Origin of the sequence: Nonomuraea sp. MG754425 (assembly GCF_021699195.1) — a bacterium.
Lineage (GTDB): Bacteria > Actinomycetota > Actinomycetes > Streptosporangiales > Streptosporangiaceae > Nonomuraea.
Window position 1 is genome coordinate 1 of sequence record NZ_SSXE01000045.1, and the last position, 54,250, is coordinate 54,250.

The following is a 54,250-nucleotide window of genomic DNA, read 5'->3' on the forward strand; positions in this document are numbered from 1 at the left end:
CCCCCGAACCACAACTGCGGCCCGATCGGCTCGCCGGCCTCGACCTTCCCCGGCTCCGCGAGCCGCACCCCGTCGTGGGCCGACAACACGAGGTACCCCTCCTTGGTCACCCTCCCCCTGAGGTTCTCGGCGAGCGTCTTCCGCTGCTCGAACGTCAGCCCCCGGCCCCCGTCGTACATCGCCAGCCGCCACCGCCCGAACGCGAACAGCAGCACCTGCCCGTAGAAGCCGCTACCGGCCTGACGTGGCCAGAGGGTCACGTTGGGGGCGTAGTTCCTGATCGGCTGCCCGCCACGGGTGATCTCGATCTCGCCGCCGTAGGGGGCGACGAACTGCCGTAACGCCGACCCGACCCGCCCCGCCCAGTACGGCCGCAGCCCCATCCCGGCGAGCCCGAGTTCGGCCGGATAGCGCACCTCCGCCCGCGCCCCGTGCGGGAACACCACCGAAATGACCTCGTCGTCACCCTTGCGCGTGGCCGGCGCCTTGAGCATGTTGGGCGCGCTGTCGAGCCTGGTCAGCGACCCGAGAGGGGCAGGCGCCGGAGCGGGGGTCTCAGGACTCGGGGACCGGCTGGCGAGCAGGCCGACAACCGGGATCAGCAGCAGCGCCAGAACCACCGCCACGCCGACCCACCGGTGACGGCCGCGCTCGCCCACCTCGATCACGTCGAACCGGTCAGCCACGACGTTCCTAGCCGAGTAGTGCCGGCTTGCAGCCCTTACGTTTCAGTTCAATTGAGTGGGGACCGCCAGCGCAAGCCCTCGAACCTGGCGAAATCCTTGTCGCAGGTCACAAATTCACAACCGTGCTCGATGGCGAGTGCGGCGAGATAGGCGTCGGGGATGAGCTTGCCCGTCGCGCCCGCCGTTCGGCTGAGCCGGGCGAAGATTTCCCAGTGCCGGCCCTCCGCCGCGACCACCGCCGCGTGCGGCTGGTTGCGATAGGTCTCGGCGAAGGTCAGCGCCCGATCGAGCGAGTCAGGGTTCCGGTAGATACGCCGGTTGGTCACCAGCCGGACGAAACCGTTCACGACGAAATCGCTCACGGCGTAGCTGGAGTCACCGTTGACCATGTCATCTATCACGGCATGGCAGTGCTTGTGATCAGCCGACTCCTTCCTGAAGGCGTTGACGAGAATGTTGATGTCAGCGAGCAACACCACGAGCCTCCTGTTCTCCGGCAGCGCGGATCTGCTGCTCGTCGTCGAGGTCGTAGAGGATGTGCTCCAGCTTCTCGCCCGCGTCGAGGCGTTCTTGGGCCCAGGACTGGAACCCGGGCACGGCTGTCGAGGTGACAAGCTCCACGCGGGGCCGCTCGGCCACCTCGGTGGAGCGGTTGATGAGTTGCCGCAAGGCGTCCTCCATCACTGAGTTGAGACTGCGTCCGTTTCTGGCCGCGTACGCCTTCGCCTCGTTGAGGAGCGTCTCGTCGATGCGCACAGTAGTCCTCCGCATGACTCCAGCGTCCGGCCCTGACATAAAAATGTCAACACCAGATAGTAGTCACGCGATCACAGAATTTGCCCTCACTTTACGTCACCAGGAGGCCACATTGAGCTTCCCATCACTGGACAACGCCACCTCCACCCCCACCAGCTCCCGCTCCTCGGCCTCCGTCAGCAGCCCGGCGTCCGTCACCACCGCGTAGGCCCGCCCTCCGGGCACGTCCACGACGAGAAAGCCCTTCTCGGCCGACCCCTCCCGCCCGTGCGCCACCGTGTACCCGGCCACCGTCCCGGCACCTTCGCAGGCCGCCACGATCGGCACCTCCTGGGCCACGTGCACCGGGGCCGCGTCCCCGAGCCATCCGCCCGGCTCGCTCGACCACACCGCGTAGGTGTGCTTGGTCAGGTGCATGCCGACCCCGGTCACCAGACCGTGCCCCGACTGCGCCCGCAGCAGCCCGGCCATCGTCGCGGTCGAGTGCAGCACGTAGTCGCTGGCCGGCCCGCCCGCGTACGGCAGCCCGCCGGTGACGGTCAGCCCGCGCGGGTCGAGCGGGTCGAGCCCGATCGCGTCGCACGCCTGCCGGAGCGCGATCGCGAAGCAACTGTAGAGGTCCAGGGCGTTCATGTCGGCGAGGGTCAGCCCGGCCCGGCCGAAGGCGGCCTTCGCGGCGGCGGCGACGGCGGGCGAGGAGCCGAGCGCGGGCCGGGCCGCGACCTCCCAGGTGTCCTCCGCGTACGCCCATCCGCGCAGGTAGATCCGCTGGTCCCGAGGCACCCCCAGCCGATCGGCCAGCCCTGATGAGGCCAGGACGACGGCCGCCGCCTGGTCCACCTCCAGCACCGCCACCGTGTCCCTGGTGTACGGCCAGCCGACGAAGCGGTCGCCGAGCTCGTCGGGTGCGCGGACGGTGCGGCGCCAGGCGTACGGGTTCGCGGCGGCCACCTCGGTCATCGGCGCCATGATCCGGGCCCGCTCGCGCATCTCCTCCTCGATCGTGAGCCCGGCCGCCGCCCGCCGCGCGGTCTCCATGATCGGATAGGTGTGCACCGGCAGGAACAGCCCGTGCGCGAGCGCGGCCGGGTGCGGGGGCCGCTCCCATCCGTACGGGGGCTTGGGGTCGGCGGCGTGACTCCACGGGACGTGCTCGCCCGCCTTCCGGTACGCCCGGCGCGTGGCCAGCGCCTCGGCGCCCGTGACGAGGGCGGAGTCGATCTCACCTGCCGCGATCGCTCCCGCCGCGGCCCCGATGAGCTGCTGCGGGACCGTACCGCCGACCTTGGAGTAGGCCCGGTGCCGCGGCGTCGCGCCGAGGCGTTCGGCGAGGCGGCCGACCGGCGAGTCGTACTGCCAGGAGTCGGTCCAGACGATCTGGACGGAGTCGAGCCGCTCCACGGGCAGCCGCGCGTCGGCGGCGGCCTCGCGCGCCACCGACTCCCACAGATCGAGCGGTTCGGGACCGGGCTGCGCACGAATGGTGCGCTGCGCGATGCCGATGAGGCAGGGGGTGCGAGGGTCCATGCGCCAAGTCAACCAGAACATCGCTCGGTTGATAAGGAGTGGCGTCTGATAATTGACGTTACCGCTGTGGCCAGAGAAATTAAATCACGGCCTCCACCTGCGGAGATGCCAATTTCGAATACATGCGGTTTTGCTCTCTCTATAACGGAACGGAACCGGCTCATGCTTTTTCTGGTCGATTCCTGGCCGCCGGATCGAACCCTTCATTAACGTTCCGAGCGTTTTCCTGGCCCACCGGGGCGCAGTCCCCCGCTCTGGGCCGCCGAAAGCCGAGAGGAGCTCCATGAATTCCCGAGCAAGGCGCATCGCGATCCCCCTCGCCGGCCTCCTGGCCATCGGGCTGGCGGCGGGAACGGTCAGCGTCGCCACGGCCGACGCCAAGGTCACGCCGGCCGCGACCGCACCCTCAGACGTCTTCTCCAAGGACTCGGCGACCCCCGCCGAGCAGGCGATCCAGTTCTGGACGCCCGACCGCGTCAAGCTGGCCACCGACTACGACGACGGCCTCGACCTGTCCACCAAGGGCGTCAAGAGCTCGAAGGGCGGCAACGACGCCCCCGACGGGCCCGCCGGGTCCGTCCCGCCGATCGGCGCGGAGAAGAAGTCGTCCAAGAAGAGCAAGCAGGTCAACCTGCCGAACACGGTCGGCCGTGTCTTCTTCACGCTGCCGAAGGCCGACCCGCGTGACCCGAGGAACTGGCGCTACTGCTCGGCCAGTTCCGTGCAGGGCAAGTACCGCAACCTCGTGGCGACCTCCGCCCACTGCGTCTACGACACGAAGAAGAACACCTTCTACGACAACTGGATCTTCATCCCGTCGTACTGGGACGGTGACAGGGTCTGGAACGGCAAGGCCCCGTACGGCATCTACGCGGCCAAGACGTTCAACGCCCACGACGACTTCGTGGTGAAGGAGGACTACGACTTCGACTACGCGTTCGTCAACGTCTTCAACGGCATCAAGGTCAACTGGGAGAAGGTCAACGGCCGCTGGCAGCAGACGGTGAAGAACGTCGGCCGGCTCGGCGACAACGTCGGCGGCCAGGGCTTCGCCTGGAACCGGAGCACGAAGCTGAACGTGTTCTCGTTCGGTTACCCCGCCGGTGAGCACCCCGACGGCGACAAGCCGTTCACCGGCCGCACGATGAAGTACTGCTACGGCAAGACCAAGGCGATGCCCGAGGCCAGGAAGTACAACCTCCAGGAGCACGTCGGCTTCACGTGCTCCTTCACCGCCGGCGCGAGCGGCGGCCCGTTCCTCTACAACTACAAGAGCGCGTCGCGCACCGGCTACCTGGTCGGCGTCAACAGCGTCGCGTGGGACACCGACGGCAACGACCGCTACGACCACATCTCGTCGCCGTACTTCAACACCGACACCTACAACGTCTACAAGGCCGCCGCCAACCGCTGGACCGGCAACTGGCGGTGATCATCAGGCACCCGGGCCCCGGTTCCCCAGGGAGCCGGGGCCATCCCCTGAGCGGAATGCGCGCCGCCGCCCTGGGTGGCGTGCGCCACTGCTCCCGCGTCGAATACGACCGCGAATGGGCGTGAATTCGGTACGCGCCGATGCTCCGAGAACCAGCCCCTGACCTGCGGCGACAACGCGAACTAATGATCATTTACCGGTATCGGGAGCGTTCCGCTGACGGCATCCTTATAGTTCACGATGCACGCTTGATCAGGTAACGAATCTCTATCCAAGCTGCAATACCGTCTGTACATCTGGAAAAATCCACCCTTACGACCCCAAAGAAAGGCATTTCATGATCCCCCGCGTCAGGCGCGTCGCCGCCGCTGCCCTCGGCAGCGCGCTGCTGATGCTGCCTGCCCTCACGGGGATCGCCGAAGCGACATCGGCCGCCGCGCCGCCCAGCAAGGTGTACGCCGTCCCGCTGGCCAGGACCCTCACGGACGTCAAGCGCGTCGCCGACTACTGGAAGCCCGACCGCCTGCAGAAGACCGACCTGTCCACCCCCGCCACGCCCGGCACCGGCTCCGGCTCCTCGACGAGCTCGTCAGGCGCCGCCGCGGGCCCCGCCGCACCCGTGGCCGCGATCAAGAAGGCGACCGCCGCGGCGAGCGTCGAGCCCGCGCTGCCGCACAAGGGCACCGCCGCCAAGACGATGGGCAAGGTCTTCTTCCGGTTCGGGGACAAGGAGTACTGGTGCTCCGCCAGCGCGATCGCGGCCAGGAACCGCAGCGTGGTGGCCACGGCCGGGCACTGCGCGTTCGACTCGCGCACGGCCAAGCCCGCCGACTACTGGATCTTCGTCCCCAACCCCGTCCCCAACGGCGGCGCGCCCGACGGCATCTACGTGGGCGCCTCGATCAGCCTGCACGAGGACTGGTCGGGCAAGGGTGACTACGACTTCGACTACGCGTTCGTCACCGTGCACCGCGGCTTCACCTGGGTCGCCAAGGACGGCGCGTACGTCATGCAGGACATCGGCCGGCTCCAGGACAACGTGGGCGGGCTCGGGCTCGAACTGAACAAGAAGCCCGGCACCTACGCCGTGACCGCGTTCGGCTACCCGGCGGGCCAGCAGCCCGACGGGTCGCACCCGTACGACGGCAAGAAGCTGTTCCAGTGCATCGCCGGCGCCACCCGCTACACCGTCGCCCCCGGCCGCGACCTGCAGAAGGGCGTGGAGCTGCAGCCGTGCGACTTCAGCCCGGGGGCCAGCGGCGGCCCGTGGGCGATCGGCTGGGACGACACCCGCAGGCTCGGCAGCCTGGCCGGGGTCAACAGCCTGACCTGGAACCGGGACGCCAAGGGCCGCTACGACTCGGTCTCGTCCCCGTACTTCGACACCGGTACCGGCGAGGTCTACCGGCGCGCCGCGTCGCTCAGCACGCTCTCAAATGTGACCTAAGTCATAGCAACCAAGCGATCACTTCAGGTGATCAGCGGCTTCTTCATCTCGGTAAGGTCACGACACGCCTCGAAACGGCGACAAGATCTACCAAGATTTAACACGATCAACGTATAAACCTGTAGGTTCCGGGCTGTCCGTTTGCTGAGTTCTGGGGGTGCATGAGGCGCCTCATGTCAGCGCAACCTGGAGTTACCTTGAAGCGAATCCTTCTTCCCGCCGGTACCGCCCTCCTGGCAACCGGCCTGCTCGCCGCCGGTCTGTCCGGGACGGCGCAGGCCGACGGCGACGTCGCCCACGACCCGATGGCCCGCAACACCTCCGCCGCCGCGTCCGTCGCCTCCTTCTGGCTGGCCTCGAACGGCGCCGCGCTCCGGTCCGCGACCCAGTACACGTGGGACTCGAAAGAAGTTCGGAAGGTCGTCTCCAAGGGCGGCTACAGCCCTGACGGCAGCCCCGGCACTACCGCGCCGACCGGTGCGTCGAAGCCCATCGGCAGCGCCCAGAACGTCAACCTCCCGAAGACCGTCGGCAAGGTGTTCTTCGTCGACGGCAGCGGCAAGTTCCGCTGGTGTTCGGGCACCTCCATCCAGTCGAACTACCGCAACCTGGTCTCCACCGCCGGCCACTGCGTGTACGACACCGACAGCAACTCGGCCACCCTGGACAAGTGGGTCTTCGTGCCCGGCTACTACCAGGGCCGCGCCCCCTGGGGCATCTACGTGGGCAAGCAGGCCTTCACCCACTACGACTTCGACGTCTACGAGGACTACGACCGCGACTACGCGTTCGTCACCGTCTACAACGGCATCCTGGCCAACGGCGTCAAGCAGGTGGACCGCAAGGACTTCGAGCGCTTCACCGGGCCGAAGCGCTCGTGGGGCGGTCGCTACTACATCCTGCTGTCCAAGGACGCCGGCCGCCTCGGCGACGTCGTCGGCGGCCAGGGCTTCGCCTGGAACCAGGCGTCCGGCAAGACCGTGCGCACCTTCGGTTACCCGGCGGCCGGGCACCCCGACGGCAACAAGCCGTACAGCGGCGTGACGCCGAAGCACTGCTACGGCAAGACCACGCCCAAGGCGGTCGGAGCCCCCTGGCTCAAGATCGAGGAGCACATCGGCCTCAAGTGCGCCGTGACCCCGGGCTACGACGGCGGCCCGTGGCTGCTGAACTACAACAACGGCAAGCGCCTCGGCTACGTGAACGGTGTCACCAGCACCTTCGCCGACCAGGACGCCAACGACCGGATCGACCACATCACCTCGCCGTACTTCGACGGTGAGACCGCCGCTGTGTACAACGCGGCCAAGAACGTGTGGTCCGGCAAGATCGTGGGCCCGAACGGCGAGCTGTACAAGTAACCCCCTGGCTCCATCAGGGGATTGGCGAGGGTCTCGGCACACGAGGCCCTCGCTTCGTCGTTTCCGGGGTCGCGAGCCCGTCATGGAGATCTTTCTTGGTTCAACTGACAGACAGTGTTGACCTTGTCACGATGGGCGCATGCGTCGTGATGATCTGACGGACGCCGAGTGGGAACGGGTGGCTTCCCTGCTCCCCCAGGACGGCGTCCACGCCGACCGGACGACAGACGACCGCACCGTGATCGACGGTCTGCTCCACCAGGCCCGCACCGGCGTCCGCTGGCGCCATCTCCCCGATCGATACGGCTGCTAGGTCACCCTCTACAAACGCCACCGCCGCTGGCTGGCGGACGGCACCTGGCACCGCCTCACCCTCGCCCTCCGCACCACCGACGACGACACCCGCGACGACACCGCCCGAGACGGCTCCGGCGACCGCCGCGCCGCCCCGGCTCCCCTCGACCTCATCCGCACCCACCACACCGGCTCGCCCGGCCTCCCACCGCCGCGCGCACCCGTCAAGGACTCAGCGGTGCTGGCCGGTCTCCAGGCCCTCCTGGGCGGCACCGCCCGGCCGAGAGGGCACTGAACGCCGATCCCCGCACCGCACCCCCGGCCCGCCGACCTCGTATCGGCGGGCCGTTCTCATGTCGCCGAAACCCCGCCGGGGACGGGTCTCCGGCCGCTCCCGACCCGAACCTGAAGATCACCTGTGAGAAACCGGCCAACTTAGACGGGGCAGGTTCCGATCTGGTTCCTGTGATCTGAGTCACGTTTTGCCGACTACCGTATGTGGCAAGGGTCTAACGGCACTTTCGTCCCAGCAGTAACAACCCCTCCATACCCTGCGAAAACGAGATGCGGCGATCACAGGGCGCGAAGATCTCTGACAGATAACGGAAAGGTCACGGCGGTTGGGGTTCCCGCCGGATCCGCCAAAGCGGGTTCCACCTGCGGAGATCACCACGCTATGTTCCTTGCTATCCCTTTACTGACGCATGGGACGCAGTTGCGACCCACGACAGAGCAAGGAGCAGTTCCCTTGAAGCGCATCCTCATCCCCGCCGGTGGCGCCATCCTGGCCACCGGCATGCTGGCCGCCGGTCTCGCCGGTACGGCTTCGGCCGACACCGACATCGCCAAGGACAACATGGCGACCAGCGCGGCCAACGCCAAGGCCATCGCTCAGTTCTGGGCGGAGAACAACGGTGCCGCCCTCAAGGCCGCTACCGAGTCGAACGTCTGGGACAAGGCTGACGTCGCCAAGCTGCAGAGCAAGGGCGGCTCGACCTCGGACACCAAGCCGGGTTCGACCGCTCCGATCGGCGAAGAGAAGAAGACGACCGCCAAGGTCCAGAACGTCAACATGCCGAAGACCATCGGCAAGGTCTTCTTCGTCAACGCCAAGGGCGAGAAGAAGTGGTGCTCCGGCACCTCCATCCAGTCGAAGTACCGCAACCTGGTCTCCACGGCCGGCCACTGCGTGTACGACACTGGCGCCAACGCGGACGTCATGTCCAAGTGGGTCTTCGTCCCCGGTTACTACCAGGGTCGTGCCCCCTGGGGCGTCTACGTGGGTAAGCAGGCCTTCACCCACTACGACTTCGACGTCTACGAGGACTACGACCGCGACTACGCGTTCGTGACCGTGTACAACGGCGTCAACGTTTCCGGCAAGACCGCCAAGGTCACGCCGAGCGAGTACAGGTCGCACATCGCCAAGGGCGGCCTGGGCTACGTCAAGGAAACGAAGATCACGAAGGACGAGTTCGACGCCGGCTTCGAGAAGTACGGCGAGTCGGGCCCCTTCAAGTCGGCGGCTGCTGACCCCACCGTCGAGTCCGTCGCCAAGCCGGCCGACGTGACCGGCTCCAACGTGGCCGACTACAAGCTGGGCAAGGGCCCCACCGCGGGTGTCCAGCTCACGCCGGTCGAGGTCACCGAGTCGGTCTTCAACGCCGCGGCTAAGACGGGCTACGAGAACGGCTCGCAGTACAAGAGCCTCTCCAAGGAGATCGCGATCTCCAAGGAGGAGTACGAGAAGCTCAAGGCGGACAAGGGCGACGGCAAGTTCCTGGGCAAGATCCGCGCCCAGCTCGACGCCAACAAGAACGAGATCGCTTGGTTCAAGCAGCAGTTCTTCGTCCAGAAGTGGATCAAGAGCACTGCCAACGTCAAGTACTGGGTCGAGGACTACTACGTCGTCGACATCGCCGCCAAGGACGCCGGTCGTCTCGGCGACAACGTCGGTGGCCAGGGCTTCGCGTGGAACCAGCCGACCGGCAAGGCCGTGCGCGTGTTCGGCTACCCGGCAGCTCCTCACCCCGACGGCAACAAGAACTTCACCGGCGTTACTCCGAAGTGGTGCTACGGCACGACCACGAAGAAGCTGGTGGGCTCGGCTGCCAAGAAGATCGAGGAGCACGTCGCCCTCAAGTGCGCCATGACCGAGGGTGCCGACGGTGGCCCGTGGCTGTACAAGTACAGCAACAGCAAGCGTCTCGGCTACGTGAACGGTGTCGTGAGCACCTTCAACGACCAGGACGGCAACGGCCGCGTGGACTACATCTCGTCGCCGTACTTCGACGGCGAGACCAACACCGTCTACAAGGCCGCCGCGGCTTCGTGGTCCGGCAAGATCGTCTAAGGTGACGGACAGCGACCGGTCCTAGACCGTTCGTGCTACCGCTACCAGCGAAGGGCCCGGCATCCTGCCGGGCCCTTCGGCATTCCACCGGAATGTGAAGGCGTTTGGACGCACGAGACGTCCGGACGGTGCCATCAACCCGATGTGATCTGCGTCACACAGCTCCATCGACCCGAACCAGGGGGGAGCCTCGGCCCCGCGAGCCACACTGACAACTTCCTTATGTTGATCAGGGCAAACGGTGAAGAGGCCCGCTTTCCTCGACTCCTGCGCATCAGCCGCCTAAACATCACAGAACGATCACGACCGGCTTGTCGCATCTTTTCCTCTCAAAGCGGCTACCCGACCCCAAGATCAACACTGTATGTTCCTGGCTATCCCTTTACTGACGCATGGGACGCAAGAAGCGTTCCACGACAGCGCAAGGAGTTACCTTGAAGCGCATCCTCCTCCCCGCCGGTGGCGCCATTCTGGCCACCGGTCTGCTGGCCGCTGGTCTGGCCAGCACCGCCAACGCCGACGACACGCTCGCCAAGGAAGACCTGGCCAAGACTTCGGCGCAGGCCGCCGAGGTCATCAACTTCTGGACCAAGTCTGACAACGCGGCGCTGAAGAAGGCCACGGCGTTCAACCCCGACGCCCTCGAGGTTCAGAAGATCTCCTCCGGTGGTGGCTACAGCGCGGACACCAAGCCGGGCTCCACCGCCCCCATCGGCGAGGAGAAGAAGACCACCGCCAAGGTTCAGAACGTGAACCTGCCGAAGACCATCGGCAAGGTTTTCTTCGAGTACCGTGACGGTTCGCTGTACTGGTGCTCGGGCACCTCGATCCAGTCGCAGTACCGCAACCTGGTCGCCACGGCCGGTCACTGCGTCTACGACATCGCCGCCAACGCCGAGGTCGTTTCGCGCTGGGTCTTCGTGCCGGGTTACTACCAGGGCCGCGCTCCTTGGGGCATCTACGTGGGTAAGCAGGCCTTCACCCACTACGACTTCGACGTCTACGAGGACTTCGACCGCGACTACGCGTTCGTGACCGTCTACGACGGCATCGGCGGCGTCGTGAACAAGTCCACGAAGGTCACCCCGAGCGAGTACAAGGCTCACGTTGCCAAGGGCGGCGACGGCTACGTCAAGCAGACCCCGATCACCGACAAGGAGTTCGCGGCCGGCTACGAGAAGTACGGCGAGTCCGGCCCTTACAAGTCGGCGTCCGCTGACCCCACCGTCGAGTCCGTCGCCAAGCCGAAGGACGTGACCGACGCCAACATCGCCGCCTACAAGCTGGGCAAGGGCCCCACCACGGGTGTCCAGCTCACGGCGGTCGAGGTCACCGAGTCGGTCTACGCCGCTGCGGCTAAGACGGGCTACGAGAACGGCTCGCAGTACAAGAGCCTCTCCGACGAGATCGCGATCTCCAAGGAGGAGTACGAGAAGCTCAAGGCGGACAAGGGCGACGGCAAGTTCCTCGGCAAGATCCGCGCCGAGGTCGCCAACGGTGCCGAGTCTGCTTGGTTCAAGCAGCAGTTCTACGTTCAGAAGTGGATCAGGACCACTGAGAACGTCAAGTACTGGGTCGAGGACTACTACGTCCTCGAGCACTCGGTCAAGAGCGTCGGTCGCCTTGGTGACAACGTCGGTGGTCAGGGCTTCGCCTGGAACCAGCCGACCGGCAAGTACGTCCGCACCTTCGGTTACCCCTTCGGCCCGCACCTGGACGGCAACAAGCCGTTCACCGGTGTGACGCCCAAGTGGTGCTACGGCAAGACGGCGAAGAACGTCCTGCGCATCCCGTCCAAGAAGGTCGAGGAGCAGGTCTCGCTGAAGTGCACCGTGACCGCCGGTTACGACGGTGCGCCGTTCCTGTACAAGTACAGCAACAGCAAGCGTCTCGGCTACGTCAACGGTGTCACCAGCCTCATCGCTGACACCGACAACAACAAGCGCTACGACACGATCACCTCGCCGTACTTCGACGGTGAGACCGCCGCGATCTACAAGGCCGCTTCGGCCTCGTGGTCCGGCAAGCTCATCCCGTAGTTCTTGCTGTTGGACCGAACGACGACTTGTCATCGTTCACCTGCTTCACCCGAAGGGCTCGGCTGCCAGCCGGGCCCTTCGGCCTTTCTACGAGAAATCTGAGCATTTCCCTTACAAGAGTGACTGACGGGTCGATAGGGTTTTTACACCCTTTTTGACAACTGTGGAGCCTTCCGTGAAGCGCCTGCTCATCCCCCTTGCCGCCGCCGGCCTGAGCGCCGCCGTACTCGCCGCGCCCGCCAATGCCGCCGCCCCGCACTGGGCATCCGAAGACCTGCTGCCCAAGCCCGCCGACGCGTACGGTGCCGCCGCCTTCTGGCTGGACTCCAACGGAGCCGCCCTCAGGAAGGCCACGCAGTACAACCTCGACGCCAAGGACGTGCCCAAGATCGTCAGCTCGGGCAGCAAGGGCGCCCCCGACGGCAAGCCCGGCATGACCGGCCCGACCACCAACCCCAAGCCCACCGCCAGCAAGAACGTGAACCTGCCGAAGACCATCGGCAAGGTCTTCTTCCTGGACAGGGCGGGCCACTACCGCTGGTGCTCGGCCACCTCCATCCAGTCCAGGAACCGCAACCTGGTCGCCACGGCCGGCCACTGCGTGTTCGAGAACGGCAAGGACGACGTCTACCGCAAGTGGATCTTCGTCCCCGGCTACCACCAGGGCCGGGCGCCCTGGGGCGTCTACGTGGGCGCCTACGCCTTCACCGCCTACGACCTCGACACCTATGACGACTACGACGGCGACTACGCCTTCGTCGCGGTCCACAACGGCTTCGCGCTGACGGGCTCGAAGGAGGTCGTCAAGAGCGAGTTCCACGCCTGGGGCGGGGACAAGTGGATCAAGCACGAGGAGATCAAGAAGGAGGAGTTCGACGCCGGCTTCGACAAGTACGGGCCCGCCGGGCCGTACTGGTCGAAGAACTTCGACGTCAACCCCGAGAAGGTCGCGCACAACTACCCCGGCCAGAAGATCCTCACCAAGGTCGAGGTCACCGAGGCCGACTACGCCAAGGCCCCGAAGGGCACGGCGAGCTCCGTCAACGGCGAGCAGTACGAGCAGGCCGGCCCCACGCCGATCAGCATGGAGGAGTACCGCAAGCTCGTCTCCGAGAAGGGCGACGGCAAGTACCTCGGCAAGCTCACCGCCACCAAGGACGCCAACGGCACCGAGACCGCGTGGTTCGAGACCCGCTACTACACCAAGCAGTGGGTGAAGGCCGGCACGACCGTCCGCTACTTCCGTGACCACTTCATCATCGGCCTGGCCAAGGACCTCGGCCGCCTCGGCGACGTCGTCGGCGGTCAGGGCTTCGCCTGGAACCAGCCGCTCGGCCAGCAGGTGACGGTCTTCGGCTACCCGAGCGCCCCGCACCCCGACGGCAACCGCCAGTTCACCGGCGTCACCGCCAAGTGGTGCGCCGGCAAGACCGGCACGAAGAGCGTGCAGGTCAACACCTTCAAGGTGGAGACCCACCAGATCCTCAAGTGCTCCATGACCGGCGGTTCCGACGGCGGCCCCTGGATCATGAAGTACGACAACAACAAGCGCACCGGCTACGTCAACGGCGTGACGAGCGTGTTCGCCGACAACGACGGCAACGGCCGGATCGACCACATCAGCTCGGCCATCTTCGACGGCGAGACCGCCGACGTCTACAACAAGGCGAACCTCGCCGAGACGAAGAAGATCGTCGGCCCCAACGGCGAACTGCTGAAGTGACCACGTCGGGCCCGGTCGACCCGGGCCCGACGCAGCGGATCAGACGGCGGTGAGCTCGCGCGTGCGCTCGCGCAGCGCGGCCACCGGCCGCTCATTCTTGAACGGCTCCAGCCGGCGACGCAGATCGGCCACGTACGACCGGGAGCGCACCGACTGGAGCTCGGCGGCCAGGTTCAGCGCGTCGGCCGCGGCCGAACACGCCTCCTCCAGTTCCCCGCACTGCAAGAGCCCGGCGGCCAGCAGTGACAGGTTGAACATGCGCCCCCGCACGTACCGCGAGTCCATGTCGAGCGAGCGGCGTGCCTGGCGCACGACCCGCTCCCCCTCCCCGAGATCGCGGAAGCAGTGGGCGAACTTTGCGGACAGGTAAGCCTCGTCGAAGTAGCTGAGCCACTTGGGCTCGTCGTCGGGCTTGCGGACATCGAAGGCACTCTCGGCCTCGTGCAGTGACTGGCCGCAGGACCGGGCGTCGCCCAGCCCCGCGTGCGCGTGGGCCTCCAGCACGTGCGCGGAGGCCAGCAGCGTCTTCACCTCCGCCTTGTGGGCCGCCATCTGGGACGCCCTGGCCAGGTCGAGGGCGTGGGCCGGCTGACCCATGTAGATGGCCTGGTGCGCCATGCCGGCGAGGATCTCGCCGCCCAGCGTCTGGTCGCCGGCGCCCCTGGCCAGGCGCAGGGCCTGGATCAGGTAACGCTGGGCGAGGCCGTGCTGCTCCATGTCGTAGGCCATCCAGCCGGCCAGCCGGGTCAGCTCGGCCGCCGCGGCAGCCAGTTGCCTGCCGGTGGACTCGCCGTACGAACCGTCCTTCAGCAGGGGGGAGACGGCGGTGTCGAGATACTTGACCACGGACGAGCGGACACGTCCGCTGCCGAACCGGTTGTCGAGCTCACCGAACGAGCGGGTGACCTCGTGGATGGCGGCGATGTCGGCGCGGCCCACACGCCGCGCCCCGCCGCCGTTCGTACGTCCCTCAGCGGGAGACGTCAGCCAGCGTACGGCTCCAACAGAACCTGCTCCTATCGCGAACGTCGAATCGATCAGGAACCTCCGTCGTTCTACGTCGGCCCGCCACAGCGCCGTCACAGTCGCGACCCCCTCCTGCCAGGTGTGCGTGAACTCCTGTCCGAGATCGAGGGGGGTGATGACGGCCGGCATGCCGAGGTCTTCCGACGAGACCGGCCTGCCTAGCCGTAGCGCGAAGATCTCCGTGAGCAGGCACGGCACCGGGTCGCGCGGCCGTTGACCTCCGATCCAGCGCAGGACGGAGCTGTGGTCGTACTTGAGTCCCGGTGTGCCACGTGCGGCTCCCAGATCGTTGAGGCGCCTGGCCAATCCCTTGTGGGAAAACCCCGCCTCGGCGATGAGCTGCTGTAGGAGTCGATTAGGCTCGCGTTCCATCGCTCTCCTCGTCACAGGAGTCGGCGCCCACATCATTACAGAGAGCTACAGTTATAGCACCTTGCGTAAAGGATTTATGGCAGTTCCCAAAGCTAACCTCAACTCCGTCCCAAGTCTCGGGCCGTTCCGCCCCGCTCGGCGACGACATCTCCCCGCAAAAGGCCCACGCGGCTCAGCTCGGCCGGCGGGCGGGTTCCAGGAGGGCGCTGATGGCGGCGGCGCCCGACTCGGCGAGCCAGTCGGCGAGAGTCCGCAGCCCGGGGTGGATGACGCGCAGCGCCTCGATGTCGGCGCGCCAGCGGTGACCGGCCTGCCAGCGCTTCCTGGTCTCGGCGATCTGCGGGCCGAGCCGGGCGGCCTCCTCGTCGGTGAACTGCTCGTACCGGATGGGGATGCCGGTGGCCTCGGTGATCGCGGCGGCGGCCGCGACCGGGGTCGGCTCGTCGCCGGCCAGGTCCAGGGTGCGTCCGGCGAACCGGGCGGGGTCGGCGAAGGCGAGCGCGGCGAACTCGGCGATGTCCTCCAGCGCGATGACCTGCATGGGTTCGTCCGGCGGGAAGAGGTGCCGGTGCACGCCGTTGGAGAGGCCGTCGATGCCGCGGCCGAGTCCGAGGCCGAGATAGTTCGTCATGAACCGGACCGGGCGCAGCACGGTGGGAAGCGCGACATGGTCGCGCAGGTACTCCTCGATCAGCGTCTTGCCCTCCGACCCTGACGACGCCGATCCCGACGACGTCGATGCGACGGTGCTGAACACGACCTGCTCGACCCCCGCCGCGGCCGCGGCGTCGATCAGCGCCCGGCCGCGGGCCGCCTCGAGATCCGCCCGCGGCCCGTCCGGGCCGAAGGTCACCGGCGGAACGCCGAACACGGCGGCGACGCCGTCGAGCGCGGGCGGCAGGCTCGCCGGATCGTCGAAGTCGCCGCGCACGAGCCGCGCGCCCGCGGCGGCCAGCTCGACGGCGGCCGGCGCGTTCAGGTCGCGCACCAGCGCTCTCACCTGCCGGCCGCCGGCGAGCAGCCGCCGCGCGGTGGCGCCGCCCTGCTTGCCGGTGGCGCCGGTGACGAGGATGGGAGCGCCGGTGTCCGTCGGCGGTGTGCTGGTCATGATGCCCTCCGGAGAGATGGGGGATACTGATGCGGTCCGGAATGCTCCACCCGCTTCACCCTCGCAGACAAGGCTTTCGTGACATGACAGCAGCTCCGGCCGAAGCGCCCGCCGGGCGCGCCGACGCCCGCCGCAACCGGGAACTCGTGCTGCGCACGGCCATGCGGGTGTTCGCCGAGGAAGGGCTGGAGGCGTCACTCGGCCGCATCGCCCAGCGCGCCGGGGTCGGCGCAGGAACCGTCTACCGGCACTTCCCGAGCAAGGACGTCCTGGTCGAGGCCGTACTCGCCGAGCAGCTCGAGGCTCTGGTGGGTGCCGCCGGCCGCTGGCGAGCCCGCGCCGCTCCCGGTGACGCGCTGTTCGGCTTCCTGCTCGAAGTGATCGAGAAGTCGGTGGACCGCCGGAACGTGTGCGACGCGCTCACCGCCGACCGGAGCTGGCCGCGTGCCGTGCTGTCCGCCGCGGCACAGCGCTTCCACGAGGCCATGGAGGGCCTGCTGCGCGACGCGAAACGGGCCGGCGCGATCCGCGCCGACGTCCGCGCGGACGATCTGTCGGCGCTCACCGTCGGCGGTGTCGCGCTGCGTTCGGCACACCGGGACCAGGCCCGGGGCGCCCAGTTGGTCCGGCTGCTGCTGGACGGGCTGCGCACCAGGACCGTCACGAAAGCCGGGCCGTTTCGTGACGTGTCTGCGCTGCCACGTCACGAAACCCCGGCTCAACGGCACTGCGGGGAGTGCGGCGCGACCCTGACGGTGCGGACCACCGGGCGACCGCCCCGCTACTGCAGTCCGACCTGCCGCCAGCGCGCCCACCGGCGCCGTCTCGCCGACTAGCGCCGCCGCGCACCGCCGGGCCCGCGCGCACGCGGACCCGGCACGAAGCTCCGAATCGGGCGGACCTCAGCGGCGCGCGACCCCGTCCTCGCGGGCCTGGGCCGCCACGGCGGCCGTCACGGCGGGCGCGACACGCTCGTCGAACGGGCTCGGGATGACGTACGTCGCCGAGAGATCGTCACCGACGACGCCCGCCAGCGCGTCGGCCGCGGCCACCTTCATGTTCTCGGTGATCGTGGTGGCCCGCACGTCGAGGGCGCCGCGGAAGACGCCGGGGAAGGCCAGCACGTTGTTGATCTGGTTGGGGAAGTCGGAGCGCCCGGTGGCCACGACCCGGACGTGCCGGCCCGCCACGTCGGGATGCACCTCGGGGGTCGGGTTGGACAGGGCGAACACGATGGCGTCGGGCGCCATGGAGGCGATCGCCGCCTCCGGCACCGTCGAGCCGGACAACCCCACGAACACGTCGGCGCCCTCCAGGGCCTCCTCCGTGGAGCCGGTGCGCCCCGCCCGGTTGGTGTCGCGGGCCAGCGCCTCCTTGACCGGGTTGAGGCCCTCGCGGCCCTCGTAGATCATGCCCTTGGAGTCGGAGACCGCGATGTCGCCGATGCCCGCCTCCAGCAGGATGCGCGTGACGGCGACGCCGGAGGCGCCCGCGCCGGCCACCACGGCCCGCAGGTCGCCCAGCGGCCGGCCGGTCAGCCGGGCGGCGTTGCGCAGGGCGGCCAGCACGACGATGGCGGTGCCGTGCTGGTCGTCGTGGAAGACGGGGATGTCGAGCAGGTCGCGCAGCCGGTCCTCGATCTCGAAGCAGCGCGGGGCGCTGATGTCCTCGAGGTTGATGCCGCCGAACGAGGGCGCGAGCCGGGCCACGGTCTCGACGAGCGCGTCGACGTCGGTGCAGTCGAGGCAGAGGGGCACGGCGTCGACCCCGGCGAACTCCTTGAACAGCAGCGCCTTGCCCTCCATGACGGGCATGGCGGCCGAGGGGCCGATGTCGCCGAGGCCCAGCACGGCGGTGCCGTCGGAGACGACGGCGACCACGTTGGAGACCCAGGTGTAGTCGTCGGCCAGCGCGGGCCGGTCGGCGATGGCGGTGCAGACCCGGGCGACGCCGGGCGTGTAGGCCAGGGCCAGGTCGTCCGCGTCGCGGACGGGCACGGTGGAGCGAATCTCGATCTTGCCTCCCCGGTGCAGGGCGAAGGCCGGATCGGCATCGAGGTTCTCGACGGAAGCAGAAGCGGGCGTGACAGCCACAGCGACCCCTGTAGTCATTGGAAGCGGAAGTAACCTTCGGCGGTACGAGCGCGAGCGGGCTGGCTTCGGTAGCTGCCAGGATCCCCTCGCCGGTCGTCTGGTGAGGGGGTTCGGGGGTCACCCGTCGCCCCATACTGCCACAGGGTGAGATGGTGTTCGGTGTCGCCGATGACGCCGTTCTGTTGACGCATCGTTAAACGGCGGATGACAACTCCCCACGAAACCCCATCTAAACTGCACCAAAACGCAAGTTTCATTGCTTTTCAACCGAGGAGGCCGTACATGGCCCTCAGACCACTGGGCCGCCGTGGCTACACCACCGGCGCGCTCGCCTTGGCCGCTGCCCTCGCGCTGACCGCGTGCGGCAGCGACACCGGCTCGGACACGGGCTCGACCACCGCCGCCGGAGCCTCCTCCGACGGCGGGGTCAAGGTGGTGCAGCCCGGCAAGCTCACGGTCTGCACGAACGTCCCGTACGAGCCGTTCCAGTTCAAGGACGCGAGCGGCAACGTCGTCGGGTTCGACGTGGACATCGTCGATCTCGCCGCGAAGAAGCTGGGCCTGACCCAGAACATCGTGGACATCGACTTCGCCGTGATCAAGAGTGGCGCCGCCATGGCCGCGGGCAAGTGCGACGTCGCCGCCGCGGGCATGACGATCACCGACGAGCGCAAGCAGAACATCGACTTCTCCGACCCCTACTTCGACGCCACGCAGGCCCTGCTGGCCAAGAAGGGCACCGGCGCCACCTCGCTCGAGGACGTCAAGGCCAAGGGGCTGAAGCTGGGCGCGCAGGCCAGCACCACCGGCCTCGACTACGTCAAGAAGAACGGCTTCAACCCGACGGAGTACGCCGACTCCCCCAAGGAACTGCTCGCGCTGCAGGCCGGCCAGGCCGACGTGATCGTCCAGGACCTGCCCGTCGTGCTCACCTGGCTGAAGAAGCCCGAGGTCGCCGAGAAGTTCGAGCTGGTCACCAGCCTCGACACCGGCGAGCAGTACGGCATCGGCCTCAAGAAGGGCGCCGACCCCACGTTGCTGAAGACGATCAACGAAGAGATCGCCAAGGCCAAGCAGGACGGCACCTACGAGAAGATCTACGTGAAGTGGTTCGGCAAGAAGCCCGGCGAGCTGGGCTGACCCATGGCCGACCAGCCGAAGACGGTTGAGCCTGGTCGCGTCAGGCTCAGCCCTCGGAAGAGACAGCGGATCAGCCGGACGGTTCAGTACGTCGTACTGGCCGCCGCGCTCGTCGCCGTCGTCCGGTACGCGGACTGGCAGAGCCTCGCCCAGAACTTCGCCAAGCTCGACGTGGCGGAGCAGGCGCTGCCCGACCTGTTCACCGTCGCGCTGCGCAACACGATCGTCTACACGGTCGGCGGGTTCATCCTGTCGTTCGTGTTCGGCCTGTTGCTGGCGCTGATGCGGCTCTCGCAGATCAAGCCGTACCGGTGGATCGCGATCATCTACATCGAGATCTTCCGCGGGTTGCCCGCACTGCTGATCTTCCTGATGATCACGTTCCTGCCGCTGGCGCTGCCGGGGTTCCAGGTGCCCGGCGGCACGTACGGGCAGGGCATCCTCGGGCTCGGCCTGGTCGGCGCGGCCTATCAGGCGGAGGTCTTCAGGGCGGGCCTGCAGGCCGTGCCCAGGGGGCAGACCGAGGCGGCCAGGTCGCTCGGCATGTCGGCCACCCGGGCCCAGATCACCGTGGTGATCCCGCAGGCCATCAGGATGGTCATCCCGCCGACCACGAACCAGTTCGTGGCCCTGCTGAAGGACTCGTCCCTGGTGCTGTTCCTCGGCGTGTCCAGCGAGTACGTCGAGCTGGCCAAGTTCGGCAACGACCTGGCCTCCCAGTACGCCAACGCCACGCCCATCATGGTCGCCGGGGTGACGTACCTGATCGTCACCATCCCGCTGGGGTACCTCGCGTCCCGGCTGGAGGGACGTAAGGGGGGTAAGCGATGACGGCCCACGCCATCGAACTGCGCGACCTGCACAAGTACTTCGGCGGGAACCAGGTGCTCAAGGGCATCGACATGACCGTCGAACCGGGCCAGGTGGTCTGCGTCATCGGCCCGTCGGGCTCGGGCAAGTCCACGCTGCTGCGCTGCGTGAACCTGCTGGAGACCCCGACGGTCGGCAAGGTGTTCGTGGAGGGTGTCGAGGTCACCGACCCCGACGTGGACATCGACGCCGTACGCCGCCGCATCGGCATGGTCTTCCAGCAGTTCAACCTGTTCCCCCACATGACCGCGCTGCAGAACGTCATGATCGCCCAGCAGCGGGTGCTGAAGCGGAGCAGGAAGGAGGCCGAGGTCGTCGCCAGGGACAACCTGGAGAAGGTCGGCGTCGGCGCCAAGTGCGATGCCCTGCCCGGCCAGCTCTCGGGCGGCCAGCAGCAGCGGGTCGCGATCGCCAGGGCCCTGGCGATGAGCCCCAGCCTGATGCTCTTCGACGAGCCCACCTCGGCCCTCGACCCCGAGCTGGTCGGCGACGTGCTCTCGGTCATGCGCAAGCTGGCCGAGGAGGGCATGACCATGCTCGTGGTCACCCACGAGATGGGCTTCGCCCGGGAGGTGGCCGACCGGGTGGTGTTCATGGACGGCGGCGTGGTCGTCGAGGACGGCGTCCCCGCGCAGGTCATCGGCGACCCGCAGCAGGAGCGCACCCGCACGTTCCTGCACCGCGTGCTGCACCCCGAGGGGTGACCCCGAAGCGGGGCGCGCCGGAGCTCGGCTCGACCCGGCCGCCCCGCCTTCTGCTGTAATGGACCGGGATGGACCTGACCTCTTACGCCGAGTGGGCGGTCCGGCTGGCCAACGATCCCGGCCCGCCGCCCGAGTTGCGGCGTCTGCGCGACGAGCTGGCCGCCGTGTTCGACGCGGCCGGCGACGAGCACGCCGTCGTCGCCCTGCTGAACGCCCTCCTGGTGCGCTATCCGGTACGCCCCCAGCTCTCCGACCACGAGGGCCGCCCCTGGCACCTCCACCTGGCCGAGGACCCCGCCGCGACCGCCGTCATGGGCCTGGCCGCGGTCGTCGCCGAACTGGGCGTGGACCGCCTCGGACGGTGCCAGGACCCGCGCTGCGCGCTGGCCTTCCTCGACACCTCCTCCAACCGCTCGCGCCGCTACTGCTCGGCCCGTTGCGCCAGCCGCGCCAACGTGGCCGCCTTCCGCGCCCGCCGGCGGAACGACTCCTGACCCGGGGGCGCGAGGTCAGCGGCCGGCCCGGCGCACGAGCGGCCAGTACCGCAGCACCACCCGCCCGACGATGTCCCGCACCGGCCCGAAGTCCCAGCTATCGCGCCGCCCGCTGGCCCGCTGGTTGTCGCTCTCCAGCCACCAGCCGTCGGCCCCGTGCCACTGCGCCCGCTTGACGATGAGCCGGTCGGGGTCGCCCGGCAGCCTGGCCACCACGAGGTCTCCCGGGTGCACGACGGCTCCGCGGCGGACGAGAAGCCAGTCTCCCGGCACCAGCGCCGGCCGCATCGAATCCCCTTCGACACGCACTCTCATCGTCGATGACCCCCTACTCCGCAGGCGTTGGGACCCGAGTAAGGTCGGTTGTGGACCAAGCTGATTCAGCATCCAGGAAGGATTTTCTGATGCTCGCACGACTCCTACGACCCAAGCATGTCGCTTCCGCACACTGCGACCTGCCCTGTGGCGTCTATGACCCCGCTCAGGCCCGCATCGAGGCCGAGTCGGTCAAGGCGATCATGGAGAAGTACGCGGCCAACGAGGACGCCGTCTTCCGCGCCCGCGCGATCAAGATCAAGGAGGAGCGGGCCGAGCTGGTCAAGCACCACCTCTGGGTGCTCTGGACCGACTACTTCAAGCCGCCGCACCTTGAGCAGTACCCTCAGCTCCACCAGCTTTTCTGGGACGCCACCAAGCTTGCGGGCGCCGCGGGCGCCAAGGGCACCGTGGATGTTGCCAAGGCTGAGGACCTGCTGGGCAAGATCGACGAAATCTCCAAGATCTTCTGGGAGACCAAGGCCGCCTAAAACGGCACATAAGGCTCTGTGCGGTCCCAGACCGCGCAGAGCCTTTTCCGTTGATGGCGAGTCTGAATCGTCCAAGCACCTCTCAGGGGCGGTAAGTTGCAGTCAGCGTCGGATTCGCGAGGAGGAACGTGACCGAGGAAACCGAGACGCGCGCGGACGGCGTGGCCGGCATCCGCGACGTGGTGAGCATCAGGCTCCCCGCCGCGAGCGCTTACCTGTCTGTGCTGCGTACGGCTACCGCCGGCCTGGCGGCCCGGCTTGACTTCACCCTGGACGAGATCGAAGATCTGCGGATCGCGGTCGACGAGGCGTGCGCCATGCTCCTGAGCGAGGCCGTGCCCGGCACCGACCTGACCGCGGAGTTCGAGCTCACCGGGCAGGAGATGCAGGTCAGGGTCGAGGTGGCGACCGTCGGAAGTTCGGCGCCCAAGCGCGACGACTTCGCCTGGATGGTGCTGACCGCCCTGGCCGACGACGTCGACGCGGTGACAGACTCCCGTGATCGCATGGCGATCGTCCTGCGTAAGCGCCGAGGCGCGGCGAGGCCGGCGTGACGGAAAGGACTGGAGCCATGGCCACCAGCGAACACGCCGTGCCCGACAGGGTGCGCGCCCGCATGCTCTTCGCCGAGCTGGCCGAGCTGGGCCCCGAGGAGCCGCGCCGCCAGCGCATCAGGGATGAGCTGGTCGAGCTTCACCTTCCTCTGGTCGAATATCTGGCTCGCCGCTTCCGCAACAGGGGCGAGTGGCTCGACGACCTCACCCAGGTAGCCACCATCGGTCTGATCAAGTCCATCGACCGGTTCGACCTCAACCGGGGCGTCGAGTTCTCCACCTATGCCACGCCCACCATCGTCGGCGAGATCAAGCGGCACTTCCGCGACAAGGGCTGGGCGGTCCGCGTCCCGCGCCGGTTGCAGGAGCTGAAGCTCTCGCTGACCAAGGCGATCAGCGACCTGTCCCAGCGTGAGGGCCGCGCGCCGACCGTGGCGGAGCTGGCCGCCTACCTCAAGATGACCGAGGAGGAGGTGCTCGAGGGGCTCGAGTCGGCCAACGCCTACTCCACCGTGTCGCTCGACGCGCCCGACTCCGGCGACGACGACGCCCCCGCGGTGTCCGACTCGCTCGGCATCGTCGACGAGTCGCTGGAGGGCGTCGAGTACCGCGAGTCGCTCAAACCGCTGCTCGAACGGCTGCCGCCGCGCGAGAAGCGCATCCTGCTGCTGCGTTTCTTCGGCAACATGACGCAGTCGCAGATCGCGACCGAGCTGGGGATCTCGCAGATGCACGTCTCGCGTCTGCTCGCCCGCACGCTGGCGCAGCTCCGCGAGGGCCTGACCGCGGACGACTGACGACGCCCCGTTCCGCGGTGGCCGGTTCGCGGCCACCCGGAGGACCGAGGCGTATCAGCCGTCGCCGTAGAGCGCCTGGGTGGTGGGGGGTGACAGCAGCGTGACCAGCCCCGCCAGGGCCACGGCGATCAGCGGGATGCCGAGCTGCGGCTGGCCGGACGTGACGAGCGTGCCGCCGACGGGCAGCATGAAGATCTGGGCCAGCACGGCGGGCGAGCGCCCCCACCGCTCCCTCATGTACAGCCCGCCCCACGCCACCCAGAGCAGGCCAGCCCCGATGAGCAGCCCGAACGCCGCCTCGGCGAGCGCGGCGGTGATGTCGGCCGGCGCCCCGATCAGGGTCTGCACGATGACGAAGACACCGAGCCCGAGCGCGATCAGCCCTTCGAGGGCGACGACCGCGGCAGCGGTGAGCAGGGTAAGCGGGCGACCGTTCACGATCCGTACCCTACCTCTCGGGCCGGACGGGGCGGGAAATAGGACGTTCGGCCGATAAGTCGGACAAGGCCACCGGCTACGCTGGCGATATGCGCGCAATGCTGCTGGTCAACCCCAAGGCAACGACCACGAACGCCCGTACGCGCGACGTCCTCATCCGCGCGCTGGGCGCGGCGGTCGACCTCGCCGTGGAGGAGACCCGCTACCGCGGGCACGCCGCGGCGCTGGCGGCCACCGCGCGGGCCAAGGGCTACGACGTCGTGGCGGTGCTGGGCGGCGACGGCACGATCAACGAGACCGTCAACGGCCTGCTGAACCCGGTCAACGGCGGCGAGGAACCGCTCGGCGACGACCCCAGCGCCGGACGCCCCGGGCTGATCGTCATCCCCGGCGGCAGCGCGAACGTCTTCGCCCGCGCGCTGGGCCTGCCCAACGACCCGGTCGAGTCCACGGGGCAGGTGCTGGAGGCGCTCAGGGAGAACCGGCGCAGGGTCGTCGGCCTGGGTGAGGCCCTTTGGGAGGGTCAGAGCCGCTATTTCACCTTCTGCTCGGGAATGGGATACGACGCAGAGGTTGTACGGGCCGTGGAGGGCCTCAGGGGCACCGGCCGTAAAGCTACCCCGACCAGGTATGTGAACACGGCCCTGAGGCACTATCTGGCCACGGACAAGCGGCATCCCGCGATGACCGTGACCGGCCCGGGGCTGCCGCCCGCCGAGGGGGTGTTCATGGCGATCGTCTCCAACACCTCACCGTGGACGTACGTGGGCAGCAAACCGGTCCGGCCGACCCCGTGGGCCAGTTTCGAGACCGGGCTCGACGTCCTGGGGATGGGCCGGATGGGGCCGATGACGCTCGCGCGGGTGATCAGGCACATTCTCACGGAGAGTGAGGCCCTTCCGTCCGGCCGGCACCTGGTCCAGTTGCATGACGAGGCCGAGGTCACGCTCACCGCGGCCCGGCCCGTGGCCTTTCAACTGGACGGCGACTACCTGGGCGAACGTGAAACCGTAACATTCCGGTCTACACCGAACGCGTTACAAGTTCTGGTCTAGCTGGTTACATTCGGTCATTGTGTGACGCATCCGACAGCCATTACCACCAAAACTTCCCACCAACCCCCTTGCGTGCACTCTCCGTGGCTGAAAGGCTCATGGATGTCCGAACGTAGGACCTTTGACAACCCCAGGGTCCACGTCCGGTCATCAGCGGGCACCCCGGCCCTCTACAGGGTCCGGGTAATTGTTCGCGTGAGTTAGTGAAACTCTTCACAAAGTAGCCGCACGGAGCCGACCAGAGGCTCCATCTACTAAGGAGTGGACGCATGGACTGGCGCCACCGAGCTGCCTGCCGTGACGTGGACCCCGAGCTGTTCTTCCCGATCGGCAACACCGGCCCCGCCCTCATGCAGATCGAGGAGGCCAAGCAGGTCTGTCGTTCCTGCTCGGCCGTCGAGTCCTGCCTGAAGTGGGCCCTGGAGTCCGGCCAGGACGCCGGCGTCTGGGGCGGCATGAGCGAGGACGAGCGCCGCGCGGTCAAGCGCCGCGCCGCCCGGACCCGCGCCCCCGCCACCGCCTGACCGGTCCGACCGGCACACCAACCGATTCAGCACGCCTGACCCGGCACGCCTGATCGGCGCGCCCGCACCCCAGCGCGCGATCGAGCGCCCCTGACCCCGGTCCGCGTGCCCAAGCACGCCTGACCACCTCCCCCGGACCCGGACCGGACGCCCGCGAGCCCGCCACCGCGGCGGCGCCGTCGTTCAGCCGGACGGGAGCGGGATCGACAGGACGACCTCCGTGCCGCCCTCCAGGCGCGGCTCAATGGTGAGCCGCCCGGACAGTTCCCCCTCGACCAGCGTCCGCACGATCTGCAGCCCCAGGCTGGTGGAGCTGTCGAGGTCGAAGCCGGCCGGCAGGCCCAGGCCGTCGTCCCAGACGGTGACGTTCAGCCGCTCCTGCACGGGCTCGACCACCACCTCCAGCCGCTTGGGCCGCCCGTGCTGCAACGCGTTCTGCAACAGCTCGGTCATCGCCATGGCCAGCGGTGTGGCGATGAGCGAGGGCAGCACCCCGAACTCCCCCACCCGCCGCGGCGTGACCGCCACCTCGGGTGAGGACACCTCGCCCGCCATCGCGATCACCCGGTCGGCGATCTCGTCGAAGTCCACGAACTCCTCTGGGGCGTGGGACAACGTCTCGTGGACGATCGCGATCGACCCCACCCGGCGCACGGCCTCCTCCAGCGCCTCCCGGCCCTCGGGCACCTGCAACCGCCTGGCCTGCAGCCGCAGCAGGGCCGCCACGGTCTGCAGGTTGTTCTTGACCCGGTGATGGATCTCGCGGATGGTGGCGTCCTTGGTCATCAGCTCGCGCTCGCGCCGTCGCAGCTCGGTGACGTCCCTGATGAGCACCAGCGCGCCGATGCGCCCGCCGCCGACGATCAGCGGGATGGCTCTGAGCTGCACGATCGTGCCGCCCGACTCGACCTCGGTCTCCTTGGCCGCGCGTCCGCTGGCCACGATCATGAGGTCTTCGTTGATCGGCTCGTCGGAGTAGCACAGGGTGGCGGTGACCCGGCCCAACTCGGCCCCGACGAGGTCGGCGTGCAGGCCGAGCCGGCGGTAGGCCGACAGCGCGTTCGGGGAGGCGTACGTGACGCGCCCGGCGCGATCGAGCCGGAGCAGGCCGTCGCCGACGCGCGGCGAGCGCACCAGGATCGGCTCCTCGCCGGAGAACGGGAAGCGCCCCTCCGCGACCATCTGCGCCAGGTCGGAGGCGCTCTGGAGGTAGGTCAGCTCCAGGCGGGACGGCGTACGGGCCGAGGAGAGGTTGGTGGAGCGCTGGATGACCCCAAGGAAGCGGCCCTCGCCGCCCTCGACCGCCCGGCGCACCGGGATCGTCTCCTCGCGCACGGGCACGCCGGTGGACCAGTCGGGGTCGCCTTCACGGCAGATGCGGCGCTCGTTCCAGGCCGTGTCGATGAGGCCGCGCTCGCCCTTGGCGGCCACGCTGCCGACGATGTCGTCGTGGTAGACGGTCGGGCCGGTGGTCGGGCGCATCTGGGCGATCGCGATCCAGCCGCTCTCCCCCAGCAGCGGCGCCCACAGGATGAGATCGGCGAAGGACAGGTCGGCCAGGAGCTGCCAGTCGGAGACCAGCGAGTGCAGCCAGTCGAGATCCGCCTCGTCGAGGGCTGTGTGACGGGCTACGAGGTCGCTGAGAGTCGGCACGAGTGCATCATGCGTGCTTTCCCCCGCAACAACCAAACCGACTCCCGGAGAGCGGGCAGGCTCGACCCGATACGGGACGCGCAGGCTGACTTCGCCCCCGCAGGGGCATAACACCATTCGGACCAAGGTCAATCTCATAATGTGAGAACCGTCACATTGCCGGAGCTGTCGCGTTCCAGGACGCGGCGCGACCGCGCGGGCCGGAGGTGATCCACACGGGCAGGTGGCCCTCCCGCGACACGGCGCGCGAACCGGCCTCGGTTGCGATCGCGCGCGCTGCTGTGGATATCCTTCACAATCAACCTGAGCTGCCCGGACCCGCGCGTACCCACACCCGTACGCGCCCGGTGCCGGCCGGCCGCCCTCGCCCGCGGTTGACCGCTCGGGCCGAAGTGAGTTCCGATGATCTCGCGGTGATCAGACACGCCCTCACCGCCGTGGCAGAAGTGAAGGTGAGAGCGTGACAGACGACAGCCCCCGGGTTCCGAAGTACTACGACGTGAAACGGGCCCTGCTCGAGCTCACCAAGACCCTGTCACCCGGAACCGCCCTGCCACCTGAACGCACGCTGGCCGTCCGGTACGAGACCTCGCGCACCACGGTCAGGCAGGCGCTGACCGAGCTCGTGGTCGAGGGGCGGCTGCTGCGCATCCAGGGCAAGGGCACGTTCGTGGCGCAGCCGAAGGTGGCGCAGGTGCTGCAGCTCACCTCGTACATCGGGGATCTGCGCACGGCCGGGCTGGAACCGGACACCAAGATACTGGAGATCGGCTACCTCACCGCCGACGAGGCGCTGGCGCGCCGGCTGGCCATCAACCCCGGCGGGCGCGTGCTGCGCATCCACCGGCTCAGGCTGGCCAACGGCGAGCCGGTCTCGATCGACACCACCCACCTGTCCGCGCGCCGGTTCCCGCGGCTGCGGCGCGAGCTGGAGGTGCACGCGTCCCTGTACGAGACGCTGCACAACGCCTACAACGTCCGGCTGACCGACGCCGAGGAGATCATCGAGACCGTCCTCGCCACCCCGTACGACGCCAAGGCCCTGGGGGTGGACGTCGGCCTGCCGATGTTGCTGCTCACCCGGCACGCCTTCGACGCCGACGGCAACCCCGTCGAGTGGGCCCAGTCGCTCTACCGCGGTGACCGCTACAAGTTCGTCACCCGCCTGCGCCGCCCATGAGCGTCCTCGTCGTCACGGGCACCGGCTCGGGGGTGGGCAAGACGGTCGTGACGGCGGCGCTGACCGCGCTCGCGCTGGGCCGCGGCGCCACCGCCGCGGTGGTCAAGCCCGCCCAGACCGGGCTGGCGGCCGGCGAGCCCGGCGACGTGGACGAGGTCATCCGGCTGTCCGGCGTCACCACCACGTTCGAGCTGGGCCGCTTCCCCTGCGCGCTGCCGCCCGCCGCCGCGGCCCGCGCCTCGGGGACGCCGCCCGTGTCGCTGTCCGGGGCCACCGAGCTGGTGCGGGAGCTGGCCGGGAGCAACCGGCTGGTGGTCGTGGAGGGGACCGGCGGGCTGCTCGACCGCTACGACGAGGACGGCGCCACCGTCGCCGACCTCGCCCACGCCCTGCGCGCGCAGGTCCTCGTCGTGGTGCGGGCCGGCGGCGACACCGTCAACCACACCGCGCTCACCCTGGAGTCGCTGGGTAACCATGGGCTCGACCTGGCCGGCGTCGTCATCGGGCGCTGGCCGGCCGCGCCGGGGCCGGCCGAGCGCGGCAGCGTGGCCGACCTGGAGATGCTCGCGGCCCGGCCGCTGGCGGGGGCGCTGCCCGAGGGGATGGGCGGCCTGCGCAGCCGGCCCGAGTTCGCCGCGGCGGCCCGCGAGGGGCTGGCCGCCGCGCTGGGCGGCTGCTTCGACCCCACCGCCTTCCGGCACCGGCACGACGTCTGAGTACTGGCCCCGGTCGGTCATGAAAGGTGGGGTTAGCCCCACCATCCACCGGCACACCAGGCCCATTTCGCGGCTCAGCCACCACTACATACCGTTGAGGGATGAAAGTCCCCCGTCCGTGGTCGGCGCGGGCGTGGCTCGACACGGCCCACGTGATGATCGGTCTTCCGGTCGCCGTGCTGCTCGGCGGGCTGACGCTGCTGCTCGCCGCGTGGCCGCCGCTGCTGCTGCGGGCCGTGCCGTGGTTCACCAGGGTGCAGCGCTCGCGGTTGCACGCCTTCCTCGGCGTCCGCATCCCGCCCGCGCCCGCCACGGGCGGCTGGCGTGACTCGCAGACCTGGCGGCCGATCGGCTACCACCTGCTGTCGCCGCTGGTGGGCCTGGCCGGGGCACTCCTGGTGGCCCTCGCGTGGGGCGGGGCGGTGGTGGGGCTGCTGGCGTTCCTGCCGCCGAAACTGCAGGAGCCGCCGCTCGAGTTCGCGTTCGACCTCAGGGACAACCGGATCCAGGTGCTCTTCATGCTGATCGGGCTGGCGCTGCTGCTGCTCGCGCCGCTCCTGGCCCGCGGCATGGCGGCGCTGGACCTGTCGGTCGCCCGTACGCTGCTCGGGCCCAGCCGTACGGAGCTGGGGCAGCGCATCGAGACGCTGACCGAGAGCCGCGCCGGCGTGATCGACGCCGCCGACGCCGAGCGCCGCCGGATCGAGCGCGACCTGCACGACGGGGCCCAGCAGCGGCTGGTCTCCCTGGCCATGAACCTGGGCCTGGCCAGGGCCACCCTGACCGACCTGCCCGCGCCCGCCCGCGAGGCCATCGAGCAGGCGCACGAGGAGGCCAAGCAGGCGCTCAAGGAACTGCGTGACTTCGTCCGCGGCCTGCATCCCGCCGTGCTCAACGACCAGGGGCTGGACGCGGCGCTGTCGGGTGTGACGGCCAGGGCCCCCTTCCCCGTGAAACTCCGCGTCGACATCGAGCGGCGTACCACTCCGACCATCGAGGCGGTGGCGTTCTTCATCGTGTCCGAAGCACTGACCAACATCGCCAAGCACGCGGCGGCCACCAAGGCCGAGGTGAGCGTGCGGCGCGAGCGCGACCGGCTGCACGTGCTCGTCCACGACGACGGGTGCGGCGGGGCCCGGCTGGACGGCGGGACCGGGCTGCGCGGCCTGGCCCAGCGGATCGACTCCGTGGACGGGCGGCTGCGGCTGTCCAGCCCGCTGGGCGGGCCCACGACGATCGAGGTGGAACTGCCGTGCGAGTAGTGCTCGCCGAGGATTCCGTACTGCTGCGGGAGGGTCTGATCAGGATCCTGGCCGCCGCGGGCATGCAGGTGGTGGCGGCCGTGGACGAGGCTGAGGGGCTGCTGCGGGCGGCCGAGAAGCACCGGCCCGAACTGGTCGTCACGGACGTCAGGATGCCGCCCACGCACACCGACGAGGGGCTGCGGGCCGCGCTCGTGCTGCGCCGCCAGCAGCCGGGCCTGGCCGTGCTGGTGCTCTCGCAGTACGTCGAGGAGCGCTACGCCGCCCAGCTCCTGGCCTCCGCCGCGGCCGGCGGCGTCGGCTACCTGCTCAAGGACCGGGTGGCGGACGTCACCGACTTCATCGACGCGCTGCGCCGGGTGGCCGCCGGCGGCACGGCGCTCGACCCGGAGGTCGTCGCCCAGCTCCTGCTGCGCGGCAACAGCGACCCGCTGGAACGGCTCACGCCCCGGGAGCACGAGGTGCTCAACCTGATGGCCGAGGGCCGCTCGAACGCCGGCATCGGGCAGGCCCTGGTGCTCAGCGAGGGCGCCGTGGGCAAGCACATCGGCAACATCTTCGCCAAGCTCGACCTGCCGCCCGCCGAGGGCGACCACCGGCGGGTGCTGGCCGTGCTGCAGTTCCTGAAGATCAGGAGCCTCCCGTGAGGGGCCTGTGGCTGCTGGCCGGGTCCGTGGTGACCGTCGTCGCGCTGACGCTGTCCACGCTGGGGCTGTGGCACAGCTTCGCCAGGGCCAGCACTCCGACGGAGCACACCATGCGGTCCATCCCGTTCGAGGGACAGAAGGTGCGGATCGCGGTGGGCCGGGGCCATGTGAGCCTGTGGATCGTGTCCGGGCCGGCGGGCAAGGTGCACGTCCAGAGGGTGCTGCGCTGGTCGCGCCACCGGCCCACGGTCACCGAGGACTGGGGCGCCGCCTCCGCCACGCTGCGTCTCGACGCGACGTGCCCGGGCTCCGACCAGCCGACCGGGCCGGTCTGCGAGGCCGACTACATCGTGGCCGTGCCGCCGGAGACCGCGGTGGAGGCCGGCACGTCCGGCGGCCCGCTCTTCGTGGAGGAGTTGTTCGGCGACCTGCGGCTGACCTCCGTGTCCGGCAACGTCCGCGTCCGGGCCGTCGCCGGCGACCTGTACGCCAGGATCGGCACCGGCAGCTTCGACGGCGACGACCTGGGCGGCGAGCGGGCCGACGTGGAGGTCGGTTCCGGGGACGTGCGGCTGACCTTCCACAAGAAGCCGTCCGACGTCAGGGCGGTGGTGCGGACGAAGGGCGACGTGATGGTGGCGGTGCCGCCGAGCCCGTACGACGTGACGGCCGAGGGCGCGAACACCAGCATCGACCTCAGGCAGAGCCCCGGCGCGTCAAGAAGGATCACCGCGAGCGCCCCCGACGGCATCGTGACCCTGTGCTGCCGATGAAGGTCTGTTTACGTGTGTGACTGGTTGGTAAGTTCCCGGCATGGAGTCTGCGAAGCACGCCGGTGACGCCGCCGTCGCCGTGTCCAAGGCCTATGGCGTCGAGACCATGTTCACCCTGTCGGGAGGGCACGTCTTCCCCCTCTACGACGGTGCGGTGCACGAGGGGATGCGCATCCTCGACGTCCGCCACGAGCAGAGCGCGGTCTTCGCCGCGGAGGCGACCGCCAGGTTGACCAGGAAACCGGGCCTGGCCGTGCTGACCGCCGGGCCCGGCATCACCAACGGCGTCAGCGGCGTCGCGACCGCCCACTTCAACGGCTCTCCCGTGGTCGTCCTGGGCGGGCGGGCGCCCCAGTCGCGCTGGGGCAGCGGCGCCCTGCAGGAGATGGACCACCCGCCGCTGCTCGAACCGATCACCAAACTGTCGTTCACCGCGAGCGGCGCCGACTCCGTCGGCCAGGACGTCGAGGCGGCCTTCCGCACCGCGGTCGCGCCCCACCGCGGCCCGGTCTTCCTCGACTTCTACATGGACCACCTGTTCTCCCCGTCGCCGACCCACGAGGTGCGCACGCAGTCGCCGTCGCCGCTGGAGCCCGACCCCGACGACCTGGCGGGCATCGCGCGGCTGCTGGCCGAGGCCGAGCGTCCCGTGCTGGTGTACGGCTCCGACGTGTGGATGGACCGCGCCGAGGAGGCCGCCCGCGACTTCGCCGAGATGTGGCGGCTGCCGGTCATCCCCAACGGCCAGGGCCGCGGCATCCTGCCCTCCGGGCACGAACTGCTCGTCACCCGGGCCCGCGGCCTCGCCTTCGGCCAGGCCGACCTGGTGATCGTGGTGGGCACGCCGCTCGACTTCCGGCTCGGCTACGGCTGGTTCGGCGGCAAGGACGGCGCGCCGCTGGCCAAGGTGGTGCACATCGGCGACGCGCCCTCGCAACTCGCCACCCACATGCAGCCGGCCGCCTCCGCCGCGGGCGACCTGTCGGTGGTGTTCTGGAGCCTCGGCACGGCGTGCGGCGAGGCGGGGGTCAAGCCGTCCGCGTACGCGCCGTGGGTCGCGAAGTTGGCCGAGGCGGCCGGCGCGGCCATCGCCGGCGACGCCGAACTGCTCTCCTCCGACTCCGACCCGATCCACCCGATGCGCGTCTACGGCGAGCTGAACAAGGTCCTCGACGACGACGCCGTGGTGATCGGCGACGGGGGCGACTTCGTCTCCTACGCGGGCAAGTACGTCGAGCCGAAGCAGCCGGGCAACTGGCTCGACCCCGGCCCGTACGGCTGCCTCGGCACCGGCCTGGGCTACTCCGCCGCCGCCCGCCTGGCCAGGCCGTCCTCGCAGGTGGTGCTGCTGCTCGGCGACGGCGCCGCCGGCTTCTCGCTGATGGACGTCGACACCCTCGTGCGGCACAACCTGCCCGTCGTGATGATCTGCGGCAACAACGGCATGTGGGGCCTGGAGAAGCACCCCATGCAGATGTTGTACGGCTACGACGTCGCCGCCGAGCTGCAGCCGCAGTGCCGCTACGACCAGGTCGTGACCGCGCTCGGCGGGGGCGGCGAGCTGGTCACCAAGCCGTCGGAGATCGGGCCCGCGCTGCGCAGGGCGTTCGAGTCCGGCGTGCCGTACATGGTGAACATCGCCACCGACCCGCAGATCGCCTACCCCCGCAACACGACGGGGGTCTGAGCGACGGCTACGGCTTCGGCGTGGGGGTGGGGGTCGGTGTGGGCGTCGGCGAGGCGTCCTCGGGGCAGACGCTGTCGATGACGACCAGCGTGACCGTGGTGCCCTTGTCGACCGCCTTGCCGGGCCCCGGGCTGGTCGCCTTGATCCGGCCGCAGCGCATGCCGTCGGTGGTGGTGGTCCGGTCGTCGGCGGTGGACAGCAGATCCGCGGCCTCGACCATCCCCACCGCCTCCAGGTAGCGCTTGCCGATCACGTCGGGCATCAGCACCTTGTTGCCCGACGGGGTCGGGCTGGGCGACTTCGACGGCGACGGGCTGGACGACGGCGTGCCGGACGGAGTCTTCGTCGGCTCCTTGGTCGCGTCGGGCGTCCTGATGACCCGCGGCGGGGTGGTGGCCGGCCTGCTGGCCTCGCGTGTCGCCGAGGGCTCGGGGTCGGGCTCCGGCTCCTGCGTGGCCGTGGTGGGCCTGGGCGGCTTGGTGGTCGTGGAGTTGTCGACGTTGGTCTGCGTGATCGTCGGCATGGGGTCGCCGGTGGTCATGCCCGTCAGCGCGACCGCGGTGGCGCCCGCGCCGAGCACGACCGCCGCGGCGATGCCCGCGATCAGCCCGGTCCTGCGCGGCGCCTTGGCCGCGCGCCGGCTCCCGCGGCGCTCGGACACCGTGGTGTCCTCGTGGGCCAGCCTGGCGCCCGTCTCGTACGGGTTGGCGGCGTGCTGGCCGGTCTGCCCCTGGTAGGGCTGCTGCGGGTACTGCTGGCCCGGCGGCGGGTACTGGCCGGTCGGCGGTTGCTGAGAGTACTGACCTGTCGGCGGCTGCTGCGGGTACTGCTGGCCCGCGGGCTGCTGCGGGGACTGCTGCATGGTGGCGCCGGTGGCCAGGTCGGGGACGGCCGGCGTCTGCCCGCTGGCGATCGCCTTGGCGGCCTCGCTCATCGCGCGGGCGCTCGGGTAGCGCCTGGCCGGGTCCTTCGACAGGGCGATCTCCACCAGCGTGCGCACCGGCGGCGGGATGTCCTGGGGCAGGGGCGGCGGAGCCTCGCGGATGTGCTTGAGCGCGATCGTGACCGCGCTCTCGCCGTCGAACGGCCGCTGGCCGACCAGGCACTCGTACGCGACCACGCCGAGCGCGTAGATGTCCACGGCGGGCGTCACGGGGGCGCCCTCGGCCTGCTCGGGGGCGCAGTAGGCGGCGGTGCCGAGCACCATGCCGGCGTCGGTGAGCCGGTTGGCGACGTCGGAACGGGCGATGCCGAAGTCGGTGAGCACGAGCGTGCCGTCGCGCTGCACGAGCAGGTTGCCCGGCTTGACGTCGCGGTGCACGATGCCCTGGTCGTGGACGGCCTGCAGCGCCGACGCGGCCTGCGCGATCAGCTCCATGGCCGCCTGCGGCGGGATCCGGCCCAGCCGGCCGAGCAGCCGGTCGAGCGGTTCGCCGTCGACGAACTTCATCACCAGGTAGACGGTGTCGCCGCTGACGCCGTAGTCGTAGACGTCGACCACGCCGGAGTGGTTGATCGTGGCCATCGCCCGCGCCTCCCCCTGGAAGCGAGCGACGAACCCGGGGTCCTCCATACGGCCGGGGAGCAGCACTTTGACGGCGACGGTGCGGGCGAGCACGATGTCCTCGCCTCGCCACACCTCGCCCATGCCACCGGCGCCGATGCGGGTATCCAGCCGATACCGCCCCGCCAGCGTCGTCCCTTGGGCCACCATGATTCCCCCGCTACCCCCTACGTCCGTACCTCTCCCACCCCGCGGATCTCCAACAAAGCGAAGTTTTGTCGCGGTGAGGTAACACAGTGGTCACGGAACTCAGAGAGTGTACGACTCGCCTGACCCACATGCCACTCAAATGCCTTAAGCCGTACAAAGCCTATCCTGGGGCCTTCGAACCACACTTGTCCGCGTTTCCGGGAAGTCAGCGGCCGTGTGAGAGGCTCGTTCCATGACGCTCGTCCCAGGTCTGCGCGCCCAAATGCTCATCGTGGTCGAGATGGAGGACACCGCCAAGCGGATCGGCAGCGGAGACGTGCCCGTACTCGCGACGCCGCGCCTGCTCGCCGTGGCCGAGGCGACCACCGTACGGGCCGTCGAACGGCACCTCGCCCCCGGCGAGACGTCCGTCGGCACCCGGGTCGAGCTCGAACACCTGGCCGCCAGCCCGCTCGGCACGCAGGTGCGGGTCGGGGTCGAGCTGACCGAGGTGGACGGCCGCCGGCTGGTCTTCGCGTTCGAGGCCCACGACGATCACACGGTGGTGGGCAAGGGCACGATCGAGCGCGTCGTGGTCGATCGTGCCAGGTTCCTCGCCCGCACCCGGCGCTGACGACCTACTCGATGACGGCGATCACGTCGCCTTCCTGGATGACGTCGCCCTCGGCCACCTTGAGCCGCGCCACCACGCCGTCGTCCTCGGCGAGCACCGGGATCTCCATCTTCATGGACTCGAGGATGACCAGCGTGTCGCCATCGGAGACGGTGTCACCCTCGCTGACGACGACCTTCCACACGTTCGCCACCATCTCAGCGCGTACCTCAGCCACCGGGACTCCCCTCTTTCACTGATTCAACAATCTCATGCGGTCTAGGCGCGCATCCGCGCGACCAGGCCCGTGTCGTAGTCGCCGGTGACGAACTCCGCGTTCTCCAGCAGCTCCGCACAGAACGGCAGGTTGTTCTTGGGCCCCTCGACCGCGAACTCGGCCACCGCCTTACGGCCCTTCTCCAGCGCGTCGGTCCGGTCGGAGCCGTACACGCAGAGCTTGGCCATCAGCGGGTCGTAGAACGGGGTGACGGTGTTGCCCGACTCGTAGCCGGAGTCGACGCGCACGCCGTCGCCGGTGGGCTCGTCCCACGTCGTGATCTTGCCGGGGCCCGGGAAGAACCTCTTCGGGTCCTCAGCGTAGACCCGGAACTCGATCGCGTGCCCCCTGGGTTCGGCCGACACCTCGGGGCTCTCCCCCGCGGCCACGCGCAACTGCAGCTCGACCAGGTCGAGCCCGGTGACCAGTTCGGTGACGGGGTGCTCCACCTGGAGCCGGGTGTTCATCTCCAGGAACACGAAGTCCTGCTTGTCGGCGTCGACCAGGCACTCGACGGTGCCCGCCCCCAGGTAGCCGACGGCCTCGCCGGCCCGTACGGACGCGGCCAGCATGCGCTCGCGCAGTTCGGGGCTGATGCCGGGCGAGGGGGACTCCTCGACGACCTTCTGGTGGCGGCGCTGCACCGAGCAGTCGCGCTCGCCCAGCGCCACGACCTTGCCGCCGGGCAGGCCGAGGATCTGCACCTCGACGTGGCGGGCCCGCTCGATGTAGCGCTCCAGCAGCACGGCGGGGCCTTCGAGCGCGTCGCCGCCGGAGAACCGGGCGGCGGCCCGCGCCGCCTGCTCGTACGCCTTGGCCAGCCCCTCGTCGTCGTGGGCCACGCTCATCCCGATGCCGCCGCCACCGCCCGCGGTCTTGACCATGACCGGGTAGCCGATGGACTCGGCCGCCCTCAGCGCCAGCGACAGATCGGTGACCGGCTCGCGGGTGCCCGCGGCGACCGGCACGCCCGCGGCCTCCATGAGGTTCCTGGCGTTGATCTTGTCGCCCATCTTGTCGATGGCCTCGGGGGTGGGACCGATCCACACCATCCCTGCCTCGATGACGGCACGGGCGAACGCGGAGTTCTCCGACAGGAAGCCGTAGCCGGGGTGGATCGCCTTCGCGCCGGTGGCGCGTGCCGCCTCCAGCACCTTGGCGGTGTCGAGGTAGCTCTGCGCCGGGTTGGCGGGGCCGATCAGCACGGCCTCGTCGGCCTCGCGAACGAACGGCAGGTCGGCGTCGGCCTCGGAGTGGACCGCGATGGCGCGCAGGCCCATCCGCTTGACCGTGCGGATGATCCGCCGCGCGATCTCACCTCGGTTGGCGATCAGCACGGGTCCGAGCGTCTCAGTAAGCACGCCGACCACCCTATGGCCGGGACCGCCCTGACCCCTTTCCCCCGAAACCACCGACCTTGCTGGCACGAACTGTAGGAACCCCACAAAAGTGAGCGCCCTGAAACCCTGGAGTCGGGCCGCCGACTGTAGGGCTCGGACTCGACCGCCGTCCATCATGACGGCTGCTCACGTTCGGCTCGGCAGGTGGCGGCGGGTCGCTCAGCCGCGCCCGCGGTCGATCACCCGGCCGAGCGCCTCCACCGCATGAGGATCGTACGCGCTCCCGGACGACAGCCGGATCCGCTCCAGCGCCGCCCCGCCGCGATCGCGGTCGGTCGAGGGCCCCACCAGGTCGTCGTAGGCGTTGGCCACCCTGATGATGCGGCTGGCCAGCGGCGGGTCGTCGGTGATCGGGTCGCACTGGCGGCTGACGACCTCGGCCACCCGGTCGAGCACCCCCGTCTGCCTGATCACCTCCGCGCCCAGCTCGGCGATGCGCCGGGCCTGCTCCGGCTCGGCCAGCACGGTCGCGCCGCCCGGGATCGGGTCGCGCAGCGAGAGCTGGCCGATGTCGTGCATGAGCGCGGCGTACTCCAGCTCCAGCAGCTCGGGCTCGGCCATGCCCAGCTCCCGGCCGATGGCCACGGACAGGCGGCTCACCCGGCGCGAGTGCCCCGGCTCGACGTAACCGCCCACCTCCGTGACCCGCGACAGGGCGCGGACGGTCTGCAGGTAGGTCGCCCTGATGCCGGCGTACTTGCGGAAGGCCACCTGGGTGACCAGCAGCGGCGCGGCGAACACCAGCAGCGCCACCAGGTCCATGCTGTGCGTGGCCAGCGCGAGCAGCACGCCGGAGGCGGCCACGGCGGCGCCCAGCGGGAAGGCCATGTTGATCTCGTCGCGCACCGCCACCCGGAACGCGGTGCGCACCTGCTCGGCACGGAGCAGCGCGGCGATCAGCACGTCGATCAGCAGCGTGATCGCGATGAGCGTGACCATCACGATGAGCGCCGGCCACCACGTGCGGGTCGGCGGCTTCGTCAGGTCGAAGAGCGGGGTCGCCAGCGGCCGGAACGCGAAGGCCAGCAGCGCGCCGGTGAGCAGCCGCCTGGCCATCGCGTCGAGGCGCGGCGGACGCCCCACCGCCAGGTGCGGGAGCGCTCCGGCGGTCATGCCCGCCGCGATCACGGCCACCACCTGCAGCGCCGAGTGCTCCAGCGGGGTCTGGCTGAGGTCGAGCAGCAGCGTGTAACCCAGCGCGGCGGCGGCGCCGATCGGCGCGACCTCCCTGTTGCCCGGCATGGTCAGCCTGGCCAGCTCGCCGACCGCGATCAGCGCCCCGAACCCGACCGCGATCTCCGGCCGGTCGAGCCCGACGGCCGCCGTGTGGGCCACGCCCGCCACCGCCACCAGCCCGGCCGCGCAGATGAGCAGAAGCTGGCCGGAGTCGAGCCGGCGCAGGACCGTGTTCAGCGATCGCTCGGAGGAGCGCCTGACGCGCTCTGTGGTGATCATGAGCCGGTCACGACCTGGATGGGCATGGTCGGGTCGTCGTGGTCCTTGATCGTGGCCTCGGAGGCGTCGGGCGGCGGCGCGTCCACCCGGCGCGGCGGCTGCCACGGCTCCCGGTCGAGGGCGCGGATGAAGGCCGCCACCATCACCGGGTCGAAGTGCGTGCCCGCGCTCTTGCGCAGCTCCTCGACGGCCTCGGGGACGGGCCTGGCGCCACGGTAGGAACGGTCGGAGGTCATCGAGTCGAACGCGTCGGCCACCGCGATCACCTTCGCGAACTCGGGGATCTCGTCGCCCGCCAGCCCCATCGGGTAGCCGGTGCCGTCGTGTTTCTCGTGGTGGTGCATGATCCCGGCGTACGCCTCGTCGAGGAAGCCGATCCCGCGCACGATCTCCAGCCCGCGCATCGGGTGGAGCTGGATCGCGGCGAACTCCTCCTCGGTGAGCGGCCCGTCCTTCTGCAGCACCTTGGTGGGCACCCCCAGCTTGCCGACGTCGTGCAGCATGCCGGCGTAGCGGATGGCGCGCACGCGTTCCAGCCCCATGCCGACCTCCTGGGCGATCATGGAGGAGGCGTGCGAGACCCGGGTGCAGTGGCCTCTGGTGTAGTAGTCCTTCGTCTCGACCGCCTGGCACAGCGCGGCGATCGTGGCGTCGTAGGAGCGCTGCTGCGCGTGGTACTGCCCGAACGCCCAGCGCGCCACGAACAGCGGCAGCAGCACCAGCACCGCCGAGATCGACGCCACCGTGGCCCACAGGCCCGCCACGAGCAGCCCGAACGTGCCGTACCCCAGATACGACATCAGGAACTGCCCCATGCCCCGCATGGGCACCTCGGTGGCTCGCACCTGGGTGGCCAGCCCGACCATGGTGAGCGTGAGCACGATGTTGAGCGGTACGAAGACGGCGGTGGCGGCGACATAGGGGCCGATCAGGTCGTCGAACGCGTTGACCTCGGGCACGCCCACCCGGCCGTCGAGCGCCTCGTACACGCGGCCGGCCACGAAGCCGCAGATGGCGAACTGCGCGCCGTTGAACAGCCGTTTGATCAGCGGCAGCCCCGGCCGCACGCTCAGCACGGCGATGAGGCCCACCAGCGCCGCGCCCTCCGGGCCGAGCAGCACGACGGCGGCCAGCGAGGCGGAGAAGCTCACCGACACCGCGAACTGCTCCACGTTGAGCAGGGTCGGCATCGACTCGCACACCAGGAACAGCAGGGCGAGCACCAGGAGGATGTCGAGGTCCCCCGTGGCCACGGGCGCGCCGGTGACGATCACGCCGCGTACGACGAGAGCGGCCGCCGCACCGATCACGGCGACCAGATAGACCCTTGCGGGCCACGGCAGATCACGCATTGCGGCCCCCTACGGCGTTCAGGTCCAGGACACCCCAGGAGTAACCGCTCCGCCGATCAGCATGACCACAGGAGCGACCAGTGCGATGGCCGTGAGCAGCCGGGCGACCGTAACCTTGGACATCCACACGCCTCCACGTCGACTTGTGGGGTTCACGCTACAGAACACGACGTGGCCGTACGGGCGGAGTCGGAAATCGCAAGCAAAGCGTAATCAAGCCACTACTTCACGCGACGACCGGCGGCCCATTCGACGGTCTTCTTGACCCCGGTCGACAGGTCGGTACGCGGCTGCCAGCCGAGCCCCTCGTGGGCGGGCACCGGGTCGACCGCCATCGCCGGCAGGTCGCCCACGCGCGGCGGCGCGAAGCCCGGCTTGTCCTGCGCGCCCGCCGCGTCGGCGATCAGCGAGTGCAGGCGCCGGTCGGTGGTCTGGAGACCGGTGCCGAGGTTGTAGCGGCGGCCGTTGCCGTCGGGCCCGCACGCCCGCACCAGGCCGTCGACCACGTCGCCGACGTAGATGTAGTCGCGGGTCTGGGTGCCGTCGCCGTGCACGACCGTGGGCGTGCCGTTGAGCAGCGCGTCGGTGAAGATGGCCACCACGCCCGCCTCGCCGTCGGGCGACTGGCGGGGGCCGTAGACGTTGGAGAGCACCAGCGTGGTGTACTCGATGCCGTAGAGCGCGCGGAAGGTGGCGAGGTAGATCTCGCCGCTGAGCTTGGAGGCGGCGTACGGCGAGCGCGGGTCCGTGGCGGCGTCGCCGGGCACGGGGATCGTCGCGGGCCGCCCGTAGACGGCGACCGACGAGGTGAAGACCACCTTGCGGGTGCGCCCGTGGTGGGCCGCGTTGAGCACGGCCGCGGTGCCCTCGACGTTGAGCCTGGCGTCGTGCGCCGGGTCGGTCACGCTGTTGCGCACGCTGATCTGCGCGGCCAGGTGACAGACGACCTCCGGCTGGAGCTCCGTCATCAGCCCGATCAGCGCCGGGTCGCGGATGTCCAGCTCGTGCAGCCGGAACCGGTCGGCGCGGGCGGCGTCGGCGAGGTTGTCGCGCGAACCGGAGGACAGGTCGTCGACGACGTGCACCTCGTGCCCGTCGGCCAGCAGACGATCGACGAGATTCGAACCGATGAACCCGGCACCCCCGGTGACCAAAACGCGCATGAGGGTGATCCTAGTCGGCTCAACCGCCGTCAGTCGGCCAGCTCGGCTCTCACCTCTGCGATACGGGCCAGCACCTTCGAACGCAGGTCCGCCGGAACCGGGTCGCAGCCGCAGTGCTTGTGCACGAGCGCCTTGATCGCCTTGTCCAGGTCGTATTCCTTCAGGCACGGGCTGCACTCGTCGAGGTGTACGCGGATCTCCGCGACGTCCGTCTCGGTCAGCTCGCCGTCAAGATAGCGGTAAACCTTGTCCAGAATGTCGCGACAGTCGCTGTCGTGCGCGTTGCCACAGCTCATTTCGATCCCTCCGCCGGGACCAGGCCACGCTCGCGAGCATAGTCCTCAAGGAGGCTCCTGAGCTGCCTGCGTCCTCTGTGCAGCCTCGACATCACGGTGCCGATCGGAGTGCCCATGATGTCGGCGATCTCCTTGTAAGGAAAGCCCTCGACGTCCGCCAGGTAGACGGCGATCCTGAACTCCTCCGGCAGGGCCGCCAGCGCCTGCTTGATGTCACCGTCGGGCAGGTGCTCCAGCGCCTCCACCTCGGCCGACTTCAGGCCGCTCGAGGTGTGCGACTCAGCCCGCGCGAGCTGCCAGTCCTCGATCTCCTCGGTGCCCGACTGCTTCGGCTCGCGCTGTTTCTTGCGATAACTGTTGATGAAGGTGTTGGTCAGGATCCGGTAGAGCCACGCCTTGAGGTTGGTGCCCTGCTGGAACTGATGGAAGGACGCGAACGCCTTGGCGAAGGTCTCCTGCAGCAGGTCCTCCGCGTCCGCGGGATTTCGGGTCATCCGGAGCGCGGCGGAGTAGAGCTGCTCGAGATACGGCATCACGTCGCGCTCGAATCGCTCGCTTCGCTGCTCCAGCGTCTCCGCGCCTGTCGCGGGCACCGGACCCACCCCCCTAAGATCACCGGTGGCCGGCTGTGGCGGTACACCGTACTCAGGGGAGGATACCCGCTGGCCCGCGACCGACCGGTCAGCGGGCTGGGGTTCTACCAATGTGAGCATGCTCGTCGCAACACGCCCGCGCCCTTGTCTGTTCCCGCAAGATAGAAGGTAGGAAGGACCCGGTGCGGGGAACGTCATACGTACCGGCTGGTAGCCCATTTCCCGGAACCCAGGAGTCGCGTGTGCTGCCCATTCCGGCCGAGGAACTGAACGGCTCGGGGACGCTCGGGCCGTACTGGACCTTCTACCGCGCCGTCGCCGCCGAACAACTCAACCGATGGCTTCCAGGTGATCCCTCCGTGATCCTCGATCTCTCCGGCGGCCGTGGGAGGTGGTCCGGCCAGGCCGCCAGGCTGGGGCACCGGGTGATCGAGGTGCTCGACTTCCGCCGGAACGCCGTCGACGGGCAGTCCCGGCTGCGCGACGCCGACCGCGTCCGGCACGTGCGCTCCGACGATCTGGCGTTCCTGCCCGACGCCAGCGTCGACGCGGTGCTCGCCGAGGAGCGGGTGCTGTCGATCGAACTGATGGCCGAGTCGGCGATGAACGACGTGGCCAGGGTGCTGCGCCCCGGCGGCCGGGCGCTCGTGTGCGTCGACTCGCTGGTGCTCGGCATGGCGATCCTGGCCGAGCAGGAGCAGTGGCAGCACCTGCGCCAGACCGGCGAGGTCATGCTGGTGCCCTGGCCCGACGGCAGCATCACGCGCTGCTTCAGCAGCGGCCAGTTGCGCGAGCTGCTGATCGGGGCCGGGCTGGAGGTGGAGTGGATGCGTCCGCGTACCGTGCTGTCGCCGTCCACGGTCGACCACGTGCTGAGCTCCGACGCGCGGGCCCTCAACTACCTGGTGCGCACCGAGCTCGAGGCACAGCCCAACGACGACGACACCGTGGGCATCCATCTGGTGGCCAGCGCCCGCCGTCCGCAGGAGGGGTGACCCGCCGGGGCCGTCGCGCCGCCGTTCCTCGTGTCCGGCGGCGTGCGCTCCGCGGCTGCTCGCAGGCTCCTGGAGCCCGCGCCCGTCACCTCAGCGGCGGCGCTCCTGCTTGCCCTGGCACTGCACGCAGCGCGCGGCCTCCGGGCGGGCCTCCAGGCGGCCGTCCGGCACCGGCTTGTCGCAGTCGGCGCACCTGCCGTACACGCCTTCCTCGATCCGCCTGATCGCCGCGGTGATCGCCTGGCGCTGCGTGGTGGCCACGGTCAGCATGGCCCTGGCATGGTCGGCGTCGGTCAGGTCGGAGCCGCCGTCCGCCGCGGAGTGCTCGCGTACGGCGACGGGGTCGCCCTGGAGGACGCCGATCGAACGATCTAGTTCCACGAGCATTTCTTCGAGCCGCTCACGAGCGGTCGTGTCGTCCACGAATCCGCACCTCCGGTGAATGAGGGCAATCCGCGGCCAGGACTCCCCGGATGTCCCGCCCGGCGCATTAGGGGCATATTGGCGGTGACACCGAGTAAACGGATGCATCGCTTTCCTCACCGGATGCCCGCTGCAAGCGCTCCTTACACCTCAGAAAAGGGCGGTTTCCTCCTCTTCTGGGAGAGGTTTGATGAGGTCCGGGCCATTGTTCCGGACGTTGTTGACCTCCGTGGAGACCGCGTACGCCGTCAGCCGTCCCGACTCGGCGGGCACCAGCAGCCGGCCCGCCTCGGCGGTGTCGGTGAGCTTGGGGTCGAGCCAGTCGGCCCAGCGCTCCCGCTCGATCATCATGGGCATCCTGTCGTGGATGCGCCCGAGGTGGTCCTCGGCGTTCGTGGTGATGACGGTGCAGGTCACCAGCCACTTGAGCGGGTCGTCGTCGTCGCGCGACGGGTCCTTCCAGAACTCGTACAGGCCCGCCATGGCCAGCACCCCGCCGTCGGCGGGATGGATGAAGTACGGCTGTTTCTTCTTCTCGCCCTCGACGGGCATCCACTCGAAGTAGCCGTCGGCCGGCAGCAGGCAGCGGCGCTTGGCGAACGCCTGGCGGAACGACGGCTTCTCGGCCAGCGTCTCGGCCCTGGCGTTGATCAGCCGGGAGCCGATCGACGGGTCCTTGGCCCACGGCGGCACCAGGCCCCACTTCACCACCCTGAGCTGCCGCACCGCCCGCTCGGCCTCCTTGGGCACGCGGCTCAGCACGGCGTAGACGTTCTTGGTGGGCGCGACGTTGTAGTCGGCGCCGAGTTCCTCGTCGGGCTCGGCGTCCTGCTCGACCTCGAACTCCTCGAGCAACTCGTGTTTCTTGCGCGCCGAGGCGTATCTACCGCACATGGCCCCACACTGCCATGTCGTGCACTGCCATGTCGTGCTTGCGGCCGCATGTCCGGCCGTGGTCCGCTCGCGTGTCCTTACGTCCGGCCGCGTGCCTTGCCTGGCCGGCCGCGTGCCTTGCCTGGCCGGCCGGCTGTGTCCGGTCGCGTGCGGGTGTGGGCTCCCCGTGCGTGCATGGCTGTGCCGTGGGGGCGCTGTCGGTGGTGGTTGTCCACAGGGAGCGACAGCGTGCCAGTCGTTGTCCACAGGCTGTGACCTCAGCCGCGTCACGGCCAGTACTCTTTGACCATGCCCGCTCCGCACTGGCCCGCACCGACGGCGACCACCCCGGTCACCGCCACCGTCCCGCTGCCCGGCTCCAAGTCGGTGACCAACCGCGCGCTCCTGCTCGCCGCGCTCGCCGACGGTCCGGGAGTCGTGCGCCAGGCGCTGCGCAGCCGCGACGCCGATCTCATGGTGTCTGCGCTGCGGGCCCTGGGAGCGAGGCTGGAGTCCACGCGGGAGACCTCCGCGGGGGTCGACTGGCAGGTGACACCGGGCCCGGTCCGTGGCGGCGCGCACGTCGACGTGGGCCTGGCGGGCACGGTCATGCGGTTCGTGCCCCCGATGGCCGCGCTGGCCGACGGGCCGGTCTCGTTCGACGGCGACCCGCACGCCCGCAAGCGCCCGATGGGGCCGATCCTCGACGCCCTGCGCTCGCTCGGGGCGCGGATCGACAACGACGCCCTGCCGTTCACGATCAGCGGGCCGATGGCGGGCGGTGAGGTCACGCTCGACGCCTCGGGCTCGTCGCAGTTCGTCTCGGGCCTGCTGCTGACGGCCGCGCGCTTCGCGAAGGGCATCACGATCCGGCACGTGGGCCCGCCGGTGCCCTCGCAGCCGCACATCGAGATGACCGTCGAGATGCTCAGGGCGGTGGGCGTCCGGGTCGACACCGGTGAGCGCGACGTGTGGCGGGTGGAGCCCGGCCCGATCGCGGCCAGAGACATGACGGTGGAGCCCGACCTGTCCAACGCGGCCCCGTTCCTGGCGGCGGCGCTGGTGACGGGCGGCTCGGTCACGATCCCCGCCTGGCCGGTCCACACCACGCAGGCCGGCGACGCGCTGCGCGACCTTCTCACCACGATGGGCGCCACGGTCACCCGGTCTCCCGCGAGCGCCACCGACCTGGTGGTCACGGGCACGGGCCGGGTCGACGGCCTCGACGCCGACCTCCACGAGGTGGGCGAGCTGACCCCCACGATCGCCGCGCTGGCGGCGCTGGCCTCGACGCCGAGCCGCATCCGGGGCGTCTCCCACCTGCGCGGCCACGAGACCGACCGCCTCGCCGCGCTCGCCACCGAGATCAACCGCCTCGGCGGCGACGCCGAGGAGACCGACGACGGCCTGATCATCCGTCCCCGCCCGTTGCACGGCGGCACATTCCACAGCTACGACGACCACCGCATGGCCACGGCCGGAGCGGTGCTCGGCCTGGCGGTGCCGGGGGTCGAGGTGGAGAACATCGCGACGACGGCCAAGACACTGCCGGAGTTCGTCCAGATGTGGACGGCGATGCTGGACGCGTGATGACCGTGCTGAGCAGGGCCGAAGGCGGCCGTCTTCCGGGGTGCTGGTTTCGCCCGGGGCTCGTCGGGCACCTCGAAGGAGGGCGGCTCGCCGTGACGACGTGCTGCCCGCATGGCGACGAGAAGATCCACCGGCACGACGCCGCCGCCCGTCCGGACCGGGGCGGCGGGTACCCGACCGACACCGGCTACATCTCCACGTACACCACCGGCACCCGAACTGTCGGCACGCGCATCGGCGACCTCCGAACCGTCAGCACGCACGCCACGGGCGCGACCCGCGCGTACCGGCCCGGCGTGGGTCGCAGCCACGCGCACCGGTGCCGGCCCGCTCACGACCCGTTCCGCCGATCAGGGTTCGACCGATTCCGACGGCTCCGGCGGCGCACCACCCGCACCGACACCACCACCCGTTCCGGCGGCGGCACCCCCGTCGTCCGCAAGCGCACCGCCGATCTCGCCATCGGCGTGGCACGGCGGTGGGAGATCGCGGGCGGCGCGAGCCGTGCCGGCCGGTACCGTCACGGCTGCCGACCGGTGGCTGAGGCACCATGGAGAGGCGGCCTCCGCCGCCTCGTCCGACAACATCGAGATCACCGGCGGCGCGCGGTCATGTCACCGCCGGCACAGGCACAGAGGGGAAGCGAGCGTATGGGAGCGGACCGCTGAGGAAGCGGGAGTACGACGAGGACGACGTACGGGTCAGGCCGGGCAAGGGTTCCCGCCCTCGGACCCGGATTCGTCCTGCGCACGAGAATGCGGTGGAAGGCTTCGTGGTCGCCGTGGACCGGGGCCGCTACACCACGCTGGTCGAGCCCGAACGTCCGAAGGGCTCGGCCCAGAAGCGCAAGCCGCCCCAGCGCCGGCTCGTGGTCGCCATGAAGGCCCGCGAGCTGGGTCGTAAGGGCATCGTCGTGGGCGACAGGGTGGCGCTGGTCGGCGATGTCTCGGGCCGTCCCGACACGCTGGCGAGGGTCGTCCGCGTGGAGCCCCGTACGTCGATGTTGCGCCGTTCGGCCGACGACACCGAGGACACCGACGGCATCGAGCGGCCGGTCGTGGCCAACGCCGACCAGCTCGTCATCGTGACCGCCCTGGCTGACCCGCCGCCGCGTCCACGCATGATCGACCGGATCCTGGTCGCGGCCTTCGACGCCGAGATCGACACCCTGCTCTGCCTCACCAAGTCCGACCTCGCGCCGCCGAATGAGCTGGTGGCCCTGTACGAACCGCTGGGCGTGTCGCACGTGGTGGTCCACAAGGGCGGTTCGCTGGACGAGTTGCGCGACCACCTCGCCGGCCGCATCAGCGTCCTGGTGGGCCATTCGGGCGTCGGCAAGTCGACGCTGGTCAACGCCCTGGTCCCCGATGCCAACCGCGCCGTCTCCCAGGTCAACGCGGTCACCGGCCGGGGCCGCCACACCTCCACCTCGGCCGTGGCGCTGGAGCTGCCGGAAGGCGGCTGGATCATCGACACGCCCGGCGTACGCAGCTTCGGGTTGGCGCACGTGTCGGTGGAGACGGTGCTGGCGGCCTTCCCCGACCTGGTGCAGGGCACGGTCGACTGCCCGAAGGGCTGCACGCACCTGGCCGACGGCTGCGCGCTCGATGCCTGGGTCGCGGCCGGCAACGCCGATCCGGCCCGGCTGGAGTCGCTGCGCCGCCTGCTGTCCAGCCGCGACGGAACGCCGGAGGACTCGTCCACGACCCGCCGCGAAACCGTCCCCGACTGACGCACCCCGAACCGGCACCGGCCACGCACCGAGGACCACCGCGTTGGCCTTGGCATGCTCACCAGCCGGCCCGCGACCACCGCCTTCCGGAAGTCGGGCAAGACACCCGAACCCGGGTGTCCACCGACTCCACGAAACCCAGGCGACCGAAGGCCGCCCCGGTCAGGTGTCCGTCGGCCGGTTCGGGCGGAGGGTCCAGGTGACGGTCAGGGACGAGACCACGACACCGCCGGCGTCAGTGAGCGAGACCGCCACGTCGAACACGGGCCGCTCCCCCGCGTCCAGCCTGGCCACGATCTCCTCACGGTCGGCCAGCATCCGGGCCTCGGCCCGCACCTCCCCCAGCGCCACCTTCCGGTACTCGATGGTGGCCGTCGTGGGCAGCGGCACCGCCCGGCTGAGCTGGTCACCCAGGGCCGACAGCACGGCGGCCCCCGACGCGGACTCCGCGAGCGTGAAGAGCACCCCGGCGTGCGGCCCGGACACGTGGTTGCGCAGATCCGGACGATCGGGCACGTGACACACCGCACGCCCGTCCCCGACCGCGTCGAAAACGATGCCCAGAGTCCGGGCAAACGGGACTGTATCCAGCAGGAGTCCACCGACATCTAGCGACATGCTGGACATGCTACTCGCCAGTAACTGGACCATGAGTTACCAGAAAAGGGGCGCTGGTGGCTGATGTTCTGTATACCCGACACGGTAGCGTGGGCGATCGTGCAGGGTTATACCGATGATCTTCGTCTCGCGCATGTCATGGCCGACGCCGCCGACGATCTGACCATGCGACGGTTCAAGGCGGTCGACCTGAAGGTCGAGACCAAACCCGACCTGACGCCGGTCAGCGACGCCGACCGTACGGTTGAGGAGGCCATCCGGGGCACGCTGCGCCGTGCCCGGCCACGCGACGCGGTGGTGGGCGAGGAGTTCGGCAAGACCGGGTGGGGCGCCCGGTCCTGGATCATCGACCCCATCGACGGCACCAAGAACTACGTGCGCGGCGTCCCCGTCTGGGCCACGCTGATCGCGCTCATGGAGTACGGCAAGGTCGTCGTCGGCCTGGTGTCGGCCCCCGCCCTCGGCCGGCGGTGGTGGGCCGCGACCGAGGGCGGGGCGTGGACGGGCAAGAGCCTGACCAAGGCCAGCCGCATGCAGGTGTCCTCGGTGTCCGCCCTGGAGGACGCCTCGTTCTCGTACTCGAGCTTCGGTGGCTGGGAGAAGGCCGGCAAGCTCGACAACTTCCTCGACCTCAGCCGCGCCTGCTGGCGCACGCGGGCGTACGGCGACTTCTGGTCGCACATGATGGTCGCCGAGGGCTCGGTGGACCTGTCGGCCGAGCCGGAGCTGTCCCCGTGGGACATGGCCGCGCTCACCGTGATCGTCGAGGAGGCCGGCGGTGTCTGGACCGACGTCTCCGGGGTGAAGGGCCTGGAGGGCGGCAGCCTCGTCTGCACGAACGGCACCCTGCACGACGAGGTGATCAACCGCCTCACCGGCACCTCGATCAGGAGCTAGCCCCGACGGCTCAGCAACCCGGCCCGCGACCGGATGGACTCGGTGGCGGCGTTCAGCTCGCGCTCGTCGGCGAGGGTCACGTTCCCCTCGTAGGTGACCCCGCCGGGCGGGTCGTCGTGGCCGAGGGGGTCGGCGTCCCAGAAGTTGCCCCGGAAGACGACGTCCTCCAGCGGCGGACCCACGTGCAGGACAGAGGTGTTGTCGGCGCGCATGACGACGTTCTCCTCGACCGTCACGCCGTTGGCCCCGTAGTCGAGATAGAGCCCGAAGTTGTACGGCGTGCGGGTGTCCATGATCACGTTGCCACGCACCTCGGCCCCACCGCTCTGCGGCCCGCTCAGGTACACCCCGCCCCCGTCGGCCAGCACCCGCATGGTGTCCACGGTCAGGTTGCGCAGGATCCGGGTGCCCTCGCCCGGCCCGGCCACGATGCCGCAGTGCGGCACCTCGGTGACCTCGTTGTGCGCGACCACGCACCCCTGCGTGTCGGTCACGGCGATGCCCGGCGAGCCGCTGAACTCCAGCCCGACGCGCCGCACCCGATTGTCCTCGACGAGGGTCGCCCGGCTGCCGGACACCACGATGCCCCCGGCCGACAACGTGTCGAACTCGCACCCCCGCACGGTGAGCCCGTCGCCGCCGGAGACGCCCAGCCCGGAGGCCCCGAAGCGGGTGAACCGGCAGCCCTCGATCTTCACGCCGGACGCGTCCTCGAACCGCACGCAGGCGGGAATCGTGACGGAATCCGTCGGATACGTCACGGAGGCGCCCTCGCCCAGCACGGCCGTCTCGACGCCGCCGCCCTCGTAGTAGCCGCTGCCGTGGTAGTGCACGAACCCCTCGGGACGGCCGGGCCGCGACCAGGTGGCGTCGGCGAACACCAGGCCCAGGAACGCCACCTCCCGCGCCCCCGTGACGCGGACGAGCGTCTCCAGGACCGGCGCGACCACGCTCGTGACCGCCGGGTCCTCCCCCGGCAGCGGCAGGTAGCGCAGCACGTGGCCGCCGGGCCGGGACCGGTCGAGCACGAAGGTGCCGGGCTCGCGCAGGAAGCTCGGCTCGTTCTCGATCGCCGTGGGCAGGCCGGGCCCCCGGGAGGTGGCGCCGTCCCAGGTGGAGTTGTACAGCTCGGTCGCCCAGCCGAACCCCGGCTGCGCCATGGTGATCACCGTCCGGTCGCCGTCGGCCGCCGCGCCGGCCATCGGCAGCCGCGCCTCCGTCCAGGGGTAGACGCCCCGGTGGACGAACTCGGCGTCGCGCCAGCCGCGCGGCTCGGGGCTGTCCGTGACGTATCCCTCCGGGGTCGCGCTGGCCGCCCCGGGCAGCCCGGGGACGGAGGCGCGGGCGGCCCGGCGGCCGTCCACGTAGAGCTGGCGGGTCTCCAGGTCGCCGACCTCGGCCAGCCAGACGCCGTCGCGCTCCCGCCAGCCCGAGATCGACCGGCCACCGCTCAGCACGACCTCCTCGGCCGAGGCGGTGCCATGGCCGTACGCCTGGTAGACCGTCCCGGAGTCGGCCTCGGTGAGCTCGAACGTCCGGGTCAGCACGTGGGTGCCGCCCCGCAGCACGACGGTCCCGCCGTGCGTCTCGCGAGCCGCCGACCGGGCACGTTCGAGGGTGCGGAACGGGCGCTCGGCCGAGCCGGGCCAGGAGTCGTCGCCTTCGGGGGAAACGTGGAACATCGCGAACCTCCACTCTGTTTATGCCGTACACGCAGTAGTACACCATAAACTTGGAGGATGCCAATGAGCCACGATCCCGTCGAACTGTTGTGGCGGGAGGAGGAGCCGCAGCCGCGCCCCGGCCTGAGCGTGGGCCGGATCGTCCGCGCCGCGGTCGAACTGGCCGACGCCGACGGGCTGGAGGGCCTGTCCATGCGCAAGGTCGCCGACCGGCTCGGCTTCACGACCATGTCCCTCTACCGTCACGTGCCCGGCCGCGACCAGCTCGTCGATCTCATGCGCGACGAGGCCATGAGCGAGCACCCGACAGACCTGCCGCAGCGGGAGGGCTGGCGCGCCCGGTTGGCGGCGATCGCCCGGCAGGCATGGGAGATCCGCCGGCGGCACCCCTGGCTGGCCGAGGTACGCGGCACCCGTCACGTCCCGGGGCCGCACGCCGTCGCCCACTACGACCACATGCTCGCCACGCTGGAGGGCACCGCGCTCAGGCCGTCCGAGGTGATCGCGGTCATCGGGCTGCTCGGCCGCTTCGTGGACGCCGAGGCCCTGCTCCTGGTCGAGACGCGGCGCGAGGAGCGCCGCAGCGGCGTGTCCGAGGAGGAGTGGTGGGGCTCGCGCGACTCCCTGTACGAGCGCCTCGGCCGCTACCCGACGATCACCCGCCTGTGGGAGAGCGGCGGATGGGACCACCCGGAGGACTCCTTCGAGTTCGGCCTGCGCCGCCTCCTCGACGGCGTCGAGACCCTCATCCGCGAGCGCGACAAATACCGTGACGAAACCCGTGACGAAAGCAGCCGCGCCGAGACCTGTCAGGAGTGCGGCAACGAGCTGGAGCCCGCCGCGTCGGGCCGGCCACGCGTCTACTGCTCCCGCGCCTGCCGGCAACGCGCCTACCGCAGGCGCAAGGACGACTGACCCCGCCCGCGACTACAGCGCCAGCACCCGCCGCACCGCGCCCATCAGGCTGTCGCGGTAACCGCCCCCGTACAGCACCACGTGCACGAGCAGCGGATGGAGCTGGTGCAGCGGCACCCGCTCCCGCCACCCCGCCGCCGGCGGCCACTCCTCCCGATAGGCCCCCAGCACCCGATCCAGGTACGGCAGCCCGAACAGCTCCAGCATCGCCAGGTCCGTCTCCCGGTGCCCGCCGTGGGCCGCCGGATCGATCAGCACCGCGTCCCCGCCGGACCAGAGCACGTTCCCGCTCCACAGATCGCCGTGGATGCGCGCGGGCGGCTCGGCCGGCCCCGCGACCTCGGCGAAACGCCCCACGGCCCGCTCCACCAGCGCGACGTCGGGGGCAGGCAGCCGGGCCGCCCGCAGGAACGGCAGCACCCGGCGTTCACCGTAGAACGTCGGCCAGTCAGGAGCCGGCGAGTTGTCCATCGGCAGCTCGGCGATGAACCCGGGCCACGGCGCGCCGAAGCCCGGCGCCCCCGCGCGGTGCAGCCGGGCCAGCGACCGCCCGAACCGCTCGGCCGCCTCCGGGCCGGGCCGCTCCTGGACGACCCAGGAGAGCACGAGCCGGTCGGGCCCCACCTCGATCACCTCGGGCACCGCGGGCACCCCGGCGGCCTCCGCCAGCCAGCGCAGCCCGGCCGCCTCCGAGGCGAACACCTCCGAGGCCGCCCCGAACTTGGCGAACACCTCGCGCCCGTCGTCCAGCACGCCCCGCCGCAGCCGCCACCCGTGCGACGCGCCCAGCTCCTCGGTGACCCTCACCCGGACAGTTCGCCGGCGATGTGCTCGGCCACGCCCTCCGACGCGGTCTCCACCAGCTCCAGCACCTCTTCGAACCCCTCGCGGCCCCCGTAGTACGGATCCGGCACCTCGGCCCCCTCGGGCGCCGCCGGGTCGAACGAGCGGAACAGCCGCACCTCCGCCCAGTCGGGGGCCAGCCGCCGGAGGTTGGCCAGGTTGTCGCGGTCCATGGCGAGCACGAGGTCGTGGCGGTCGAACCAGTCTTTGGTGAACTGCCTGGCCCGATGTGCCGAACCGTCGTAGCCGTGCTGCGCGAGCATCTCCAGCGCCCGCTCGTCCATCGGGTCCCCGGCGTGCCAGCCACCGGTGCCGGCACTCTCGACGGTGACGCGGTCGGCAAGCCCGCGATCGGCCAGCGTCCGCCGCAGGACGACCTCGGCCATCGGCGAGCGGCAGATGTTCCCCATGCACACCAGGCATACGCGGTAAGACATGCCTCCATTGTCGCCAACCCGCGCCCATGACCCGCACCGCCACCCGGCCGCTGAACCTGCGATGAACACGGTCACGACCCCGCCCCACCCGTTCCCCTCAGTCCCGCGACACCGGCGTCCCGGATGAACACCGCACCAAGCGAGAGTCAGCCGGGGGCGGTGGCGGAGCGGCGACTCAGCGTCAGATCCCCAGCCCAGCCCGCTTGACCGCTCATGTAGCACGCCGACCGGCAGCGTTCACTGTCCGTTCATCTGCTCTCGGGGACCGAGTCACTTTCCGGGCCTACGTTTCAGAGCGACTAAGGACCAAGTGGGAGGAACCCAACCGTGAAGTATGCAGGCCGGCTCGCCGCCGTCGCCGTCGTCGGCGCGCTCTCGCTCGCTGCGTGCGGCACTGACAACAACGCTGGTGGCAGTGGCACCACCAGCTCGGCCAGCGCCAGCGCGCCCGCCGCGGGCAACGACAACGCCGGTGTGAGTGGCACGATCAACGCCGCCGGCTCCTCGGCCCAGGCCAACGCGATCACCGAGTGGACGAAGAACTTCACGGCCACCAACCCCGGTGTCACTCTGAACTACCAGCCCAGCGGCTCGGGCGCGGGCGTCCAGGCGTTCATCCAGGGCACCGTTTCCTTCGCCGGCTCCGACTCGGCGCTCAAGGACGACGAGCCCACCCAGGCCAACGACCGCTGCAAGACGGGCAACGCCATCAACATCCCGATGGTGACCGGCCCCGTCGCCGTCGTCTACAACCTGCCGGGCGTCGAGGGCCTCCAGCTCTCGCCCAAGACGATCGCCGGGATCTTCAACAGCAAGATCACCAAGTGGGACGACGCCGCCATCAAGGCCGACAACCCCAGCGCCACCCTGCCCGCCACCCCCATCC

55 protein-coding genes are annotated in these 54,250 nt (G+C 69.9%); 31 read left to right on the forward strand and 24 right to left on the reverse strand.

The genetic code is table 11. The annotated features are described in order from the left end of the window. The 4 genes from FAF44_RS17735 to FAF44_RS17750 all read right to left on the reverse strand — a co-directional run. Positions 1 to 686 (reverse strand): hypothetical protein (locus FAF44_RS17735; RefSeq protein ID WP_237104288.1); only part of this gene is annotated, 686 nt, incomplete at its 3' end. A gap of 47 nt (positions 687 to 733) precedes the next feature. After that, entirely contained in the window at positions 734 to 1,162 is a 429-nt protein-coding gene (locus FAF44_RS17740) for a type II toxin-antitoxin system VapC family toxin (protein WP_237104289.1), read from the reverse strand. Beyond that, the gene (locus FAF44_RS17745) at positions 1,149 to 1,442 is read right to left on the reverse strand and encodes a hypothetical protein (protein WP_237104290.1); all 294 of its coding nucleotides are present in this window, start codon (positions 1,440 to 1,442) and stop codon (positions 1,149 to 1,151) included. Before FAF44_RS17745 ends, FAF44_RS17740 begins: the two co-directional genes overlap by 14 nt. Positions 1,443 to 1,538: 96 nt before the next feature. After that, a complete protein-coding gene (locus tag FAF44_RS17750; protein WP_237104291.1) occupies positions 1,539 to 2,969 on the reverse strand; it encodes an acetyl-CoA synthetase in 1,431 nt (476 codons plus the stop codon). A 283-nt stretch (positions 2,970 to 3,252) separates the two neighbouring features. Here FAF44_RS17750 and FAF44_RS17755 point away from each other — a divergent pair, with 283 nt between their 5' ends. The 7 genes from FAF44_RS17755 (at position 3,253) to FAF44_RS17785 (ending at position 13,618) form a co-directional block, all read left to right on the forward strand. Continuing rightward, positions 3,253 to 4,401: a serine protease gene (locus FAF44_RS17755; RefSeq protein ID WP_237104292.1), complete on the forward strand. Its 1,149-nt coding sequence runs from the start codon at positions 3,253 to 3,255 to the stop codon at positions 4,399 to 4,401. A gap of 337 nt (positions 4,402 to 4,738) precedes the next feature. Further along, positions 4,739 to 5,848: a serine protease gene (locus FAF44_RS17760; RefSeq protein WP_237104293.1), complete on the forward strand. Its 1,110-nt coding sequence runs from the start codon at positions 4,739 to 4,741 to the stop codon at positions 5,846 to 5,848. 197 nt (positions 5,849 to 6,045) lie between these two features. Next, entirely contained in the window at positions 6,046 to 7,209 is a 1,164-nt protein-coding gene (locus FAF44_RS17765) for a serine protease (RefSeq protein WP_237104294.1), read from the forward strand. A gap of 139 nt (positions 7,210 to 7,348) precedes the next feature. Then, positions 7,349 to 7,522, forward strand: a complete 174-nt coding sequence (locus FAF44_RS17770) for a transposase (RefSeq protein ID WP_237104295.1) — start codon at positions 7,349 to 7,351, stop codon at positions 7,520 to 7,522. Positions 7,523 to 8,251: 729 nt separating this feature from the next. After that, on the forward strand, positions 8,252 to 9,856 hold the full coding sequence (locus tag FAF44_RS17775; protein ID WP_237104296.1) for a serine protease: 1,605 nt from the start codon (positions 8,252 to 8,254) through the stop codon (positions 9,854 to 9,856). A gap of 434 nt (positions 9,857 to 10,290) precedes the next feature. Next, a complete protein-coding gene (locus FAF44_RS17780) occupies positions 10,291 to 11,895 on the forward strand; it encodes a serine protease (RefSeq protein ID WP_237104297.1) in 1,605 nt (534 codons plus the stop codon). 175 nt (positions 11,896 to 12,070) lie between these two features. Next, entirely contained in the window at positions 12,071 to 13,618 is a 1,548-nt protein-coding gene (locus FAF44_RS17785; protein ID WP_237104298.1) for a hypothetical protein, read from the forward strand. A gap of 39 nt (positions 13,619 to 13,657) precedes the next feature. On the opposite strand, the gene FAF44_RS17790 is transcribed toward FAF44_RS17785, so the two are convergent. Continuing rightward, positions 13,658 to 15,016, reverse strand: a complete 1,359-nt coding sequence (locus FAF44_RS17790; RefSeq protein ID WP_237104299.1) for a hypothetical protein — start codon at positions 15,014 to 15,016, stop codon at positions 13,658 to 13,660. A gap of 172 nt (positions 15,017 to 15,188) precedes the next feature. After that, a complete protein-coding gene (locus FAF44_RS17795) occupies positions 15,189 to 16,124 on the reverse strand; it encodes an NmrA family NAD(P)-binding protein (RefSeq protein WP_237104300.1) in 936 nt (311 codons plus the stop codon). An 83-nt stretch (positions 16,125 to 16,207) separates the two neighbouring features. Between FAF44_RS17795 and FAF44_RS17800 the strand changes: the two genes are divergently transcribed. After that, positions 16,208 to 16,960 (forward strand): TetR/AcrR family transcriptional regulator, encoded by a 753-nt coding sequence (locus FAF44_RS17800; protein WP_237104301.1) that lies wholly within the window; start codon positions 16,208 to 16,210, stop codon positions 16,958 to 16,960. 66 nt (positions 16,961 to 17,026) lie between these two features. Here the strand turns inward: FAF44_RS17800 and FAF44_RS17805 are convergent, their stop codons facing one another. Continuing rightward, positions 17,027 to 18,235: an NADP-dependent malic enzyme gene (locus tag FAF44_RS17805; protein WP_237104302.1), complete on the reverse strand. Its 1,209-nt coding sequence runs from the start codon at positions 18,233 to 18,235 to the stop codon at positions 17,027 to 17,029. A 264-nt stretch (positions 18,236 to 18,499) separates the two neighbouring features. Between FAF44_RS17805 and FAF44_RS17810 the strand changes: the two genes are divergently transcribed. The 4 genes from FAF44_RS17810 (at position 18,500) to FAF44_RS17825 (ending at position 21,425) form a co-directional block, all read left to right on the forward strand. Continuing rightward, complete coding sequence (locus tag FAF44_RS17810) at positions 18,500 to 19,357, forward strand: ABC transporter substrate-binding protein (RefSeq protein ID WP_237104303.1); 858 nt, start codon at positions 18,500 to 18,502, stop codon at positions 19,355 to 19,357. Between the two features lie 3 nt (positions 19,358 to 19,360). Continuing rightward, positions 19,361 to 20,188, forward strand: a complete 828-nt coding sequence (locus FAF44_RS17815; RefSeq protein WP_237104304.1) for an amino acid ABC transporter permease — start codon at positions 19,361 to 19,363, stop codon at positions 20,186 to 20,188. After that, positions 20,185 to 20,931 carry an amino acid ABC transporter ATP-binding protein gene (locus FAF44_RS17820; RefSeq protein ID WP_237104305.1) on the forward strand — a complete coding sequence of 249 codons (747 nt, stop codon included), beginning with the start codon at positions 20,185 to 20,187 and terminating at the stop codon, positions 20,929 to 20,931. Before FAF44_RS17815 ends, FAF44_RS17820 begins: the two co-directional genes overlap by 4 nt. Before the next feature lie 68 nt (positions 20,932 to 20,999). Next, positions 21,000 to 21,425, forward strand: coding sequence for a CGNR zinc finger domain-containing protein (locus FAF44_RS17825; RefSeq protein WP_237104306.1), 426 nt, complete (start codon positions 21,000 to 21,002; stop codon positions 21,423 to 21,425). Between the two features lie 15 nt (positions 21,426 to 21,440). On the opposite strand, the gene FAF44_RS17830 is transcribed toward FAF44_RS17825, so the two are convergent. Further along, entirely contained in the window at positions 21,441 to 21,812 is a 372-nt protein-coding gene (locus tag FAF44_RS17830) for a S24 family peptidase (protein WP_272894666.1), read from the reverse strand. Positions 21,813 to 21,829: 17 nt separating this feature from the next. Here FAF44_RS17830 and sodN point away from each other — a divergent pair, with 17 nt between their 5' ends. The 3 genes from sodN (at position 21,830) to FAF44_RS17845 (ending at position 23,582) form a co-directional block, all read left to right on the forward strand. After that, on the forward strand, positions 21,830 to 22,231 hold the full coding sequence (sodN, locus tag FAF44_RS17835; RefSeq protein WP_221524625.1) for a superoxide dismutase, Ni: 402 nt from the start codon (positions 21,830 to 21,832) through the stop codon (positions 22,229 to 22,231). Between the two features lie 128 nt (positions 22,232 to 22,359). Next, entirely contained in the window at positions 22,360 to 22,785 is a 426-nt protein-coding gene (locus FAF44_RS17840) for an anti-sigma factor (RefSeq protein WP_237104308.1), read from the forward strand. A gap of 17 nt (positions 22,786 to 22,802) precedes the next feature. Beyond that, the gene (locus FAF44_RS17845) at positions 22,803 to 23,582 is read left to right on the forward strand and encodes an RNA polymerase sigma factor SigF (RefSeq protein WP_237104309.1); all 780 of its coding nucleotides are present in this window, start codon (positions 22,803 to 22,805) and stop codon (positions 23,580 to 23,582) included. A 54-nt stretch (positions 23,583 to 23,636) separates the two neighbouring features. Here FAF44_RS17845 and FAF44_RS17850 read toward each other — a convergent pair whose 3' ends face one another. After that, positions 23,637 to 24,020, reverse strand: a complete 384-nt coding sequence (locus FAF44_RS17850) for a hypothetical protein (RefSeq protein WP_237104310.1) — start codon at positions 24,018 to 24,020, stop codon at positions 23,637 to 23,639. A gap of 89 nt (positions 24,021 to 24,109) precedes the next feature. Between FAF44_RS17850 and FAF44_RS17855 the strand changes: the two genes are divergently transcribed. Next, a complete protein-coding gene (locus FAF44_RS17855) occupies positions 24,110 to 25,075 on the forward strand; it encodes a diacylglycerol kinase family protein (protein ID WP_237104311.1) in 966 nt (321 codons plus the stop codon). Positions 25,076 to 25,344: 269 nt separating this feature from the next. Next, complete coding sequence (locus tag FAF44_RS17860) at positions 25,345 to 25,599, forward strand: WhiB family transcriptional regulator (RefSeq protein ID WP_237104312.1); 255 nt, start codon at positions 25,345 to 25,347, stop codon at positions 25,597 to 25,599. A gap of 183 nt (positions 25,600 to 25,782) precedes the next feature. Here FAF44_RS17860 and FAF44_RS17865 read toward each other — a convergent pair whose 3' ends face one another. Next, positions 25,783 to 27,252 (reverse strand): PAS domain-containing sensor histidine kinase, encoded by a 1,470-nt coding sequence (locus FAF44_RS17865; protein WP_237104313.1) that lies wholly within the window; start codon positions 27,250 to 27,252, stop codon positions 25,783 to 25,785. Positions 27,253 to 27,712: 460 nt separating this feature from the next. Here FAF44_RS17865 and FAF44_RS17870 point away from each other — a divergent pair, with 460 nt between their 5' ends. From FAF44_RS17870 to FAF44_RS17895, 6 genes are all read left to right on the forward strand, one after another. Further along, complete coding sequence (locus FAF44_RS17870; RefSeq protein ID WP_237104314.1) at positions 27,713 to 28,432, forward strand: GntR family transcriptional regulator; 720 nt, start codon at positions 27,713 to 27,715, stop codon at positions 28,430 to 28,432. Further along, entirely contained in the window at positions 28,429 to 29,148 is a 720-nt protein-coding gene (gene bioD, locus FAF44_RS17875; RefSeq protein ID WP_237104315.1) for a dethiobiotin synthase, read from the forward strand. Before FAF44_RS17870 ends, bioD begins: the two co-directional genes overlap by 4 nt. Before the next feature lie 101 nt (positions 29,149 to 29,249). Continuing rightward, entirely contained in the window at positions 29,250 to 30,410 is a 1,161-nt protein-coding gene (locus FAF44_RS17880) for a sensor histidine kinase (protein ID WP_237104316.1), read from the forward strand. Then, the gene (locus tag FAF44_RS17885) at positions 30,401 to 31,057 is read left to right on the forward strand and encodes a response regulator transcription factor (RefSeq protein ID WP_308193337.1); all 657 of its coding nucleotides are present in this window, start codon (positions 30,401 to 30,403) and stop codon (positions 31,055 to 31,057) included. The genes FAF44_RS17880 and FAF44_RS17885 overlap by 10 nt, the downstream gene beginning before the upstream one ends. After that, positions 31,054 to 31,830 carry a hypothetical protein gene (locus FAF44_RS17890; protein WP_237104317.1) on the forward strand — a complete coding sequence of 259 codons (777 nt, stop codon included), beginning with the start codon at positions 31,054 to 31,056 and terminating at the stop codon, positions 31,828 to 31,830. Before FAF44_RS17885 ends, FAF44_RS17890 begins: the two co-directional genes overlap by 4 nt. A gap of 40 nt (positions 31,831 to 31,870) precedes the next feature. Beyond that, a complete protein-coding gene (locus FAF44_RS17895) occupies positions 31,871 to 33,517 on the forward strand; it encodes an acetolactate synthase (RefSeq protein WP_237104318.1) in 1,647 nt (548 codons plus the stop codon). A 7-nt stretch (positions 33,518 to 33,524) separates the two neighbouring features. Here FAF44_RS17895 and FAF44_RS17900 read toward each other — a convergent pair whose 3' ends face one another. After that, positions 33,525 to 35,231 (reverse strand): serine/threonine-protein kinase, encoded by a 1,707-nt coding sequence (locus FAF44_RS17900; RefSeq protein WP_237104319.1) that lies wholly within the window; start codon positions 35,229 to 35,231, stop codon positions 33,525 to 33,527. A gap of 232 nt (positions 35,232 to 35,463) precedes the next feature. Here FAF44_RS17900 and FAF44_RS17905 point away from each other — a divergent pair, with 232 nt between their 5' ends. Next, positions 35,464 to 35,844 (forward strand): thioesterase family protein, encoded by a 381-nt coding sequence (locus FAF44_RS17905; RefSeq protein ID WP_237104320.1) that lies wholly within the window; start codon positions 35,464 to 35,466, stop codon positions 35,842 to 35,844. Between the two features lie 4 nt (positions 35,845 to 35,848). Here the strand turns inward: FAF44_RS17905 and FAF44_RS17910 are convergent, their stop codons facing one another. The 7 genes from FAF44_RS17910 to FAF44_RS17940 form a co-directional block, all read right to left on the reverse strand. Beyond that, entirely contained in the window at positions 35,849 to 36,061 is a 213-nt protein-coding gene (locus tag FAF44_RS17910; RefSeq protein WP_237104321.1) for a biotin/lipoyl-binding carrier protein, read from the reverse strand. Between the two features lie 41 nt (positions 36,062 to 36,102). Continuing rightward, positions 36,103 to 37,461, reverse strand: a complete 1,359-nt coding sequence (locus FAF44_RS17915) for an acetyl/propionyl/methylcrotonyl-CoA carboxylase subunit alpha (RefSeq protein WP_237104322.1) — start codon at positions 37,459 to 37,461, stop codon at positions 36,103 to 36,105. 198 nt (positions 37,462 to 37,659) lie between these two features. Then, positions 37,660 to 38,955, reverse strand: coding sequence for an HD-GYP domain-containing protein (locus FAF44_RS17920; protein ID WP_237104323.1), 1,296 nt, complete (start codon positions 38,953 to 38,955; stop codon positions 37,660 to 37,662). Further along, entirely contained in the window at positions 38,952 to 40,307 is a 1,356-nt protein-coding gene (locus FAF44_RS17925) for an HD-GYP domain-containing protein (RefSeq protein ID WP_237104324.1), read from the reverse strand. Before FAF44_RS17925 ends, FAF44_RS17920 begins: the two co-directional genes overlap by 4 nt. A gap of 221 nt (positions 40,308 to 40,528) precedes the next feature. Continuing rightward, positions 40,529 to 41,470 (reverse strand): NAD-dependent epimerase/dehydratase family protein, encoded by a 942-nt coding sequence (locus FAF44_RS17930; RefSeq protein WP_237104325.1) that lies wholly within the window; start codon positions 41,468 to 41,470, stop codon positions 40,529 to 40,531. A gap of 29 nt (positions 41,471 to 41,499) precedes the next feature. Continuing rightward, positions 41,500 to 41,766, reverse strand: coding sequence for a mycothiol system anti-sigma-R factor (gene rsrA / locus FAF44_RS17935; protein ID WP_237104326.1), 267 nt, complete (start codon positions 41,764 to 41,766; stop codon positions 41,500 to 41,502). Next, positions 41,763 to 42,368 carry a sigma-70 family RNA polymerase sigma factor gene (locus tag FAF44_RS17940; RefSeq protein ID WP_308193338.1) on the reverse strand — a complete coding sequence of 202 codons (606 nt, stop codon included), beginning with the start codon at positions 42,366 to 42,368 and terminating at the stop codon, positions 41,763 to 41,765. Before FAF44_RS17940 ends, rsrA begins: the two co-directional genes overlap by 4 nt. Positions 42,369 to 42,601: 233 nt before the next feature. On the opposite strand from FAF44_RS17940, the gene FAF44_RS17945 reads away from it, so the two are divergent. Next, entirely contained in the window at positions 42,602 to 43,354 is a 753-nt protein-coding gene (locus FAF44_RS17945; protein WP_237104327.1) for a class I SAM-dependent methyltransferase, read from the forward strand. Positions 43,355 to 43,444: 90 nt separating this feature from the next. Here the strand turns inward: FAF44_RS17945 and FAF44_RS17950 are convergent, their stop codons facing one another. Further along, positions 43,445 to 43,777: a TraR/DksA C4-type zinc finger protein gene (locus FAF44_RS17950; RefSeq protein ID WP_237104328.1), complete on the reverse strand. Its 333-nt coding sequence runs from the start codon at positions 43,775 to 43,777 to the stop codon at positions 43,445 to 43,447. Between the two features lie 150 nt (positions 43,778 to 43,927). Next, entirely contained in the window at positions 43,928 to 44,671 is a 744-nt protein-coding gene (locus FAF44_RS17955) for an SOS response-associated peptidase (protein ID WP_237104329.1), read from the reverse strand. 288 nt (positions 44,672 to 44,959) lie between these two features. Here FAF44_RS17955 and aroA point away from each other — a divergent pair, with 288 nt between their 5' ends. The 3 genes from aroA to rsgA are packed head-to-tail and all read left to right on the forward strand — an operon-like array spanning position 44,960 to position 47,972. Beyond that, the gene (aroA, locus tag FAF44_RS17960) at positions 44,960 to 46,240 is read left to right on the forward strand and encodes a 3-phosphoshikimate 1-carboxyvinyltransferase (RefSeq protein WP_237104330.1); all 1,281 of its coding nucleotides are present in this window, start codon (positions 44,960 to 44,962) and stop codon (positions 46,238 to 46,240) included. Next, complete coding sequence (locus tag FAF44_RS17965) at positions 46,237 to 46,908, forward strand: hypothetical protein (RefSeq protein WP_237104341.1); 672 nt, start codon at positions 46,237 to 46,239, stop codon at positions 46,906 to 46,908. The genes aroA and FAF44_RS17965 overlap by 4 nt, the downstream gene beginning before the upstream one ends. Then, complete coding sequence (gene rsgA, locus FAF44_RS17970) at positions 46,905 to 47,972, forward strand: ribosome small subunit-dependent GTPase A (protein WP_237104340.1); 1,068 nt, start codon at positions 46,905 to 46,907, stop codon at positions 47,970 to 47,972. Before FAF44_RS17965 ends, rsgA begins: the two co-directional genes overlap by 4 nt. 162 nt (positions 47,973 to 48,134) lie before the next feature. On the opposite strand, the gene FAF44_RS17975 is transcribed toward rsgA, so the two are convergent. Next, positions 48,135 to 48,623, reverse strand: coding sequence for a DUF4442 domain-containing protein (locus FAF44_RS17975; protein WP_308193339.1), 489 nt, complete (start codon positions 48,621 to 48,623; stop codon positions 48,135 to 48,137). A 66-nt stretch (positions 48,624 to 48,689) separates the two neighbouring features. On the opposite strand from FAF44_RS17975, the gene hisN reads away from it, so the two are divergent. Next, positions 48,690 to 49,487 (forward strand): histidinol-phosphatase, encoded by a 798-nt coding sequence (hisN, locus tag FAF44_RS17980; protein WP_237104332.1) that lies wholly within the window; start codon positions 48,690 to 48,692, stop codon positions 49,485 to 49,487. Here the strand turns inward: hisN and FAF44_RS17985 are convergent. Then, the gene (locus FAF44_RS17985) at positions 49,484 to 51,169 is read right to left on the reverse strand and encodes a right-handed parallel beta-helix repeat-containing protein (protein WP_237104333.1); all 1,686 of its coding nucleotides are present in this window, start codon (positions 51,167 to 51,169) and stop codon (positions 49,484 to 49,486) included. The genes hisN and FAF44_RS17985 overlap by 4 nt on opposite strands. A gap of 63 nt (positions 51,170 to 51,232) precedes the next feature. Here FAF44_RS17985 and FAF44_RS17990 point away from each other — a divergent pair, with 63 nt between their 5' ends. Continuing rightward, positions 51,233 to 52,084 carry a TetR/AcrR family transcriptional regulator gene (locus FAF44_RS17990; RefSeq protein ID WP_237104334.1) on the forward strand — a complete coding sequence of 284 codons (852 nt, stop codon included), beginning with the start codon at positions 51,233 to 51,235 and terminating at the stop codon, positions 52,082 to 52,084. 12 nt (positions 52,085 to 52,096) lie between these two features. Here FAF44_RS17990 and FAF44_RS17995 read toward each other — a convergent pair whose 3' ends face one another. Together FAF44_RS17995 and FAF44_RS18000 are read right to left on the reverse strand one after the other, a co-directional pair. Further along, complete coding sequence (locus FAF44_RS17995) at positions 52,097 to 52,891, reverse strand: fructosamine kinase family protein (RefSeq protein ID WP_237104335.1); 795 nt, start codon at positions 52,889 to 52,891, stop codon at positions 52,097 to 52,099. Next, the gene (locus FAF44_RS18000) at positions 52,888 to 53,364 is read right to left on the reverse strand and encodes a low molecular weight protein-tyrosine-phosphatase (protein WP_237104336.1); all 477 of its coding nucleotides are present in this window, start codon (positions 53,362 to 53,364) and stop codon (positions 52,888 to 52,890) included. Before FAF44_RS18000 ends, FAF44_RS17995 begins: the two co-directional genes overlap by 4 nt. Before the next feature lie 327 nt (positions 53,365 to 53,691). Here FAF44_RS18000 and FAF44_RS18005 point away from each other — a divergent pair. Next, on the forward strand, positions 53,692 to 54,250 hold a 559-nt coding region (locus tag FAF44_RS18005), incomplete at its 3' end, for an extracellular solute-binding protein (protein ID WP_237104337.1).

Bases quoted from the DNA above. Each gene is read 5' to 3' on its own strand.
- FAF44_RS17830 (WP_272894666.1), bottom strand. From the start codon at position 21,812: ATGCTGAATCAGCTTGGTCCACAACCGACCTTACTCGGGTCCCAACGC.
- aroA (WP_237104330.1), top strand. From the start codon at position 44,960: ATGCCCGCTCCGCACTGGCCCGCACCGACGGCGACCACCCCGGTCACC.
- sodN (WP_221524625.1), top strand. From the start codon at position 21,830: ATGCTCGCACGACTCCTACGACCCAAGCATGTCGCTTCCGCACACTGC.
- FAF44_RS17900 (WP_237104319.1), bottom strand. From the start codon at position 35,231: ATGGTGGCCCAAGGGACGACGCTGGCGGGGCGGTATCGGCTGGATACC.
- FAF44_RS17760 (WP_237104293.1), top strand. From the start codon at position 4,739: ATGATCCCCCGCGTCAGGCGCGTCGCCGCCGCTGCCCTCGGCAGCGCG.
- FAF44_RS17770 (WP_237104295.1), top strand. From the start codon at position 7,349: ATGCGTCGTGATGATCTGACGGACGCCGAGTGGGAACGGGTGGCTTCC.
- FAF44_RS17755 (WP_237104292.1), top strand. From the start codon at position 3,253: ATGAATTCCCGAGCAAGGCGCATCGCGATCCCCCTCGCCGGCCTCCTG.
- FAF44_RS17815 (WP_237104304.1), top strand. From the start codon at position 19,361: ATGGCCGACCAGCCGAAGACGGTTGAGCCTGGTCGCGTCAGGCTCAGC.
- bioD (WP_237104315.1), top strand. From the start codon at position 28,429: ATGAGCGTCCTCGTCGTCACGGGCACCGGCTCGGGGGTGGGCAAGACG.
- FAF44_RS17975 (WP_308193339.1), bottom strand. From the start codon at position 48,623: ATGGTCCAGTTACTGGCGAGTAGCATGTCCAGCATGTCGCTAGATGTC.
- FAF44_RS17930 (WP_237104325.1), bottom strand. From the start codon at position 41,470: ATGCGCGTTTTGGTCACCGGGGGTGCCGGGTTCATCGGTTCGAATCTC.
- FAF44_RS17895 (WP_237104318.1), top strand. From the start codon at position 31,871: ATGGAGTCTGCGAAGCACGCCGGTGACGCCGCCGTCGCCGTGTCCAAG.
- FAF44_RS17790 (WP_237104299.1), bottom strand. From the start codon at position 15,016: ATGGAACGCGAGCCTAATCGACTCCTACAGCAGCTCATCGCCGAGGCG.
- FAF44_RS17985 (WP_237104333.1), bottom strand. From the start codon at position 51,169: ATGTTCCACGTTTCCCCCGAAGGCGACGACTCCTGGCCCGGCTCGGCC.
- FAF44_RS17905 (WP_237104320.1), top strand. From the start codon at position 35,464: ATGACGCTCGTCCCAGGTCTGCGCGCCCAAATGCTCATCGTGGTCGAG.
- FAF44_RS17750 (WP_237104291.1), bottom strand. From the start codon at position 2,969: ATGGACCCTCGCACCCCCTGCCTCATCGGCATCGCGCAGCGCACCATT.
- FAF44_RS17810 (WP_237104303.1), top strand. From the start codon at position 18,500: ATGGCCCTCAGACCACTGGGCCGCCGTGGCTACACCACCGGCGCGCTC.
- FAF44_RS17920 (WP_237104323.1), bottom strand. From the start codon at position 38,955: ATGATCACCACAGAGCGCGTCAGGCGCTCCTCCGAGCGATCGCTGAAC.
- FAF44_RS17860 (WP_237104312.1), top strand. From the start codon at position 25,345: ATGGACTGGCGCCACCGAGCTGCCTGCCGTGACGTGGACCCCGAGCTG.
- FAF44_RS17880 (WP_237104316.1), top strand. From the start codon at position 29,250: ATGAAAGTCCCCCGTCCGTGGTCGGCGCGGGCGTGGCTCGACACGGCC.
- FAF44_RS17845 (WP_237104309.1), top strand. From the start codon at position 22,803: ATGGCCACCAGCGAACACGCCGTGCCCGACAGGGTGCGCGCCCGCATG.
- FAF44_RS18000 (WP_237104336.1), bottom strand. From the start codon at position 53,364: ATGTCTTACCGCGTATGCCTGGTGTGCATGGGGAACATCTGCCGCTCG.
- rsrA (WP_237104326.1), bottom strand. From the start codon at position 41,766: ATGAGCTGTGGCAACGCGCACGACAGCGACTGTCGCGACATTCTGGAC.
- FAF44_RS17955 (WP_237104329.1), bottom strand. From the start codon at position 44,671: ATGTGCGGTAGATACGCCTCGGCGCGCAAGAAACACGAGTTGCTCGAG.
- FAF44_RS17990 (WP_237104334.1), top strand. From the start codon at position 51,233: ATGAGCCACGATCCCGTCGAACTGTTGTGGCGGGAGGAGGAGCCGCAG.
- FAF44_RS17820 (WP_237104305.1), top strand. From the start codon at position 20,185: ATGACGGCCCACGCCATCGAACTGCGCGACCTGCACAAGTACTTCGGC.
- FAF44_RS17855 (WP_237104311.1), top strand. From the start codon at position 24,110: ATGCGCGCAATGCTGCTGGTCAACCCCAAGGCAACGACCACGAACGCC.
- FAF44_RS17800 (WP_237104301.1), top strand. From the start codon at position 16,208: ATGACAGCAGCTCCGGCCGAAGCGCCCGCCGGGCGCGCCGACGCCCGC.
- FAF44_RS17795 (WP_237104300.1), bottom strand. From the start codon at position 16,124: ATGACCAGCACACCGCCGACGGACACCGGCGCTCCCATCCTCGTCACC.
- FAF44_RS17805 (WP_237104302.1), bottom strand. From the start codon at position 18,235: ATGACTACAGGGGTCGCTGTGGCTGTCACGCCCGCTTCTGCTTCCGTC.
- FAF44_RS17825 (WP_237104306.1), top strand. From the start codon at position 21,000: ATGGACCTGACCTCTTACGCCGAGTGGGCGGTCCGGCTGGCCAACGAT.
- FAF44_RS17925 (WP_237104324.1), bottom strand. From the start codon at position 40,307: ATGCGTGATCTGCCGTGGCCCGCAAGGGTCTATCTGGTCGCCGTGATC.